Annotated in this window: 56 protein-coding genes; 32 read left to right on the plus strand and 24 right to left on the minus strand. The window is 65.7% G+C overall.

The genetic code is table 11. The features are described 5' to 3' along the window. The first annotated feature begins 430 nt into the window (after nt 1-430). From JQ586_RS34995 to JQ586_RS35005, 3 genes are all read left to right on the plus strand, one after another. Complete coding sequence (locus JQ586_RS34995) at nt 431-1,819, plus strand: class II 3-deoxy-7-phosphoheptulonate synthase (RefSeq protein ID WP_212399194.1); 1,389 nt, start codon at nt 431-433, stop codon at nt 1,817-1,819. A gap of 81 nt (nt 1,820-1,900) precedes the next feature. Then, complete coding sequence (locus JQ586_RS35000; RefSeq protein ID WP_212399195.1) at nt 1,901-2,254, plus strand: diacylglycerol kinase; 354 nt, start codon at nt 1,901-1,903, stop codon at nt 2,252-2,254. Between the two features lie 44 nt (nt 2,255-2,298). After that, nucleotides 2,299-4,050: an NAD+ synthase gene (locus JQ586_RS35005; RefSeq protein ID WP_212399196.1), complete on the plus strand. Its 1,752-nt coding sequence runs from the start codon at nt 2,299-2,301 to the stop codon at nt 4,048-4,050. Nucleotides 4,051-4,058: 8 nt separating this feature from the next. Here JQ586_RS35005 and JQ586_RS35010 read toward each other — a convergent pair whose 3' ends face one another. Further along, nucleotides 4,059-5,216 carry a DUF2865 domain-containing protein gene (locus JQ586_RS35010; RefSeq protein ID WP_212399197.1) on the minus strand — a complete coding sequence of 386 codons (1,158 nt, stop codon included), beginning with the start codon at nt 5,214-5,216 and terminating at the stop codon, nt 4,059-4,061. Nucleotides 5,217-5,366: 150 nt separating this feature from the next. Then, nucleotides 5,367-5,675, minus strand: coding sequence for a hypothetical protein (locus tag JQ586_RS35015; RefSeq protein WP_212399198.1), 309 nt, complete (start codon nt 5,673-5,675; stop codon nt 5,367-5,369). 292 nt (nt 5,676-5,967) lie between these two features. Here JQ586_RS35015 and cysS point away from each other — a divergent pair, with 292 nt between their 5' ends. From cysS to JQ586_RS35035, 4 genes are read left to right on the plus strand one after another with little or no spacing between them, the layout of a single operon-like run. Next, entirely contained in the window at nt 5,968-7,368 is a 1,401-nt protein-coding gene (gene cysS, locus JQ586_RS35020; RefSeq protein ID WP_212399199.1) for a cysteine--tRNA ligase, read from the plus strand. Further along, nucleotides 7,365-7,871, plus strand: coding sequence for a GNAT family N-acetyltransferase (locus tag JQ586_RS35025; RefSeq protein WP_212399200.1), 507 nt, complete (start codon nt 7,365-7,367; stop codon nt 7,869-7,871). Before cysS ends, JQ586_RS35025 begins: the two co-directional genes overlap by 4 nt. Next, nucleotides 7,868-9,466 carry a citramalate synthase gene (cimA, locus tag JQ586_RS35030; RefSeq protein ID WP_212399201.1) on the plus strand — a complete coding sequence of 533 codons (1,599 nt, stop codon included), beginning with the start codon at nt 7,868-7,870 and terminating at the stop codon, nt 9,464-9,466. Before JQ586_RS35025 ends, cimA begins: the two co-directional genes overlap by 4 nt. Before the next feature lie 12 nt (nt 9,467-9,478). Continuing rightward, a complete protein-coding gene (locus tag JQ586_RS35035; protein ID WP_212399202.1) occupies nt 9,479-9,856 on the plus strand; it encodes a VOC family protein in 378 nt (125 codons plus the stop codon). A 3-nt stretch (nt 9,857-9,859) separates the two neighbouring features. Here JQ586_RS35035 and JQ586_RS35040 read toward each other — a convergent pair whose 3' ends face one another. Further along, nucleotides 9,860-10,495, minus strand: coding sequence for a TIGR00730 family Rossman fold protein (locus JQ586_RS35040; protein ID WP_212399203.1), 636 nt, complete (start codon nt 10,493-10,495; stop codon nt 9,860-9,862). A 213-nt stretch (nt 10,496-10,708) separates the two neighbouring features. Here JQ586_RS35040 and JQ586_RS35045 point away from each other — a divergent pair, with 213 nt between their 5' ends. The 4 genes from JQ586_RS35045 (at nt 10,709) to JQ586_RS35060 (ending at nt 15,398) form a co-directional block, all read left to right on the plus strand. After that, entirely contained in the window at nt 10,709-12,694 is a 1,986-nt protein-coding gene (locus JQ586_RS35045) for an ABC transporter ATP-binding protein/permease (protein ID WP_212399204.1), read from the plus strand. A gap of 56 nt (nt 12,695-12,750) precedes the next feature. Then, nucleotides 12,751-13,449, plus strand: coding sequence for a phosphatidylserine decarboxylase (locus JQ586_RS35050; protein ID WP_212399205.1), 699 nt, complete (start codon nt 12,751-12,753; stop codon nt 13,447-13,449). Nucleotides 13,450-13,528: 79 nt separating this feature from the next. After that, nucleotides 13,529-14,407, plus strand: a complete 879-nt coding sequence (locus tag JQ586_RS35055; protein WP_212399206.1) for a phosphatidylcholine/phosphatidylserine synthase — start codon at nt 13,529-13,531, stop codon at nt 14,405-14,407. A gap of 271 nt (nt 14,408-14,678) precedes the next feature. Continuing rightward, nucleotides 14,679-15,398, plus strand: coding sequence for an RraA family protein (locus JQ586_RS35060; RefSeq protein WP_212399207.1), 720 nt, complete (start codon nt 14,679-14,681; stop codon nt 15,396-15,398). Between the two features lie 53 nt (nt 15,399-15,451). Here JQ586_RS35060 and JQ586_RS35065 read toward each other — a convergent pair whose 3' ends face one another. The 3 genes from JQ586_RS35065 to JQ586_RS35075 all read right to left on the minus strand — a co-directional run bounded on the left by JQ586_RS35065 (nt 15,452) and on the right by JQ586_RS35075 (nt 17,187). After that, nucleotides 15,452-15,670 (minus strand): hypothetical protein, encoded by a 219-nt coding sequence (locus JQ586_RS35065; protein ID WP_212399208.1) that lies wholly within the window; start codon nt 15,668-15,670, stop codon nt 15,452-15,454. Continuing rightward, complete coding sequence (locus JQ586_RS35070; RefSeq protein WP_212399209.1) at nt 15,667-16,872, minus strand: radical SAM/SPASM domain-containing protein; 1,206 nt, start codon at nt 16,870-16,872, stop codon at nt 15,667-15,669. The genes JQ586_RS35065 and JQ586_RS35070 overlap by 4 nt, the downstream gene beginning before the upstream one ends. Nucleotides 16,873-16,989: 117 nt before the next feature. Continuing rightward, nucleotides 16,990-17,187 carry a hypothetical protein gene (locus JQ586_RS35075; protein WP_212399210.1) on the minus strand — a complete coding sequence of 66 codons (198 nt, stop codon included), beginning with the start codon at nt 17,185-17,187 and terminating at the stop codon, nt 16,990-16,992. Nucleotides 17,188-17,429: 242 nt separating this feature from the next. Between JQ586_RS35075 and JQ586_RS35080 the strand changes: the two genes are divergently transcribed. Beyond that, complete coding sequence (locus JQ586_RS35080) at nt 17,430-18,251, plus strand: SDR family oxidoreductase (RefSeq protein WP_212399246.1); 822 nt, start codon at nt 17,430-17,432, stop codon at nt 18,249-18,251. Nucleotides 18,252-18,263: 12 nt separating this feature from the next. On the opposite strand, the gene JQ586_RS35085 is transcribed toward JQ586_RS35080, so the two are convergent. After that, nucleotides 18,264-19,247, minus strand: coding sequence for a tripartite tricarboxylate transporter substrate binding protein (locus JQ586_RS35085; protein WP_212399211.1), 984 nt, complete (start codon nt 19,245-19,247; stop codon nt 18,264-18,266). Between the two features lie 240 nt (nt 19,248-19,487). On the opposite strand from JQ586_RS35085, the gene JQ586_RS35090 reads away from it, so the two are divergent. Further along, nucleotides 19,488-21,284, plus strand: coding sequence for a long-chain-acyl-CoA synthetase (locus JQ586_RS35090; RefSeq protein WP_212399212.1), 1,797 nt, complete (start codon nt 19,488-19,490; stop codon nt 21,282-21,284). Here the strand turns inward: JQ586_RS35090 and JQ586_RS35095 are convergent. Beyond that, on the minus strand, nt 21,281-22,156 hold the full coding sequence (locus JQ586_RS35095) for an acyl-CoA acyltransferase (RefSeq protein WP_212399213.1): 876 nt from the start codon (nt 22,154-22,156) through the stop codon (nt 21,281-21,283). The genes JQ586_RS35090 and JQ586_RS35095 overlap by 4 nt on opposite strands. A gap of 99 nt (nt 22,157-22,255) precedes the next feature. On the opposite strand from JQ586_RS35095, the gene JQ586_RS35100 reads away from it, so the two are divergent. From JQ586_RS35100 to JQ586_RS35110, 3 genes are read left to right on the plus strand one after another with little or no spacing between them, the layout of a single operon-like run. Then, a complete protein-coding gene (locus JQ586_RS35100; protein WP_212399214.1) occupies nt 22,256-22,501 on the plus strand; it encodes an acyl carrier protein in 246 nt (81 codons plus the stop codon). Then, entirely contained in the window at nt 22,488-23,870 is a 1,383-nt protein-coding gene (locus JQ586_RS35105; RefSeq protein ID WP_212399215.1) for a class I adenylate-forming enzyme family protein, read from the plus strand. Before JQ586_RS35100 ends, JQ586_RS35105 begins: the two co-directional genes overlap by 14 nt. After that, nucleotides 23,863-24,594: an SDR family NAD(P)-dependent oxidoreductase gene (locus JQ586_RS35110; RefSeq protein ID WP_212399216.1), complete on the plus strand. Its 732-nt coding sequence runs from the start codon at nt 23,863-23,865 to the stop codon at nt 24,592-24,594. The genes JQ586_RS35105 and JQ586_RS35110 overlap by 8 nt, the downstream gene beginning before the upstream one ends. Nucleotides 24,595-24,622: 28 nt before the next feature. Here JQ586_RS35110 and JQ586_RS35115 read toward each other — a convergent pair whose 3' ends face one another. The 4 genes from JQ586_RS35115 to JQ586_RS35130 all read right to left on the minus strand — a co-directional run bounded on the left by JQ586_RS35115 (nt 24,623) and on the right by JQ586_RS35130 (nt 27,835). Continuing rightward, nucleotides 24,623-25,213 (minus strand): DUF2889 domain-containing protein, encoded by a 591-nt coding sequence (locus JQ586_RS35115; protein ID WP_212399217.1) that lies wholly within the window; start codon nt 25,211-25,213, stop codon nt 24,623-24,625. An 82-nt stretch (nt 25,214-25,295) separates the two neighbouring features. Then, nucleotides 25,296-25,526: a hypothetical protein gene (locus JQ586_RS35120; RefSeq protein WP_212399218.1), complete on the minus strand. Its 231-nt coding sequence runs from the start codon at nt 25,524-25,526 to the stop codon at nt 25,296-25,298. Between the two features lie 40 nt (nt 25,527-25,566). After that, nucleotides 25,567-27,123, minus strand: a complete 1,557-nt coding sequence (locus tag JQ586_RS35125) for a long-chain fatty acid--CoA ligase (RefSeq protein WP_212399219.1) — start codon at nt 27,121-27,123, stop codon at nt 25,567-25,569. Beyond that, the gene (locus JQ586_RS35130; protein WP_249148559.1) at nt 27,053-27,835 is read right to left on the minus strand and encodes a TetR/AcrR family transcriptional regulator; all 783 of its coding nucleotides are present in this window, start codon (nt 27,833-27,835) and stop codon (nt 27,053-27,055) included. Before JQ586_RS35130 ends, JQ586_RS35125 begins: the two co-directional genes overlap by 71 nt. A 74-nt stretch (nt 27,836-27,909) precedes the next feature. Here JQ586_RS35130 and JQ586_RS35135 point away from each other — a divergent pair, with 74 nt between their 5' ends. From JQ586_RS35135 to JQ586_RS35155, 5 genes are all read left to right on the plus strand, one after another. Further along, a complete protein-coding gene (locus tag JQ586_RS35135) occupies nt 27,910-29,094 on the plus strand; it encodes a lipid-transfer protein (protein ID WP_212399220.1) in 1,185 nt (394 codons plus the stop codon). 7 nt (nt 29,095-29,101) lie between these two features. Then, nucleotides 29,102-29,557 (plus strand): MaoC family dehydratase N-terminal domain-containing protein, encoded by a 456-nt coding sequence (locus JQ586_RS35140; protein WP_212399221.1) that lies wholly within the window; start codon nt 29,102-29,104, stop codon nt 29,555-29,557. Beyond that, nucleotides 29,554-29,961: a MaoC family dehydratase gene (locus JQ586_RS35145; protein ID WP_212399222.1), complete on the plus strand. Its 408-nt coding sequence runs from the start codon at nt 29,554-29,556 to the stop codon at nt 29,959-29,961. The genes JQ586_RS35140 and JQ586_RS35145 overlap by 4 nt, the downstream gene beginning before the upstream one ends. A 194-nt stretch (nt 29,962-30,155) precedes the next feature. Next, nucleotides 30,156-30,983 carry an SDR family NAD(P)-dependent oxidoreductase gene (locus JQ586_RS35150; RefSeq protein WP_212399223.1) on the plus strand — a complete coding sequence of 276 codons (828 nt, stop codon included), beginning with the start codon at nt 30,156-30,158 and terminating at the stop codon, nt 30,981-30,983. Between the two features lie 12 nt (nt 30,984-30,995). Beyond that, complete coding sequence (locus tag JQ586_RS35155; RefSeq protein ID WP_212399224.1) at nt 30,996-32,141, plus strand: acyl-CoA dehydrogenase family protein; 1,146 nt, start codon at nt 30,996-30,998, stop codon at nt 32,139-32,141. Nucleotides 32,142-32,186: 45 nt separating this feature from the next. Here JQ586_RS35155 and JQ586_RS35160 read toward each other — a convergent pair whose 3' ends face one another. From JQ586_RS35160 to JQ586_RS35170, 3 genes are read right to left on the minus strand one after another with little or no spacing between them, the layout of a single operon-like run. Further along, entirely contained in the window at nt 32,187-32,957 is a 771-nt protein-coding gene (locus JQ586_RS35160) for an amino acid ABC transporter ATP-binding protein (RefSeq protein WP_283815515.1), read from the minus strand. Next, a complete protein-coding gene (locus JQ586_RS35165; RefSeq protein ID WP_212399225.1) occupies nt 32,954-33,616 on the minus strand; it encodes an amino acid ABC transporter permease in 663 nt (220 codons plus the stop codon). Before JQ586_RS35165 ends, JQ586_RS35160 begins: the two co-directional genes overlap by 4 nt. 10 nt (nt 33,617-33,626) lie before the next feature. Next, the gene (locus JQ586_RS35170; RefSeq protein WP_212399226.1) at nt 33,627-34,466 is read right to left on the minus strand and encodes a transporter substrate-binding domain-containing protein; all 840 of its coding nucleotides are present in this window, start codon (nt 34,464-34,466) and stop codon (nt 33,627-33,629) included. A 293-nt stretch (nt 34,467-34,759) separates the two neighbouring features. Between JQ586_RS35170 and JQ586_RS35175 the strand changes: the two genes are divergently transcribed. The 7 genes from JQ586_RS35175 to JQ586_RS35205 are packed head-to-tail and all read left to right on the plus strand — an operon-like array spanning nt 34,760 to nt 41,711. Then, a complete protein-coding gene (locus tag JQ586_RS35175) occupies nt 34,760-35,677 on the plus strand; it encodes an NAD(P)-dependent oxidoreductase (protein ID WP_212399227.1) in 918 nt (305 codons plus the stop codon). Between the two features lie 20 nt (nt 35,678-35,697). Then, nucleotides 35,698-36,051, plus strand: a complete 354-nt coding sequence (locus JQ586_RS35180; protein WP_212399228.1) for a RidA family protein — start codon at nt 35,698-35,700, stop codon at nt 36,049-36,051. 11 nt (nt 36,052-36,062) lie between these two features. Continuing rightward, nucleotides 36,063-37,289 (plus strand): pyridoxal phosphate-dependent aminotransferase, encoded by a 1,227-nt coding sequence (locus tag JQ586_RS35185; protein WP_409411037.1) that lies wholly within the window; start codon nt 36,063-36,065, stop codon nt 37,287-37,289. After that, a complete protein-coding gene (locus tag JQ586_RS35190; protein ID WP_212399230.1) occupies nt 37,286-38,950 on the plus strand; it encodes a thiamine pyrophosphate-binding protein in 1,665 nt (554 codons plus the stop codon). The genes JQ586_RS35185 and JQ586_RS35190 overlap by 4 nt, the downstream gene beginning before the upstream one ends. Continuing rightward, entirely contained in the window at nt 38,950-40,218 is a 1,269-nt protein-coding gene (locus tag JQ586_RS35195) for an FAD-binding oxidoreductase (RefSeq protein WP_212399231.1), read from the plus strand. The genes JQ586_RS35190 and JQ586_RS35195 overlap by 1 nt, the downstream gene beginning before the upstream one ends. Nucleotides 40,219-40,228: 10 nt before the next feature. Further along, on the plus strand, nt 40,229-40,972 hold the full coding sequence (locus JQ586_RS35200; protein WP_212399232.1) for an aspartate/glutamate racemase family protein: 744 nt from the start codon (nt 40,229-40,231) through the stop codon (nt 40,970-40,972). A 58-nt stretch (nt 40,973-41,030) separates the two neighbouring features. Further along, nucleotides 41,031-41,711 (plus strand): GntR family transcriptional regulator, encoded by a 681-nt coding sequence (locus JQ586_RS35205; protein WP_249148560.1) that lies wholly within the window; start codon nt 41,031-41,033, stop codon nt 41,709-41,711. Here JQ586_RS35205 and JQ586_RS35210 read toward each other — a convergent pair. The 4 genes from JQ586_RS35210 to JQ586_RS35225 all read right to left on the minus strand — a co-directional run bounded on the left by JQ586_RS35210 (nt 41,708) and on the right by JQ586_RS35225 (nt 46,430). Beyond that, nucleotides 41,708-41,965, minus strand: a complete 258-nt coding sequence (locus JQ586_RS35210) for a hypothetical protein (protein ID WP_212399234.1) — start codon at nt 41,963-41,965, stop codon at nt 41,708-41,710. The genes JQ586_RS35205 and JQ586_RS35210 overlap by 4 nt on opposite strands. A 203-nt stretch (nt 41,966-42,168) precedes the next feature. Next, complete coding sequence (locus JQ586_RS35215) at nt 42,169-42,357, minus strand: hypothetical protein (protein WP_212399235.1); 189 nt, start codon at nt 42,355-42,357, stop codon at nt 42,169-42,171. Between the two features lie 155 nt (nt 42,358-42,512). Next, on the minus strand, nt 42,513-43,259 hold the full coding sequence (locus tag JQ586_RS35220; protein ID WP_212399236.1) for a Crp/Fnr family transcriptional regulator: 747 nt from the start codon (nt 43,257-43,259) through the stop codon (nt 42,513-42,515). After that, nucleotides 43,260-46,430, minus strand: a complete 3,171-nt coding sequence (locus JQ586_RS35225) for a CheR family methyltransferase (RefSeq protein WP_212399237.1) — start codon at nt 46,428-46,430, stop codon at nt 43,260-43,262. A gap of 189 nt (nt 46,431-46,619) precedes the next feature. Here JQ586_RS35225 and JQ586_RS35230 point away from each other — a divergent pair, with 189 nt between their 5' ends. Then, entirely contained in the window at nt 46,620-46,802 is a 183-nt protein-coding gene (locus JQ586_RS35230; protein ID WP_212399238.1) for a hypothetical protein, read from the plus strand. A gap of 20 nt (nt 46,803-46,822) precedes the next feature. On the opposite strand, the gene JQ586_RS35235 is transcribed toward JQ586_RS35230, so the two are convergent. Together JQ586_RS35235 and JQ586_RS35240 are read right to left on the minus strand one after the other, a co-directional pair. After that, on the minus strand, nt 46,823-47,092 hold the full coding sequence (locus tag JQ586_RS35235) for a hypothetical protein (protein WP_212399239.1): 270 nt from the start codon (nt 47,090-47,092) through the stop codon (nt 46,823-46,825). Beyond that, complete coding sequence (locus JQ586_RS35240) at nt 47,093-48,103, minus strand: chemotaxis protein CheB (RefSeq protein ID WP_212399240.1); 1,011 nt, start codon at nt 48,101-48,103, stop codon at nt 47,093-47,095. It lies immediately after the preceding gene. A gap of 105 nt (nt 48,104-48,208) precedes the next feature. Between JQ586_RS35240 and JQ586_RS35245 the strand changes: the two genes are divergently transcribed. Both JQ586_RS35245 and JQ586_RS35250 read left to right on the plus strand, forming a co-directional pair. Continuing rightward, nucleotides 48,209-48,598, plus strand: a complete 390-nt coding sequence (locus JQ586_RS35245; RefSeq protein WP_212399241.1) for a response regulator — start codon at nt 48,209-48,211, stop codon at nt 48,596-48,598. A gap of 259 nt (nt 48,599-48,857) precedes the next feature. Further along, entirely contained in the window at nt 48,858-49,070 is a 213-nt protein-coding gene (locus JQ586_RS35250) for a hypothetical protein (protein ID WP_212399242.1), read from the plus strand. A gap of 90 nt (nt 49,071-49,160) precedes the next feature. On the opposite strand, the gene JQ586_RS35255 is transcribed toward JQ586_RS35250, so the two are convergent. From JQ586_RS35255 to JQ586_RS35265, 3 genes are all read right to left on the minus strand, one after another. Beyond that, nucleotides 49,161-49,388, minus strand: a complete 228-nt coding sequence (locus JQ586_RS35255) for a hypothetical protein (RefSeq protein ID WP_212399243.1) — start codon at nt 49,386-49,388, stop codon at nt 49,161-49,163. A 140-nt stretch (nt 49,389-49,528) separates the two neighbouring features. Further along, nucleotides 49,529-51,499 (minus strand): PAS domain S-box protein, encoded by a 1,971-nt coding sequence (locus JQ586_RS35260; protein ID WP_409411038.1) that lies wholly within the window; start codon nt 51,497-51,499, stop codon nt 49,529-49,531. A 143-nt stretch (nt 51,500-51,642) separates the two neighbouring features. After that, a complete protein-coding gene (locus JQ586_RS35265) occupies nt 51,643-52,524 on the minus strand; it encodes a haloalkane dehalogenase (protein WP_212399244.1) in 882 nt (293 codons plus the stop codon). A gap of 163 nt (nt 52,525-52,687) precedes the next feature. On the opposite strand from JQ586_RS35265, the gene JQ586_RS35270 reads away from it, so the two are divergent. Further along, on the plus strand, nt 52,688-53,389 hold the full coding sequence (locus JQ586_RS35270; protein ID WP_212399245.1) for an enoyl-CoA hydratase/isomerase family protein: 702 nt from the start codon (nt 52,688-52,690) through the stop codon (nt 53,387-53,389). Nucleotides 53,390-53,637 lie beyond the last annotated feature (248 nt).

Genomic DNA, 53,637 nt, shown 5'->3' on the forward strand with positions numbered 1-53,637 from the left:
TATCTTGCACGGGGCCCATGGGTGCGATCGGCACCCGGCTTTCCCTGCGCCCTCTGCTCACAGAGCGGCGAAACGAAGGGCAAGACTCGGACAGATCATGTCGCGAGGGCGAGAATGTGTGTCCTCAGTCATTGCGCGCCAACAGATCGCGCGTAGGCGCGCGCCGCGATGCAGGAACGGGGGCGCCGCGAGCGAGTAGCCGTCGGCGGCCGGTACGACCGTGGTCGCCAAAAACGCCGTCCGGCGCGGCCCCGGCCACGGCACTCCCCCGGGCATCCATGCTATGCTCGGCGAATGCGAATCCGGCCGTTCCCGCAAGAGCCTGACGAAATGGCTGGAATCCTTCTGGCGGGGGGTGGGGAGGCTGTGTATAACGCGGGCCTTTCCTCGACCGTCGATAAGTTACGGTTTTTGCTCAGGAGTTGACGTCATGTCCGAGCGGTGGACACCCGATAGCTGGCGCGCCAAGCCGATCCTGCAGGTGCCCGACTATCCCGATGCCAAGGCGCTCGCCGATGTCGAGGCCCAGCTTGCGACCTTTCCGCCGCTGGTGTTCGCCGGCGAGGCCCGCAGCCTGAAGCGCTCGCTCGGGCGCGTCGCCGCGGGCGAGGCCTTCCTGCTCCAGGGCGGCGATTGCGCCGAAAGCTTCGCCGAGCACGGCGCCAACAACATCCGCGACTTCTTCCGCGTGCTGCTGCAGATGGCTGTCGTGCTGACCTATGCCGGCGCGCTGCCGGTGGTGAAGGTCGGCCGCATCGCGGGCCAGTTCGCCAAGCCGCGCTCGTCGCCCACCGAGAAGCAGAACGGCGTCGAGCTGCCGAGCTATCGCGGCGACATCGTCAACGACGTCGCCTTCACCGCGGAGGCACGCGCGCCCGATCCGCAGCGGCAATTGATGGCCTACCGGCAATCGGCGGCGACGCTGAACCTGCTGCGCGCCTTCGCCACCGGCGGCTTTGCCAATCTCGGCAGCGTGCATCAGTGGATGCTCGGCTTCCTCAAGGACTCGCCACAGTCCCGCCGCTACAAGGAGCTGGCCGACCGTATCTCCGATGCGCTGAACTTCATGCGCGCCTGCGGCCTCGACCTCGAGAGCCATCCCGAGCTGCGCGCCACCGACTTCTACACCAGCCACGAGGCGCTGCTGCTCGGCTACGAGCAGGCGATGACGCGGGTCGATTCCACGACCGGCGACTGGTACGCGACCTCGGGCCACATGATCTGGATCGGCGATCGCACCCGCCAGCTCGACCACGGCCATGTCGAATATTTCCGCGGCATCAAGAACCCGATCGGCCTGAAATGCGGCCCGTCGCTGAAGCCGGACGAACTGCTCAAGCTGATCGACGTGCTGAGCCCGGACAACGAGCCCGGCCGGCTGACGCTGATCAACCGCTTCGGCGCCGACAAGGTCGGCGACCATCTGCCGGGCATGATCCGCGCCGTCGAGCGGGAAGGGCGCAAGGTGGTGTGGTCGTGCGATCCGATGCACGGCAACACCATCACCTCGACCTCGGGCTACAAGACGCGTCCGTTCGACCGGGTGCTGTCGGAGGTGAAGTCGTTCTTCCAGGTCCATGCCGCCGAGGGCACCCATGCCGGCGGCGTGCATCTGGAGATGACCGGGCAGGACGTCACCGAATGCATCGGCGGGGCGCGCGCCATCACCGACGAGGACCTCAACGACCGCTACCACACGGCCTGCGATCCCCGCCTCAATGCCGAACAGTCGATCGACATGGCCTTCCTGATCGCCGAGCTGCTCAAGCAGGAGCGCGCGGGCAAGGCCAAGCCGATGCCGGTGGCTGCGGGATTGTGATTTGGGGCAAATGACTTGGGCCGATGACTTGGACCGATGACTTGGACCGATGACTTGGACCGATGACTTGGGGGGCGTGACTTGCTGAGGTTCTGGCGAGCCACCATCAACTCGCGCAACGGGCTGGCATTCGCCATCCGCTCGGAGCAGGCTATCCGCGAGGAGGTCGTGGCGCTCGCGCTCTCGCTGCCGCTGGCCTGGCTGGTCGGCGCCAGCATGATGCGCCGGGTCGAGCTGGTCGCGACCGTCGTGCTGGTCCTGGTGATCGAGCTGCTCAACACCGCGATCGAGAAGCTCGCCGATCGCCTGACCACCGATCATGATCCGCAGATCGGGCGGGTCAAGGACATGGGCTCGGCCGCGGTCGGCGTCGCGCTGGTCATGGCCGGGCTGTTCTGGCTGTTCGCCCTCGCTGAGCGCATGGGCGCGTTCTGATCCGGCGGATTGAAGTTTGCTCTTGTGCAGGACAACTTAAGAGTATGAGCGAACAACAGATCAAGATCACCCTGGCGCAACTCAATCCGACGGTCGGTGACGTCACCGGCAACGCAGCGAAGGCGCGCGCGGCGCGCGAGCGGGCGAAGGCCGACGGCGCCGATCTCGTGGTGCTCTCGGAACTGTTCATCGCCGGCTATCCGCCGGAGGATCTGGTGCTCAAGCCGGCGTTCCAGTCGGCCTGCCGGGGCGCGATCGAGGAGCTGGCGCGGGAGACTGCCGACGGCGGTCCGGCGATGTTGATCGGCACACCCTGGGTCGAGGACGGCAAGCTCTATAACGCCTGCGCGCTGCTCGACGAGGGCCGCATCGCGGCGCTGCGCTTCAAGGCAAACCTGCCGAACTACGGCGTGTTCGACGAGAAGCGCCTGTTCGCGCGCGGTCCGGCGTCGGGCCCGGTGTCGGTGCGCGGCGTGCGGGTCGGTGTTCCCATCTGCGAGGACATCTGGCTCGAGGAATCCGAAGAGTACGAGAACATCGTCGAAACCCTGGCCGAGAGCGGCGCGGAGATCCTGATCGTGCCGAACGGCTCGCCCTATGCGCGTGACAAGACCGATCTCAGGCTGTCCATCGTGGTGGCGCGCGTCACCGAGAGCGGGCTGCCGCTGATCTATCTCAACGAGGTCGGCGGCCAGGACGAACTGATCTTCGACGGCGCCTCGTTTGCGCTGAACGCCGATCTGTCCGTGGCGGCGCAGCTTCCGGCGTTCGAGGAGCATGTCACGACGCTGTCGTGGCAAAAGACCGCAGATGGCTGGCGCTGCAACGGGCCGGCCGCGCCGCTGGTCGAGGGCGACAAGGCGGATTATGCGGCCTGCGTGCTGGGCCTGCGCGACTATGTCCGCAAGAACGGTTTTCCGGGCGTGCTGCTCGGCGTCTCCGGCGGCATCGATTCCGCGCTGTGCGCGGCGATCGCGGTCGACGCGCTCGGCGCCGACAAGGTGCGCGGCGTGATGCTGCCGTTCCGCTACACCGCGCAGGTGTCGCTCGACGACGCGGCCAGGCTCGCGAAAGCGATCGGCATCCGCTACGAGGTGCTGCCGATCGCGGATGCCGTGAACGGCTTCGAGGCCATTCTTGCGCCGGTCTTCAAAGGGCTGGAGCGCGACATCACGGAAGAGAATTTGCAGGCGCGCGCCCGCGGCACGCTGCTGATGGCGATATCGAACAAGACCGGCGCGATGGTGGTGACCACGGGCAACAAGTCGGAAATGTCGGTCGGCTACGCCACGCTCTACGGCGACATGAACGGCGGCTTCAACCCGATCAAGGACATCTACAAGACCGAGGTGTTCCGGCTGTCGAGCCTGCGCAATTCCTGGAAGCCGGACGGGGCGCTCGGACCGTCGGGCGAGGTGATCCCGGTCAACATCATCACGCGGCCGCCGACCGCGGAGTTGCGGGAGAACCAGACCGACCAGGATTCGCTGCCGCCCTACGACATGCTGGATGCGATCCTCGAACGCCTGGTCGAGCGCGAGGAACCGCTGGCCGATATCGTTGCCGCGGGCTTCGACCGCGACGTGGTGATGCGCATCGACCGCCTGCTCAACATCGCCGAATACAAGCGCAGGCAGGCCGCGCCCGGGGTCAAGGTCACGCAAAAGAACTTTGGCCGCGATCGCCGCTATCCCATCACCAACCGCTTCCGCGACCCCGGCAAGGCGCTGCCCGCGCCGGACGAGAAGCTGGTGACGCGCACCAGCCGGGCATCGGCGGAGGCGTTCGAAGGCTGACCTTGCGCTTACTGCTGCTTCGGCGGAATGAAGGTCGGCCCGACGGTGCGGATCTGGCCGTCGCTCGACGGCGCGGCTGCGGGGGCCGTGTCGGCTGTTGCGGGTGGCTGCGCGGCGGCGGGCGCGCCCTTCTTGCCGGCGACGGGCTTTGTCCCCTGCTGCTGGGCGCGCTGCTGCATCTTCTTGGCGCTCTCTTCGGTGACGACGATGTCGCCCTGCTGCTCGACGGCGGTCTTGTCGTCGACAGCCTTCAGCGCATCCGCCCAACTCTGTCCCGCCGCCCTGCAGGAGCAGGACGGGTTGAACTCGGTGCGGTATTTGAACGCGTTCGACAGCGAGGTGTAGGGCTGGCCGCTGATCGACACCGCCTGGTTGATGTCCTCGCCGGGATTGCGATAGGCGAACAGGCTGGCTTCCGCGGCGGGGCACTGCGCCTTGCAGATCCGCTCGTCATCGGCAAAGCGCGCCTGCACGGTCGCGAACGAGACCGGGAAATAGGCCCCGTCGCAGGTGCGGACGCAGACGGTGCGATAGGTGCCGGACGGCGCGCCATATTCGGCGCCGGGCGGGGGCAATTGCTCGGCGGTGCCGTTGCCGCCGCCACCAAACAGGTTCTCGAGGAAGTTGCCCGGGCCGCGCGCTGCCGCCGCCGCATATTGCGGGCCGCAATTGTTCTGCGCGAGCGCGGTCAACACCGAGCGGCGCTGGTTCTCGCGGTCGGCGCCGCCCAGACCGCCGGAGCGCAGCCGCTCAAGGTTGGCGGTCATCTGGTCGAGATTGGCGCGCATCTGCTGGATCTGGTTGTTGACCGGTCCGCACTGCGCCGAATTGTTGTTGAACAGCGAGAAGAAGCCGGAGCTGTCGCAGCCCATCCGGCGGGCCTGCGAGGTGACCCGGTCGAGCTCGGACTGCTGCTTGGCGGCGGCGTCCTGGTAGCGGCGGGCCTGCTCGTCGCGGGCGGGATCGCCGGTGCCACCGCCACGGTCGATGGTGGCCAATTGTCCTTCGAGCCGGGAGCACGTCGGATTCGCTGGCGCGGCCTGCGGCGGCGGCCCGGGCGGGCCAGGATTCTGCGCGAAGGCGCTGCTGGCGGGCAGCGCAATGCCGGCAAGCAGGGCGCAGCTCAAGAGCCATCGGAAGGAGCGAAGACGGGACGTATCGGGCATATCCGGCCATTGAAGGGGCGCCGCGCGGCGGTGAACGCCAAAGCGCGCGGCCAAGCCGCCTGCATTAACCGTTTCTCGGGGCAGCGTCACGTCGTTTCCGGGGCGCCGATGTGGCAAAAAGCCCGGTCCGGCCAGCCGCTTGGGCCGGATTTAGCGCTGGCAGGTGATGGCGACGTAGTCGCCGCAGCCGTTTCCTCGGCATTTTTCGTGCGCGGCATGCGGAACGGCGCCCGTGATCTCGTCGGGATCGACGCGGCGGTAATTGGTGGCCTGTGCAAAATCGCGTGACTGGCAATAGGCCCGCGCAGCGGAGGCGCCGCACTTGTCGCCGCGTGCCAGGCACTGGTCGATGCCGTAGCCGTCGGCCTGGTTGGCGATGATGAACACACGGCTGTCGGCGGACGCAGCCGAGCCAGCGAGGAGGGACGTACAGGCAATCAATGCTGAAATGAGCCGCATGGTGCACCGATGAAACCGGGGGAATCCGCGGCCATCGGATACGCCAAGATCCTTAATAATGATTAACTATAAGGGACTTGGCGCGATCTTGCGGCTCGAGAAGCCACAAAAGCGGCCCGCAGCAGCCCCTTGACGCGATCAAGGGCCCATGAGAGAGGTGGAACCATGAACGGCCACCTCGCCATCTGCAGCATTTGCCGCGAGATTATGAGCTAGCGATTCGCTGGCTGAGGCCGTCTTTTCTCAATCACCCTGAGATCATCGGACGCCCGGCCGCAAGGGATGGGTATCCATGGAATTGCGCCTTTACGATACGTTGACCCGGGAGAAGCGGCCCTTCGTGCCGCTCGATGCCGATAACGTCCGCATGTATGCCTGCGGACCGACCGTCTACGACTTCGCCCATATCGGCAACGGCCGGGCGGCCGTTGTGTTCGACGTCCTGTTCCGCGTGCTGCGCCATCGCTATGGCGCTGACCACGTGACCTATGTCCGCAACGTCACCGACGTCGACGACAAGATCAACGTCCGCGCCGCGCGGGACTATCCCGGCGTGCCGCTCAACGAGGCGATCCGCAAGGTCACGGAGCTGACCTACCGGCAGTACCAGGACGACGTCACGGCGCTCGGCTGCTTGCCGCCGACCGTGCAGCCGCGCGCGACCGAGCATATCCCGGAGATGCGCGCGATCATCGAGAGACTGGTCGCCGGCGGCTTTGCCTATGTCGCCGAGGATCACGTGCTGTTCTCGCCGCAGGCGATGAACGCGGCCAATTCGGTGCTGCCGCGTTACGGCTCGCTGTCGAAACGCACGCTGGACGAGATGATCGCCGGCGCCCGCGTCGATGTTGCGCCCTACAAGCGCGACAACACCGACTTCGTGCTGTGGAAGCCGTCGAAGCCGGGCGAGCCGTCATGGCCGTCGCCGGCGGGCATCACGGTCGAGGGCCGTCCCGGCTGGCACATCGAGTGCTCCGCGATGGCCTGGAAGCATCTCGGCGAGAGGTTCGACATCCATGGCGGCGGCATCGACCTGGTGTTTCCCCACCATGAGAACGAACTCGCACAGACCTGCTGCGCGTTCCACTCCGACCGCATGGCGAATGTCTGGATGCACAACGGCTTCCTGCAGATCGAAAGCGAGAAGATGTCGAAGTCGCTCGGCAACTTCTTCACGATCCGGGAGATGCTGGACGACTGGCCGGGCGAGGTGCTGCGGCTGAGCATGCTCAGGACGCACTACCATTCGCCGCTCGACTGGACGCTGAAGAGTGCGGAAGAGGCCGCCAGGACGCTCGACGACTGGTATGCCGTCGCGGCCGACGCCGAATCCGGCCCGCCGTCGCCGGCGCTGGTGGAAGCGCTCTACGACGACCTCAACACCGCGCAGGCGATGGCCGTGCTGCATGGCCTGCGCAACGCCGCGTCCGTCAGCGAACAGGCCCGCAAGGAATTCGCCGGCTCGCTGCGGCTGCTCGGCTTCCTGTCGGAGAGCGCAGCCGCGTGGAAGGACCGCAAGCAGGCGGCAAGCGGCGTCGACGCCGATGCGGTCGAAGCGCTGCTCGCCGAACGCACCGCCGCGCGTGCGCGAAAGGACTTCAAGGAGTCCGATCGGATTCGCGACGTGCTCGCCGCCATGGGCGTCGTGATCAAGGACTCCAAGCAGGGCACCACCTGGGAGGTTGCGCGATGAGCCGTTCCGCGCCCGCATTGCGCCCGTATCTGCCGGAAGATGCCCCGCTGCTGGCTGCGATCTTCGTTGCGTCGATCACCGAGCTCACCAGTGACGACTACAGTGAAGCGCAGCAGGAGGCCTGGGCGATGACGGCCGATGACGAGGATGCCTTCGGCAGGAGGCTTGCCGGTCAGCTGACCCTGATCGCATCCTTGCTGGGCTCGCCGGTCGGGTTCGCCTCGCTGAAGGGAACCGATCACATCGACATGCTCTATGTGCATCCGGGCGCGGCGGGGCAGGGCGTCGGCGCCGCGCTGTGCGATGCGCTGGAGAAGATCGCGGGCGCGCGCGGCGCCAAGGCGCTGACGGTCGATGCCAGCGACACAGCGCTCGATTTCTTCCGCAAGCGCGGCTATGCCGCCGAGCGGCGCAATTCGGTGACCATCAACGATGAATGGCTCGCCAACACCACGATGAAGAAGACACTGGACGGCGCTGCTGCGCCGGGAGGTCACGCATGAGCCGCGAACGCCTCTATCTGTTCGACACCACGCTGCGCGATGGTGCGCAGACCAACGGCGTCGACTTCACGCTGCAGGACAAGCAGGTGATCGCGAAGATGCTGGACGAACTCGGCATCGATTATGTCGAGGGCGGCTATCCCGGCGCCAACCCGACCGACACCGAGTTCTTCAGCACCAGGCCTGCCTTCGACCATGCGCGCTTCACCGCCTTCGGCATGACGCGCCGTCCGGGCCGCTCGGCGTCGAACGACCCCGGGCTCGCCGGCATCCTGGATGCGAAAGCCGACGCGATCTGCTTCGTCGCAAAATCCTCCGCCTACCAGGTCCGCGTCGCGCTCGAGACCAGCAACGAGGAAAACCTCGCCTCGATCCGCGACAGCGTCGTGGCCGCCAGGGCGCTGGGACGCGAGGTGATGGTCGACTGCGAGCATTTCTTCGACGGCTACAAGGAAAACCGCGACTACGCTCTGGCCTGCGCAAGGGCGGCCTATGAGTCGGGTGCGCGTTGGGTGGTGCTGTGCGACACCAATGGCGGCACCATGCCGCATGAGGTCGAGACCATCGTCGGAGACGTCGTCAGGCACGTGCCCGGCGCGAACGTCGGCATCCATGCCCATAACGACACCGAGCAGGCGGTCGCGAATTCATTGGCCGCGGTGCGTGCGGGCGCGCGGCAGATCCAGGGCACACTGAACGGGCTCGGCGAGCGCTGCGGCAACGCCAATCTCTGCTCGCTGATCCCGACCCTGCGGCTGAAGGGCGAATTCGCCGACAGGTTCGAGATCGGCGTCACGGCGGAGAAGATGGCGACCCTGGTGAAGGTCTCGCGCACGCTCGACGACATGCTGAACCGCGCCCCGAACCGTCATGCGGCCTACGTCGGCGAGAGCGCCTTCGTCACCAAGACCGGCATCCATGCCTCCGCGGTGCTGAAGGATCCGCAGACCTACGAGCACGTATCGCCCGGCTCCGTCGGCAATCACCGCAAGGTGCTGGTCTCCGACCAGGCCGGCCGTTCCAATGTCATGGCCGAGCTCGATCGCGCCGGCATCGCATATGACAGGAGCGACCCACGGCTGACGCGCCTCGTCGAGGAATTGAAGGAGCGCGAGGCGACGGGCTTTGCCTATGAGTCCGCCAACGCGTCGTTCGAGCTGCTGGCGCGCCGTACGCTCGGCAAGGTTCCTGAATATTTCAAGGTCGAGCAGTTCGACGTCAATGTCGAGCAGCGCTACAACGCCAACGGCCAGCGCGTCACGGTCGCGCTTGCTGTGGTGAAGGTCGACGTCGCCGGCGAGCGGCTGATCTCTGCCGCCGAAGGCAACGGCCCGGTCAACGCGCTCGACGTCGCGCTGCGCAAGGATCTCGGCAAGTATCAGAAATACATCGACGGGCTGAAGCTGATCGACTACCGCGTGCGTATCCTCAATGGCGGCTCAGAGGCGGTCACGCGCGTGCTGATCGAGAGCGAGGACGAGACCGGCGAGAGCTGGACCACGGTCGGCGTCTCCCCGAACATCATCGACGCCTCGTTCCAGGCGCTGATGGATTCTCTGGTCTACAAGCTGGTGAAGTCGGGCGCGCCGACATGAGAGGAGAGTGCCATGATCGACCACGTCTCCGTCGGCGTCAGCGATCTCGAGCGCTCGGCGCGCTTCTATGAGCCGGCGCTGGCCGCGCTCGGCCTGATCAGGCTCGTCACGCGCCCCGCGACGATCGGATTCGGCAAGGCCTATCCGGAGTTCTGGATCAACCTGCGCGCCGGGATGACGCCGGTGCCGCACGAGAGCGGCACCCACATCTGCCTGCGCGCCAGGACTACCGCCGAGATCGATGCCTTCCATGCGGCTGCGCTTGCGTCAGGCGGCCGCTCCGACGGTGCGCCGGGCCTGCGACCGCACGACCGCGTGCGCTACTATGCCGCCTTCGTGCTCGATCCCGACGGCAACCGCATCGAGGCAGTGACGTTTCCGAGCGAGTAGGGCCTACAGCCGCCGCGCCACGTCGGGCGCGAGCTCCTTCGCGCCCTCCGGCGTCTGCGCCACCGCGGAGCGGAGGCGCGGCAGGATGTCCTCGACGCGGTCGGCCATCAGCACGTTGATCGGGAGCGTCGCGCGGATGAACTCGGTGGTGCGCATGTGGCTCAGCAGCGACAGCAGCGGCTCCCAGAAGTTGTCGATATTGGCGAGCAGGATCGGCTTGGTGTGCCGGCCGAGTTGCTGCCACGTCAATTGCTCGACCAGCTCCTCCAGCGTGCCGATCCCGCCGGGCAGTGCCACGAAGGCGTCGGAACGCTCGAACATCAGCCGCTTGCGCTCGTGCATGTCGGGCGTGACGATCATTTCCTGAACCCTGGTCAGCGCGTTCTCGCGCGCGCGCAGGAATTCCGGGATGATGCCGGTGACCGAGCCGCCGTGATCGAGCGTCGATTTGGCGACCGCGCCCATCAGGCCGACCGAGCCGCCGCCATAGACGAGCCGGACATTGTTCTCGGCAAAGGCCTTCCCGAGCGCGATAGCGGCCTCAACGAAGCGGGGATTGTTACCGGCGCCGGAGCCGCAATAAACGCAGACGGTCTTGATGCGGTCGGTTTTGATGTGGTCGGTCTTGATTTGTTTCATGCGGTCTTTGTGGCACTGCAACGCAAAATGGGTCAAGACTCCGATATGGGGATTGAGGGTCGAAATATCCCGTAAATTCCCGCGAATCGCCAACAATTTTCGCCATAAGCCTGTACGCGGTGTTCAAACGATCTATATGACGGGCACAATGTCGAATCGTGGAAAAGATGTGACGGCGGGCCCCGTTGCCGTCCTGGCAGGGGCAGGCGCCTGATGACGCCCCCGCAGCCGCACGTCCCCGCGGTCGAACCGCCCGTATCGGGCGCGCCGGCCGACGAGAAGGCGACGCTGATCGGCACGCTGGTTCATCTCTGGCCGTACATCTGGCCGGGCGATCGGGCCGATCTGAAGATGCGGGTGGTCTGGTCGGTGGTGCTTCTGCTGTTCGCGAAGCTCACCACGCTGTCGGTGCCCTTCACCTTCAAATGGGCAGTCGACGCGCTGAACGGCGCGGGCTCGGCGCCGGTTGCATCCTCCAACTGGCTGGTGTGGCTGATCGCCTCCCCGGTGCTGATGACGATCAGCTATGGCGCGGTGCGCATCATCATGGCCGTGCTGACGCAATGGCGCGACGGCATCTTCGCTCGCGTCGCGATGCATGCGGTGCGGCGTCTCGCCTACATCACCTTCGTGCACATGCACGAACTGTCGCTGCGCTTCCATCTGGAACGCAAGACCGGCGGCCTGACCCGCGTCCTCGAGCGCGGCCGGAGCGGGATCGAGACCATCGTGCGGATGGTGATCCTGCAACTCATTCCGACCATCGTCGAGGTCGGCCTGCTGGCGGCGGTGCTGCTCTGGCAGTTCGACTGGCGCTACGTGCTGGCGGTGCTCGCGACCGTCGTGGTGTTCATGTACTTCACCTACGTCGCGACCGAATGGCGGATCGAGATCCGCCGCAAGATGAACGATTCGGATACCGAGGCGAACACCAAGGCGATCGATTCGCTGCTCAACTACGAGACGGTGAAGTATTTCGGCGCCGAGGAGCGCGAGGCACATCGCTACGACCGCTCGATGGAGCGTTACGAACAGGCCAGTGTGAGGACCTACACATCGCTGGCGGTGCTCAACACCGGGCAGGCGATCATCTTCACCGCGGGCCTCACCGCGACCATGTTGATGTGCGCATTCGGCATCCGCAACGGCACCCATACCGTCGGCGACTTCGTGCTGATCAATTCCATGATGATCCAGCTTTACGTGCCCCTGAATTTCATGGGCATGGTCTATCGCGAGATCAAGCAGGCGGTGATCGACATCGAGAAGATGTTCGAGGTACTGGCACGCGATCCGGAGGTCAGGGATCTGCCGGGGGCAACGCCGCTCGCCGTGTCCGCAGGCAGTGTCCGTTTCGAGGATGTTCGCTTCGCCTACGAGGCCGACCGGCCGATCCTCAAGGGCCTCAGCTTCGAGGTGCCGGCCGGCAAGACTGTCGCGATCGTCGGTCCCTCCGGTGCCGGCAAGTCGACGATCTCGCGGCTGTTGTTCCGGCTCTATGACGTTTCCGGCGGCCGCATCCTGATCGACGGCCAGGACATCAAGACGGTGACGCAGGCATCATTGCGCGCTGCGATCGGCATGGTGCCGCAGGACACCGTGCTGTTCAACGACACCATTCGCTACAACATCCGCTATGGCCGCTGGAACGCCAGCGATGCCGAGGTGGAAGAGGCGGCGCGGCTGGCGCAGATCGACAATTTCATCAGGATGTCACCGAAGGGTTATGAGACCCCGGTCGGTGAGCGCGGACTGAAGCTGTCCGGCGGCGAGAAGCAGCGCGTTGCGATCGCGCGCACGGTCCTGAAGGCGCCGCCGATCCTGGTGCTGGACGAGGCCACGTCGGCGCTCGACAGCCACACCGAGGCAGAGATCCAGGACGCGCTGGAACGGGTCTCGCGCAACCGCACCTCGCTGGTGATCGCGCATCGGCTGTCGACCATCGTCGGCGCCGACGAGATCATCGTGCTGGATCAGGGGCGGATCGCCGAGCGCGGCACCCACGCGCGTCTCCTGGCCGCGGACGGGCTGTACGCCGGCATGTGGAACAGGCAGCGCGAGGCCGAGGCAGCCCGCGAAAGGCTGGCGCAGATCGACGACGAGGACGAGGCGCCCAACCGCCTGCCGCCGCCGGTCACCGACCCGGCCCAGGATTCCACGGTACCGGACGAGAAGTCCTTGCCGACCGCCGCGGAATAGTCGAATTAGGGCGCCGATCCCCCGCCGCCGGGGCGGGGAACCGCAAGCGAGCATTGATGTCGATCACCAATTCCATCCGCGCGCAGATCCCGCCTGTTCACCCCGAGGGCTATCCCTTCATCGGAGGCTTCGCGCTGGCGAGCCTGATCCTGTTCTGGATCTGGACGCCGCTGGGCTGGATCGGAACGCTGCTCACCATCTGGTGCGCGCTGTTCTTCCGCAATCCTGTCCGCGTGACGCCGGTGCGCGACGGCATCGTGGTGTCGCCGGCCGATGGCCGCGTCTCGATGGTTGTGCAGGCGCTGCCGCCGGCCGAGCTCGGCCTCGGCGACAAGCCGTTGCCGCGGGTCTCGATCTTCATGAGCGTGTTCAATTGTCATGTAAACCGCAGCCCGGTGGCCGGCCGCATCGACCGGATCGCCTATCGCCCCGGCGCCTTCATCAATGCCGAGCTCGACAAGGCGAGCGAGGACAATGAGCGCAATTCGCTGGTGATCTCGACGCCGAACGGCCGGATCGGCGTGATCCAGATCGCGGGCCTGGTGGCACGGCGCATCGTCTGCTTCGTCAAGGAGGGGCAGTCGATCGGCGCCGGCGAACGTTTCGGCCTGATCCGCTTCGGTTCGCGGCTCGACGTCTATCTTCCCGAAGGCACCAAGGCGCTGGTCTCCGAAGGGCAGACGGCGATCGCCGGCGAGACGATCCTGGCCGACTTCCGCGGCGCCGATCCGGGGCGGACGTTCCGCGCCGATTAACTCTGATTGTTCAGGCTATTCTGCCGGTTCCCGCTGCAATGGCGGAGCCGCGCTGCGCTTGCTATATTAGCAAGCCATGATGCCATCAGATCCCAACTCGCTCGAGTATCGCCGCCGGCGGTTCCGCCCGATCCCGGTGCGGATGCTGGTGCCCAACATGATCACGCTGCTGGCGATCTGCGCCGGCCTGACCGCGATCCGGCTGTCCACGGAAGGCCGGATGGAGCTTGCGGTTGCCGCGATCGTGTTCGCCGCGGTGCTCGACGGCATCGACGGGCGCGTCGCGCGCATGATCAAGGGCCAGTCGAAATTCGGCGCCGAGCTCGACAGCCTGGCCGATTTCGTCAATTTCGGCGTCGCGCCCGGCCTGATCCTGTATTTCTGGCAGCTCCACGAGCTGAACAATGGCGGCTGGATCGCCGCGATGGTGTTTGCGATCTCTGGCGGATTGCGGCTCGCGCGTTTCAACGCCTCGATCGACGATCCGAACAAGCCGGCCTTCGCCGCGAACTACTTCACCGGCGTGCCGGCGCCGGCCGGCGCGGTGACCGCGCTGCTGCCGATCTATCTCGCCTTCCTCGGCGTGCCGATGCCGCCGGCGACGCTGACGGCGTTCTATACGCTCTTGATCGCATTCCTGATGGTGTCGCGCCTGCCGGTGTTCTCCGGCAAGACGGTCAAGATGCGCGTGCCGCCGGAGATGGTGCTGCCGGTATTCGTTTCGGTGGTGTTCTTCGTCGCATTGTTGATCGGCTACCCCTGGCATATCCTGTCGGCCGGCTCGATCCTCTATCTGATCAGCCTGCCATGGGGCTGGAAGTCCTATCGCGACCAGGAGCGCGCCCTCGCTGCGCAGACTGCGAATGCCGCGGCGCCGTCAGCGCCGCCTGCCGCCTCACCCTACGAGCCGCAGGTGATGAACTCCGATCAGGACAATCGTCCGTCGCGGTTGAACTAGGGTTGCCGCGGTCTCCGGGGGCTCAGTAGCCCGCGCTCTCTGCACGTCGCTGCGAGCGAAGCGAAGCAATCCATGTCTCCGCATATGCGGACCGCAGGGTTGCTTCGTCGCATCAGCGCAAAATTGCTTTGCAATTTGTCGCGAATGACGGGGAGGGTGGTTTCGCGTCCTCCAAATATCAGCCATTCGCGTTCCCTCATTGGGTTCGCGGCCGATCTCGGCTATAGCCGAAGGACGGCCCGCGAACGCCAAAAATCAGGAGAGAAACGCCGTGACGACATCCGCTCCCGCCCCGCTGCCTTCATCCGTCCTCGAAGCGTTGGCGCGCTACGACACGCCGACGATCTGCAACGCGATGGAGATCGTGGCGCCGGAACGCCGGCTGATCGGCTACACGGTGAAGCCGCTGGTCTGCCCGTTTCCGGCCCTGCCGCCGATCGTCGGCTATGCCCGCACGGTGACGATCCGCTCGGTGCTGAAATCGGGTCTGTCGGCCGAGGAGCAGTCGAAGCGCCGCATCGAATACTACGAATATGTCGGCACCGGCTTCGGGCCGCGCATCTCGGTGATCCAGGACATCGACGGACCCGACGTCGGCTACGGCGCATTCTGGGGCGAGGTGCAGAGCAATGTGCACAAGGCGCTTGGCTGCCTCGGCGTCATCACCGACGGCTCGATCCGCGACACCCCGCAATGGGCGCCGGGCTTCCAGGCGCTGGCCGGCTCGATCGGTCCGTCGCACGCCTGGGTGCACGCGGAGAGCTTTGGTGGCGAGGTCCGCGTCGCCGGCATGACGGTGCGCTCCGACGACCTGATCCACGCCGACAGCCACGGCGCCATCGTGATCCCCTACGAGGTCGCGGCCAAGCTTCCCGAAGCGGCCGAGCTCTGCGGCCGCCGCGAAGCGCCGATCCTGGAGATCGCGCGCTCGAAGGATTTCTCGCTCGAGAAACTGAAGGAGGCGCTGAAGCGCTCGGCCGAAATCCACTAGGCCTATTCACGCGACCGGTATCCAGTTCGCTCGCACCTGCGTCGGGTTCGGTTTCAGGTGCCCTCGTGCGACCGGCGCTGCGCGGCGTCATCGCGCAGGCGGTCGATCCTCTGCATGGTCTCGATGGCGAGATAGCCGCCGTCGCGGTAGCGATCGCCGATCTGCCGTGCATCGCAGCTGCAATGCGGGCAGATGGCCGTGCCGCCGAAGACGTAGCGGAGGCACTGGCGGCACAGCACGAGATCAGGCGCGACCTTGCCCTCGATGGTCATGTGCGCAGGGCTCCCGTCGGTAACGGCTCTTCGACCAGCGCGAAGCGCCCGGTGGCGAAAGGCCGTGCCGGCGCGTCCTCGACCTTGACGATGCGTTCGCGCAGGCCGCGCTCGGCCAGCGTCAGGACGCGATGATGGCAATAGGGGTTGTTGCCGCGGCGGCCGAGCAGGGAATCCGATGTCCACGTGCAGCCGCCGCGGCACGCCTCGGCATAATAGCAGTCGCGGCAGAAGCCCCAGAGATCGCTGGTGCTGCGATCGCGGTTGAACTGCAGCGCCGGATGCGTCGCCCAGAGATCGGCAAGCGAGGCGCTGCGCACGTCGCCGGCGCCGTAGCGGTCGGTGGCAAGCGACGGACAGCCCTTCACCGTGCCGTCGGCCTCGAGCCCGATCACATTCTGCCCTGCCGGGCAGCCGCTGTAGTAGCCGCGGTCCGGACCGCGCCACAGCACGTCGTAGGGGCCGAAATAGCCGACATTGTTGCCGGGCAGCAGCACCAGGTCGCGCTCGCGCCCCTTCAGGTGCAACTCCGCCAGCAGCGGCATCAGGGTCGCGAGGTCGTAGGGCTGCAGGAGGATGTCCTCGTGATCGACCGCGTTGCCCATCGCGACCGTCAGCTGCACCTGCCAGTATTTCGCGCCGGCATCGATGATGACCTCCATCACATCAGGGAGATCGCGCATCACGGCCGATGTGATCTGGGTGTTGACGCTCGCGGTCAGGCCGGCGCGTCGGCACTCGCCGAGCACGCGCAGCGCCTCGCGGTACGAGCCCTTCACGCCGCGCAGGCGGTCGTGCAGCGGCTCGAGCCCGTCGACCGAGACGCCGAGGCCGAGCAGGCCGGCATCGGCGGCGGCGCGGATCATGTCGCCGGAGAACTTGTAGCCGCCGGTCTGCATCGTGCAGTCGATGCCGTGATCGCGGATCGCGCGGATGATGATGAGCCAGTCCCGGCGGATGAAGGCCTCGCCGCCGATGATCGAGATCTCGCGGGTGCCGAGCCCGGCGAGCTGGCGGATGACGTCGATGCATTCGTCCGTGGTCAATTCCTTCGCGCGCTTGTGGCCGGCCCGCGAGCCGCAATGGATGCATTTCAGGTTGCAGGCGAGCGTCAGCTCCCACACCACGTAGACCGGCACGCAGCCGATCTGGTCGCTGAGGGAGAGCCGTCGTCGCGGCACGTCGTCGGGTGCTTGATCCATGGTCCGCGGCCTGTGCAATCACAGCGTTTTCAAGCGAAGCGCAGCCGCCGTCACCGGAGCGACAGGGAGGACGCGCTCCGATGACGTGCCGCCGCAGCCGGCCTTGTACGGCCGGCGCTAGCCGCCCTTGGCCGCGATCGCGGTGTCGAGTTCCTTCAGGGACGCCTTGAGATCATCGGCGTCGGAACCGCTGTAATCCTTGAGCAGATCGTGGCCGACGGTCTTGTAGGCCTTCAGCGTGGAGAGGTCGGCGTATTTGCACTTGTCGCGAATGATGACGCCATAGAGCGGACGAATCGGGCCAGAGGTTGCCATTGCGTGTCTCCAAATGAGTTGGTTCTTCCAATATGAGCAGAGGAGAGCGGATCGCCTCTGCGGCCTTCAGCACGGCCCCCCAACGCGATACTGCGGGTCGATATGAGGGAATGCAACCTAAAAGTTAGTGATGGAACTTTACAGTCTAGGCGGTAGTCGAGCCGGCTGCGCTCTTCTGGCAAAGCCGGAATTCCGGATTATGTTCTAAAACGGTGCAGGGGAGCGACCGAGGGACCATGGCGATGACGATGGATGGCAAGACCGTGTTGATCACCGGCTCGACCGATGGCGTCGGCCGCTATGTCGCGGTGAAGCTGGCGCAGGCCGGCGCGAAGGTCTTGATCCACGGTCGCGACACGGCGCGCGCGCAAACGCTCGTCGCTGACATCAAGCGGGTCAGCGGCCGCGAGCCGGTGTTCTATCAGGCCGACCTTTCCTCGCTTGCCGAGGTCCGCGAGCTGGCGGAGTTCGTGCTCGCCGATCATGACCGCCTCGACGTCTTCGTCAGCAATGCCGGCATCGGCTCGCTGAACGAGGGGCCGGCGCGGCAGACCAGCAAGGACGGCCACGAGCTGCGCTTTGCGGTGAACTATCTCGCCGGCTTCCTGCTCGCGCATATGCTCTTGCCGCGGCTGAAGGCGAGCGCACCGGCGCGTATCGTCAACGTCGCCTCGCTCGGACAGCAGCCGATCGATTTCGACGACGTGATGATCGTCAGGAACTACAGCGGCGGCCGCGCCTATTCGCAGAGCAAGCTGTCGCAGATCATGTTCACGATCGATCTCGCCGAGCAGTTGCAGGGATCCGGCGTCACCGTGAATTCGCTGCACCCGGCGACCTACATGAACACGACGATGGTGCGCGCCAGCGGCACCACGCCGATGTCGACGGTGGAGCAGGGCGGCGATGCCATCCTGCATCTGGTTCATGGCGAGGATGTCGCAGGCCAGAGCGGGCTGTTCTTCAACGGCATGAACCAGGCGCGTGCCAATCCGCAGGCCTATGATGCGGAGGCGCGCCGCCGCCTGAGGGCGCTCAGTCTCAAGCTGACGGGAATCTCCTGAGCTGCGCGGCGGTCAATGCGCCTTCGGGCTGGCGAGAGCGACGATGGTCCGCCACCGCGCCGTCTCGGCGGCAAGCATGGCGCCGAACGTGCCGGCGTCGCCCGAGATCGGGATCGCGCCGAGCTGGCCGATCTGCGCCTTGATCGCGGGGTCGGCGAGGGCGGCGTTGACCTCGCGATTGAGCAGATCGACGATCTCCCTGGGTGTTCCGGCGGGCGCACCGACACCGTAGAACGAACTGGTCTCGTAGCCGGCCAAGACGTCCGATATCGGCGGCACGTCGGGCAGCAGCTCGGAACGATCCCTGGTCGTCACGCCGAGTGCGCGGATCTTGCCGCCGCGCACCAGCTCGAACGACGAGGTGACGTTATCGAACATGGCCTGGATCTGCCCGGACATCAGGTCGGTCAGGCCGGGCACCGAGCCGCGATAGGGAACATGGACGAGATCGACACCGGCCATCGCCTTGAACAGTTCGCCCGACAGATGCAGCGAGGTGCCGACGCCCGATGATCCGACGCTGACCTTGCCGGGATTGTTCTTCGCATAGGCGATGAATTCCGCGACGCTGTGCACCGGCAGATCGTTGCTGACAACCAGCACCAGCGGAATCCTCGCGACGCCGGCGACCGGGGCGATGCTCTTGCTGAAATCGTAGCGGATGGTCGGATCGAAGGAAGCGTTGATCGCGTTCGCCGTGCTGGTCAAGAGCAGCGTGTAGCCGTCCGGCGGCGAGGTGATCACGGCCTCGGTGCCGATGTTGCTGCCGGCGCCGGGCTTGTTCTCGACCACGAAGGGATGCCCGAGCCGCTCGGTCAGCCTCTGGCAGATCAGGCGCGACAGCACGTCGGTGGCCCCGCCAGCCGCATAGGGCACGATCCAGCGCACCGCGCGCGCGGGGTAGACGCCATCTGCGAGCGCCGGGCTGTGTTGCGCCGTGGCGGCAAGGCAGCCGGCACCGAACAACGAAAGGACGAACGCTCTGCGTGCAATCATGGGGCTTCTCCGTTTGTCCTCAGCACATACGGTTCCCCGGTTCACGACGCACGACTTTCACACGCATTTGGTAAAGGCGGCGTGGCGTTAACCAAAGAAACCGGAGCACAAGCGGTGCTGTCGAATTGGAATTAAGCATAGATGGGTAATGCGCGCCCGCGCCGGCGGGTTTAACCTTTGTCTTTGACATTCCCGGGCCTGCGCCCGGCTATAGCCATAAACGCGTGCGGTCGTGATCCGATGACATCCAATCCACCCAACGGCAGTGAAGGCAAGGCAGCGTCGGCCAACAAGCGCTGGCTGAGGGCGATCGAGCTGACGGCGCAAATCGAGGCCGAGCCGCAGCGGCTGTTCGCCGACCTGATCGATGAATGGGCGGAGCGCAGCCCCGCGCAGGCCTGTCTGGTCTCGGACCGCGAAAGCTTCACCTATCGCGAGCTTGCGGAGCGTATCCACCGCTATGCGCGCTGGGCGCTGGCGGAGGACTTGGCGGTCGGCGACTGCGTCGCACTGTTGATGCCGAACCGGCCGGAGTATCTCGCGGCCTGGCTCGGGCTCAGCCGCGTCGGTGTGGTGGTCGCGCTTATCAACACCAACCTCGTCGGACCGTCGCTCGCGCATTGCATCAACGTGTCCCGCGCCAAGCATGTCATCGTCGCGGCCGGGTTGCGCGAGGCGTTCGAAGGAGCCGCGCCGCTTCTTGCCGGGCGGCCGACGCTCCGCCTGCACGGCAGCGGCGACAAGGCCGACCTCACGGAGGCCCTGGCCGGATACGATGTCGGGCCGCTGTCGGCGGCGGAGCGCCGTGCGGTCACGACCGAGCATCGCGCGCTGATGATCTACACCTCCGGCACCACCGGGCTGCCCAAGGCGGCCAATGTCACGCATCGGCGGGTGCTGACCTGGGGACGCTGGTTCGAAGGGCTGATGGACGCGACGGCGGCGGACCGTCTTTACGACTGCCTGCCGCTCTATCATAGCGTCGGCGGCGTGGCGGCGCCGTGCAGCATGCTGAGCGCAGGCGCCTCGGTCGTGATATCGGAAAAATTCTCGGCGAGCCGCTTCTGGCACGATATCGCGCGCTGGGACTGCAGCATCTTCCAGTATATCGGTGAACTCTGCCGCTTCTTGCTCAAGTCGCCCGAGGCCGAGGCAGAGCGCACGCACGGGCTGCGCCTTGCCTGCGGCAATGGCCTCGCCGGCGACATCTGGGAGGCCTTCCAGTCGCGCTTCACCATTCCGCGGATCCTGGAATTCTACGCCGCGACCGAGGGCAATTTCTCGCTCTACAATGTCGAGGGCAAACCGGGCGCCATCGGCCGCATCCCTCCGTTCCTCAAGCATCGCTTTCCGGCGGCGATCATCCGCCTCGATGCCGACGGCACGCCGCTTCGTACGGCCGAAGGATGGTGCGTCCCGTGTGCGCCTGACGAGGCCGGTGAAGCGATCGGGCGGATCGGAACGAAAGAGCAGCGCGGTGGCCAATTCGAGGGTTACACGGATGCTGCCGAGACCGACAAGAAGATCCTGCGCGACGTGTTCACGCAAGGCGACGCCTGGTTCCGCACCGGCGACCTGATGCAGGTCGACCGCGCCGGTTATTTCCGTTTCGTCGATCGCTCCGGCGATACGTTCCGGTGGAAGGGAGAGAACGTCGCGACGTCGGAGGTCAATGCGGTGTTGCTCGCATCTGCCGGCGTCACCGATGCCGTCACTTACGGCGTCACGATCCCCGGCGCCGATGGCCGCGCCGGAATGGCCGCGATCGTGGTCGGCGACGGCTTCGACATTGCGGCGATGTATCGTCATATGGAAGGCCGGCTGCCGTCCTACGCGCAGCCGGTCCTGATCCGCATCCGCACGACGCTTGATGTCACCGAGACGTTCAAGCCGAAGCGCGCCCAGCTCGTGAGCGACGGCTTCGATCCCGCCGCGGTCAGCGACCGCCTGTTCTATCGCGACGCGGCCGCTGCAACCTATCGGCCGCTCGATGCCGCGAAATTCGCCGGCATAGTGGACGGCACCTTACGCCTTTAGGGACCGTAGATCGCCAATTCCGTATCCGCGAGATCCACGAGCCGCGGCCGATGTGGCCCCTTGAAATACTTCCGCCCCCGCGCCTGGCTGAAGTGGCCGGGAATGCCGGCCAGGGGACCGTCGGCATCGAGGATCACGATCGGCTTGCCGCGCAGCAGGAGATACCGCCCCAGCGCGCCGGCGCAGGCGGCGAAGTCCGATATCGACGGGCAATAGGCAAGCTGCACCGCGGGCATCGGGATGAAGCCGCGCCGCTTGCGCAGCTGAAAAAAGATGAACGGCATCGCGCGTCCGTTGGCGCGGCAGACCAGGCTGAGATTGCCGTAGCCGGCATGGCGCCGCAGCATGGCGTCGTCCTCTGCGCGCAAGCCTTCAACCGGTGCGCTATCGGCGGTCACCCGCGCGATCGATATCGTCGCACCACGCCACGACAGAAACGGCAGCGCGAGAAACTGGCCACTGCACCAGCGCACGTAACCCTGCGCCTCGAGGATCGGCCAGGTCGGCCGTGCCGGCGTAATGTTGAAATAAGTGACGTCCTTGCGCTTCTGCACCATCGATGCAAACATCGCGCCGAAGTTGCGAAACGCGGGGTCGACGTACCAACTTGAAACATTGCAGGTGTCGGCGACCACGCCATCGATCATTTTGCGGGCATAGATCAACAGCAGGCAGCCGACGGCCACGCCGTCATGCTCCATCAGATAGCCGAAGCGCGGTGCATTCGGCGGCACCTCGCGCGTCGCCTGGCGGTGCAATCCGCGCATCCAGTAGGTGCGGGGGCGGTACGCGAAACCCCGCGTCAACAGGTCGCCGACAACGTCGAGATCCCGCTCGGTGATCTCGCGAGTACGGGGATGTGAGCCGGCCATCAATTTACCCTGGCGCGCAAAAAGTCCGGTATGACGTGGTAAATAGTCGCGGATAGGCCTATGTTCTTGTCATAGCCAGCACGGAAAGCAAAAGAGCTGATGTCGATAAGGTTAAAGATCATTTCAGAAATGCAGCAGATTGCGCGCGAGCAGAACATCACGCTGCCGCCGCTTGACGACGATTTGCCGCTTCAGAGCACCAGTCTGGATTCCCTGGGCTTTGCGATCCTGGTCGCGCGACTCGAGGATGAACTCGGGCGTGATCCTTTCACGATTGCAGACGAAGCCGCGTTCCCCCTCACAATAGGCGACTTCGTCAGGGCCTACGAGAATGTCCCGGCCTGACGTCAGGCCATTGCGCGGCTATCTTGGGACCGCTGCTGCGGGCCGCACGATGTCGGACGCGCATCGGCAGGTGTCGCTGACCGGGATGGCGGGGCAGACCTGGCTCGGCGGAAGGCTGTTCGAGCTTACCGGCCGTTCGGTGCTGCTCGATCTTGGAACCCAGCTTCAGTCCGCGATCGGGCTCGCCGAGCTCGACGGTGTCGCGCAGCGGATGCTGCTGTTGCCGCCCGATGTCAGCGCCGATCATCTCGCCAGCCTGGTCAAGACGGTTGCGATCGACGCCGTGGTATCGGATGACCCGGCGCGCTGGATGGACAGCGGGATCGAGAACTTTGTCGCGACCACGGAGCCGCAGTCGGCATCCACGCCGACCGTCACAGCGCGCACGACGGAATGGCTGATGCTGACGTCGGGCACCTCGGGCGTGCCCAAGGTCGTCAGCCACACGCTCGCGGGCCTCAGCGGTGCCATCGTTGCTGATACGCTGGCGCCAACGTCGCCGGTTTGGGCGACCTTCTACGACATCCGCCGTTATGGCGGCTTGCAGATCCTGCTCCGTGCCATGATCGGTGGCGGATCGATGGTGCTGTCGGATCCGAAGGAAGCGATGGCCGACTGGGTCGCGCGCCTCCATGCGCATGGTGTGACGCATATTTCGGGCACGCCGACGCATTGGCGGAAGCTCTTGATGAGCGGCGCCGCCGATGGATTCGCGCCGCGCTATGTGCGGCTGTCCGGCGAGATCGCAGACCAGCCGATCCTCGATGCCTTGAAGCAGACCTTTCCCGCGGCATCGGTCGGGCATGCCTATGCCTCGACCGAGGCGGGCGTCGGCTTTGCCGTCAATGACGGCCGCGAAGGTTTCCCCGAGTCGATGCTCAATGGCGGCTGCGAAGGCGTCGACATGAAGATCGAGGACGGCTCGCTGCGCATTCGCTCGGGTCGCGTCGCGACCGGCTATGTCGGCTCCGGCATCCCTGCACTGACCGATGCCGACGGATTTGTCGACACCGGCGATATGGTGGAAGTCCGCGGCGGCCGTTGCTATTTCGTCGGCCGCCGCGGCGGCATCATCAACATCGGCGGCCGCAAGGTTCATCCCGAGGAGATCGAGGCCGTCATCAACAGCCATCCCGGCGTGCGGATGTCACGCGCGCGGGCGCGGAAGAGCCCGATCACCGGTGCGATCGTCGCCGCCGATATCGTGCTGGCCGAAGGTTATTCGTCCGGCGACAGCGATGCGGTGCGCGACGGTGTGCTCGCGATCTGTCGCGCAGCACTGGAGCCGCACAAGGTGCCGGCCGTGGTGCGGTTCGTGCCAACGCTGGCGGTGACGTCGGCCGGCAAGCTGGCGCGAACAGATGCGTAGCATCCTCGTCACCGGGGCAAGCCGAGGTATCGGACTTTCGATCGCGCGGCGCCTCGCTGCTGGCGGCGATCGCGTGATCGCGGTTGCGCGCAAGCGGGGCGCGGAACTTGACGACGCCATCGCGGCGGCAGCAGCAACATCCGGCGAAATCGGCTTCAAGGCGTTCGATCTCAGCGAGGTCGGTGCGATCCCCGCCTTCGTGAAGGAGCTGCGCGGCGAGTTCGGCCCGATCTTCGGGCTCGTCAACAATGCCGGCATCGGCACCGAGGGCCTGCTCGCGACCATGCACAACAGCCAGATCGAGGCGCTGGTCCGCCTCAACGTGCTGTCACCGATCATCCTGACCAAGTATGTCGCGCGGCAGATGATGGCCGACCGTGCGGGCCGCATCATCAACATGTCCTCGATCATTGCAACGACCGGCTACAGGGGCCTGTCGGTCTATGGCGCGACGAAAGCGGCTGCCGCAGGCTTCACGCGCTCACTGGCGCGCGAGGTCGGCCAGCTCGGCATCACCGTGAACGCGATCGCGCCCGGTTTCATCGAGACCGAACTCACCGGAAACCTGAGCGAGGGCGACCGCGAGCGGATCGCCGGCCGCAGTGCCTTGCGCCGGCTCGCGACGCCGGACGATGTCGCCGCAACGGTCGAATTCCTGCTCGGCGAGGGCGGCACCAACATCACCGGCGCGGTGCAGGTGATCGATGCCGGGAATACGGCATAAAGCGTTTTCAATCAGAACCGAACTTGCTCTAGGTTTTCGCCACCGGCTTCGCGGCCGAAAACTGCGGGAACATCTCGGCCACCACGGGCCCATCCAGCCGCCATGAATGGCAACCGCCGACGAAGAACGGCGGCTCCTTCATCTCCTGCTGCTGGTCGAGCGAGCCGCGGCCTTGCGGCGTCTTGCCCGATGTCGCGGTCTGGAACAGCGTCGTCACCGCCGGCCCCAGCAGCTCCTGCAAATGGGTGCAGGTCTCGAGCTTGCCGATCTTGCGCCTGACGATCTCGCGCCAGCCCTTGCCGATGCGCTCGCCGACCAGGCGCTGCAGGATGCCCTCCACGTCGAGGCAGGACGGGTAGGGCGTCGCCGCCATCGTGGTGCCGGCCTCGCGGATCGTAAAGCTGTCGTCGACTGCAAGCCGCAGCCGGATATCGTGCACGGGATCCTCGGGCCGGAGCTCGCCGCGATGGCGTTCGTGCCGCGCATAGGGCTTGGTGTCGACCAGCCGCGCCTCGACCTCCCACAGGCCGTCGTCCCTGAGATAACCCAGGCATTCGACCGAGCGGCGGTGCATCAGGCGGCGAGGTTTTTCGACCGCATTGGCGTCATGTTCGGACATCTGGACTCGCTGGATTGCCTTCGGTAATCCAATCGGCCGACCCCATCGATGTCAACGTCCGCCGGCGCGGCCGCGCCATGCGTCAGCCCGCACGTCTCACCAACGTCAGGTCGGGCGCGTCGTGGTCGAAATGGATCAGCCCGTATTCCGGAAAATCGATCATCACGCCACGCTTCAGGTAGTCCCAGGCGTCACCGGGAAATTCCGCGGCGTATTCATTGGTATCGATCGAGAACACCACCACGCCCTCGGCGTTACCGTCCAGCCGCACGGTGTCGCCGAGCCTGATCTCCTGCCCGTCCGGATACTTCACTGCGGGCTCCGGTGCGTCTCCATGACGCGGGACGCACAGGTCAGCTCACGCGCCGGTCGCGATTCTCCCAGTACGGCCGGCGCAGCTCGCGCTTCAGGATCTTGCCGGCGCCGGACAGCGGCAGCGGTGTCGCGGTAATGTCGACGCTGCGGGGGCACTTGTAGCCGGCGATCAGCGTCTTGCAGTGCTCCATCAGCTCCTCGGGCGTCGCGCCGGCGCCGCTCTTCATCACGACGACGGCGTGAACCTGCTCGCCCCAGCGCTCGCTCGGGATGCCGATCACGGCGCATTGCGCCACCGCCGGATGCTGCGCCAGCGCGTTCTCGACCTCGGCCGAATAGACGTTCTCGCCGCCGGAGATGATCATGTCCTTGACGCGGTCGACGACGTAGACAAAACCGTCCGCGTCCATGTAGCCGCCGTCGCCGGTATGCATCCAGCCGTCGATCACCGCGCGCGCGGTCTCCTCCGGCCGCTCCCAGTAGCCCATCATCACCACGTCGCCGCGCACCGCAATCTCGCCGACCGTGCCCAATGGCACGACCTTGTCGTCGGCGTCGACGATCCTGACCTCGCAGCCGAGCGTGGCGCGGCCGGCGCCGCGATGCCGGCCCTTGGCGCGGCCGTCGCCGATATGCTCCTTCCAGTGCAGGATGGTCGCGATCGGCGACAGCTCGGTCATGCCATAGGCCTGCGTGAACTCGATATGCGGCAGCGCCTTCATCGCGCGCATCAGCACGGCGTCGCTGATGACGGAGGCGCCGTAGGCGATCCGCTTCAGCGACGACAGGTCGTAATTGCCCAGCGTCGGGTGGTCGACGAACATCTGGATCATGGTCGGCACCAGCAGCACGTCGGTGACGCGCTCCTTCTGGATCGCGGCCGCGACACCGTCGGGCGTAAAACCCTGGATCACGACGTTTGAGCCGCCCGAGAGCAGCACCGAATACATCGCCGCGCCATTGGCGAGGTGGAACATCGGCGCGGCATGCAGATAGGTCGTGCTCGACGGCCACAGGCCTTCGCCGAGCGCGTTGAGCGCATTGGCCATCAGATTGCCGTGGCTCAGCATCACGCCCTTGGAGCGGCCGGTGGTGCCGCCGGTGTAGAAGATGCCGGCGAGATCGTCGCGGCTGCGCATCGCGTCCGCGACAGGTTCGTGGCGCGCGATCAGGCTCTCGTAATTCTCCATCCCGGCCGGCGTCTCGCCGTCATCGGCATAGACCAGCCTGAGATCGGGGACGGCTTTCGCCAGCGCCGTACCGACCGGCGCAAACGCCTTGTCGACGAACAGGATCCCGGCGCGGCAATCGCGCAGGGCATCCTCGTTCTCGAGCGGAGACCAGCGGATGTTGAGCGGCACGATGACAGCGCCGGCCCAGCCCACCGCGAGATAGAGCTCGAGATAGCGATCGGAGTTCAGCGAGAGCACCGCGACGCGGTCGCCGTCGGCAGCACCGAGCGCGCGGATGGAAGCGGCGAGCCGGGTGACGCGCGTGCCGACCTCGCCCCAGTTGCGGCGGTGGTCACCGCAGACGATTGCGAGCCCGTTTGGATTGACCTGCAGCGCGCGCCGCAGTCCGTGCGTGATGTTCACCCTGTTCCTCCCTTGATGCATTTCCCTTGCGGGGCGGTTTGTCCGCCTTCTTGCGAGTTGATGTCGTGGCGATGCCCTCGGTCAGGCGGATCGCGAATTCCTCGGCGACGGCGCGCCCGGTCATTGCGCCGCCGGGCTGGAACCAGTGACCGATCCAGTTCAGGGAGCCGGCGATCGCGAAGGCCGACAGCTTGGCGTCGCAGGGCTTGACAGAGCCGTCCGCGACGCCCTGCGCGATATAGTCGCGGAAAGCGCGGTCGATCCTCCGCTTCGCGGTCTGGACGATCTTGCGATTGTCCTCGTTGAGATCGCGGATGTCAAAGCGGACGAGGCTCTTGCCATAGTCGGTGGTCATCAGTTCCGCGTAGCGGACGGTCAGCTTGCGCAACTTGTCCAAACCCGAGCCGACGCCGGCCGAGGTCTCGGCAATGCATTCGTCGACCAGCTCGTTGCCGATCGCCCAGCATTCGAACAGGATTTCATCCTTGCCGCGAAAATAATTGTACAGCGCCGGCTTGGTGATGTTCAGCCGCTTGGCGACATCGTTCAGCGTGGCGCGGTGATACCCTTGCTCCAGGAACAGCGCCACGGCCGTGCGCAGCACCGCCTCGCGCTTCTCGTCGCGCGCGCGGCGCCGGCTTTCGAACGGCAGCCAGGGGGATTCGTTGTCGGAGGGGGAGCGGGCGTCCATGTCGGGCAGCTGTTGTCGCATTGACTCCGTGAAGCGTCCCGTATATTACCCGTGGGTAACAAATAGTCCAGTGGGTAATTTTCGGGAGGACTTCAATGACGTCACGCACCTGCGTTGCCGGGGTCGGCATGATCCCGTTCGTCAAGCCCGGCGCCAACGCGCCGTATCACGTGATGGGCGCCGAGGCGGCGAAGCTCGCGCTCGCCGATGCCGGCCTCGACTATGGCCGCGTGCAACAGGCCTATGTCGGCTACGTCTATGGCGACTCCACCTGCGGGCAGCGCGCGCTCTATCCGGTCGGCATGACCGGTATCCCGATCGTCAACGTCAACAACAACTGCTCGACCGGCTCGACGGCGCTGTTCCTGGCCCGCCAGGCGATCGAGTCGGGCGCGGCCGATTGCGTGATGGCGCTCGGCTTCGAGCAGATGAAGCCCGGTGCGCTGGGGGCCGTCTTCACCGACCGTCCCAGCGCCTTCGACGATTTCGACGCTGCCGCCGACAAGCTCGTCGACGCGCCCGGCGTGCCGCTGGCATTGCGCTATTTCGGCGGCGCGGGTCTCAGCCACATGAAGAAATACGGGACGCCGCTGTCGGCCTTTGCCAAGGTCCGCGCGAAGGCGAGCCGCCACGCCAGGAACAATCCGCTGGCGCTGTTCCGGAAGGAAGTCACGGCCGATGACGTGATGAACGACCAGGTGATCTGGCCCGGCGTGATGACCCGGCTGATGGCGTGCCCGCCGACCTGCGGCGCCGCCGCCGCGATCCTGGTTTCCGAAAAATTCGCCGAGCAGCATGGCCTCAACAGGCAGGTGCGCATCGCCGCGCAGGCGATGACGACCGACACGCCGTCGACCTTCGGCGCCGAGGATATGATGCAGGTGGTCGGCTATGACATGGCGCGTGACGCTGCGAGGAAGGTCTATGAGGCGGCCGGCATCGGCCCTGAGGATCTCGACGTCGTCGAGCTGCACGACTGCTTCGCGCATAACGAGCTGATCACCTATGAGGGGCTCGGCCTGTGCGGGCAGGGCGAAGCCGCGCGCTTCATCGACGACGGCGACAACACCTATGGCGGCAGGATCGTGACCAATCCGTCCGGCGGCCTGCTGTCGAAGGGGCATCCGCTCGGCGCGACCGGGCTCGCGCAATGCTACGAATTGACGCGGCAATTGCGCGGCACCGCGGCGGCGACGCAGGTGGAGGGTGCGCGGATCGGCCTGCAGCACAATCTCGGCCTCGGCGGCGCCTGCGTCGTCACGCTCTACCAGCGCGCCTGAGGCTGCCATGGTCGATCAATCCGCTGTCGGGCGTGCCTTCGCGCCCGTGACCGCGCGCGTCGAGCCGGGACGGCTGCGCTTCTTCCTCGATACGCTCGGCGAGCGCAATCCGCTCTATCGCGAGCCGGAGGCCGCCAGGGCCGCCGGCTATGCGGCGGCGCCGGTTCCGCCGACCTACCTGTTCTGCCTGGAGATGATGGACGCCGCTGACCCGTTCGAATTCCTGACCGCGCTCGGGATCGATCTTGCAAACGTGCTGCATGGCGAGCAGCGCTTCGACTACCACGCGCCCGCGGTCGTCGGTGACACCCTGACGTTCGAGTCGCGGGTCACCGGCGTGACCGACAAGAAGGGCGGGGCGATGACCCTGATCGTGGTCGAGACCATGGTCACCAACCAGGACGGCGTCCATGTCGCCGACACCTCGCGCACGGTGGTGGTGCGCAATGCGAGGCCGTCATGAGCGCGAACTTTCCATCGGTCGGCGACCGCATCGTCCACAAGGCGTTTCCGCCGGTCACCCGCCATCGCCTCGCGCTCTATTGCGGCGCGTCGGGTGATCACAACCCGATCCATGTCGACATCGACTTCGCGAAAGCGGCCGGTTTTCCGGACGTGTTCTCGCACGGCATGCTTGTGATGGGCTATCTCGGGCAGGCGTTGACCGATGCGGTCGAGCCGTCCCGTGTCCGCTCGTTCTCGACCCGCTTCGCCGCGATCACCCAGCTTGGCGCCAGGCTGACCTGCGAGGGCACGGTGACGGAGCTGTTCGAACACGGCGGAGAGAAGCGGGCGAAGCTCGCGCTGACCACGAAGGATCAGAACGGCGAGGTCAAGCTCGCCGGCGAAGCTGTGATCGCGGTGTAGGTCGCAGGCGGTAGGGCCGCGAGGACTGAGCCCTCCCTCGCCCCGCCCTTGCGGGGAGGGTTGGGGTGAGGGGCTGCTTCCGCGAGCTCTGCAGGCAGCGAGACCTGTACCCCTCACCCGGAACGCATCTGACGATACCTCTCCCCGCAAGCGGGGCGAGGTGAAGAGAGAGCATTGGAGTTGAAGGAGAGATCATGTCGAAACTGCAAGGCAAAGTCGCGCTCGTCTCAGGCTCCGGCCGCGGCATCGGGCGCGCGATTGCGCTGAAGCTGGCGAGCGAGGGCGCGAAGGTCGTGGTCAACGATCTCGACGCCGAGCCGGGCGATGCCGTCGCGGCCGAGATCAAGGGCGCCGGCGGCGAGGCGATCGCGGTCAATGGCAGCGTGTCCGAGGCCGGCTTTGCGGACCGCTTTGTCGGTGCTGCGATGGAAAAACTCGGCGGGCTCGACATCATCGTCAACAATGCCGGCTACACCTGGGACGCGACCATCCAGAAGATGAGCGATGAGCAGTTCCAGGCGATGCTCGACGTCCATCTGGTCGCGCCGTTCCGCATCCTGCGCGCGGCATCCGAGCCGATCCGGGTGATGGCGAAGAAGGAGGCCGAGGCCGGGCGCGAGGTGTTCCGCAAGGTCGTCAACATCTCCTCGATCGCGGGCCTCTACGGCAACGCCGGGCAGGCGAGCTACTCCTCGGCCAAGGCCTCGCTGATCGGGCTGACACGCACGATGTGCAAGGAGTGGGGCCGCTACAAGGTCAACGTCAATTGCGTCGCCTTCGGCCTGATCAATACCCGCCTGACCCAGCCGATCGAGGCGCAGCAGAAGACCATCGATGTCGCCGGCCGCGACATCAAGGTCGGCGTGCAGCCGCAGATGCTGGAGGCGATGGGCCGGATGATCCCGCTCGGCCGCGGCGGCACGCCGGAGGAGGCGGCGGATGCGGTCTATCTGTTCTGCAGCCCGGAATCGAACTACATCAGCGGTCAGGTGATCGTCGCCGGCGGCGGTCTGCTGATCTGATAGCGAGGCGAAATGCAATACCGATCGTCCTGGATGACCGAGGAGCTGGACACCTTCCGCGACCAGTTCCGCAAATTCCTCGCCAGGGACCTGGCGCCGCACGCCGAAAAATGGCGCGAGCAGAAGCTGGTCGACCGCTCTGCCTGGCGCGCGCTCGGCGAGATGGGTGCGCTGTTGCCCAGCGTGCCGGAAGCCTATGGCGGGCTCGGCACCACCTTCGCCTATGACGCCGCCGTGCTCGATGACCTCGAGAGCACCGTGCCGGAGCTGACCACCGGCGTCTCCGTGCACAGCGCGATTGTCGCGCACTACATCCTCAACTACGGCTCGGAGGAGCAGAAGAAGCGCTGGCTGCCGAAGATGGCCTCGGGCGAGATGGTCGGCGCCATCGCGATGACCGAGCCCGGCACCGGGTCCGACCTGCAGAGCGTCAAGACCACGGCGAGGAAGCAGGGCAATTCCTACGTCATCAACGGCCAGAAGACCTTCATCACCAACGGCCAGGCCGCCGACCTCGTGATCGTGGTGGCGCGCACCGGCGGCGCGGGTTCAAAAGGCATCTCGCTGATCGTGGTGGAGACCGAGGGCGCGGAAGGTTACCGGCGCGGGCGCAACCTCGACAAGATCGGCCTGCATGCCTCCGATACATCCGAGCTGTTCTTCGACAACGTCACGGTGCCCCCGGAAAACCTGCTCGGCCAGGAGGAGGGCAACGGCTTCGTGCAGCTGATGCAGCAATTGCCGCAGGAGCGGCTGTCGCTCGCGATCGGCGCGGTCGCATCGATGGAGCGCGCGGTGAAGATCACCGCGGATTACACCAGGGAGCGCACCGCGTTCGGCAAGCCGCTGCTCGAATTCCAGAACACCGCCTTCAAGCTCGCCGAGCGCAAGACGGAGGCGATGATCGCCCGCGTGTTCGTCGACTGGTGCGTCGAGCGCCTGGTCGCCGGCGATCTCGACACCGTCACCGCTTCGATGGCGAAATGGTGGTGCTCGCAGAAGCAGGTCGAAACCGCGGACGAGTGCCTGCAACTGCACGGCGGCTACGGCTACATGCAGGAATATCCGATCTCGCGGATGTTCATCGATTCCCGGATCCAGAAGATCTACGGCGGCACCAACGAGATCATGAAGCTGTTGATCGCGCGGTCGTTGTAGGCGGCCGGGCACGCAAGATCTCTCCGGCGGGAAAACGCGGGATGACTACCGCGCCTCGTGGAACCGGCTGAGGAACGCCTTCAGCCGCTCGCTGCTCGGCTTGCGGATGATCTCCTCCGCCGTGCCGGTCTCGGCCATCACGCCGTCATTCATGAAGCCGACCCGGCTGGAGACGTCGGCGGCGAACGACATCTCGTGCGTCACCAGCACCATGGTCATGCCTTCGGCGGCGAGGCTGCGGATCACCGCGAGCACTTCGCCGACCAGTTCAGGGTCGAGTGCCGAGGTCGGCTCGTCGAACAGCATCACGTCGGGCTTCATGGCGAGCGCCCGGGCGATCGCGACGCGCTGCTTCTGGCCGCCGGACAGCCGGCTCGGATAGGCGTCGGCCTTGTCGGCGAGGCCGACCTTGGCGAGCAGGTCGCGGCCGAGCGCCTCGGCGTCGGGTTTTGACATGCCCTTCACCTGCACCGGGCCCTCGGTGAGATTGCCGAGCACCGTCATGTGCGGGAACAGGTTGAAATGCTGGAACACCATGCCGACGTTCTGGCGCAGCGCGGCGAGCTTGGCGTCGTCAGGAGCGCGAAGGCCGGTGCCGAACTTGAAGCGATGCGCACCGATCGCAAGCTCGCCCTGCTGCGGCGTCTCGAGCAGATTGAGGCAGCGCAGGAAGGTCGACTTGCCGGAGCCGCTGGCGCCGATCAGGGTCACCACCTCGCCGCGCTGAACCGACAGCGAGGCACCCTTGAGGACATGGTGATCCCCGAACGATTTGTGGATGTTCTGCGCGGCCAGCATCGTGCCATCAGCGTTCATCGATGCGCTCCCAGCCTGAGCTCGACCTGGTCAGCGACCAAGGTGAGCGGAAACAGCACGACGAAATACATCACCGCGATCGTGGTGTAGACCTCGAGCGGCCGGTAGCTCGCTGCCGTGATCACCGAGCCCTGGTACAGCAGATCGCCGACTGCGACCACCGAGACCAGCGAGGTGTTCTTCAGCTGCATGATGGTCTGGTTGATGAAGGAGGGGATCATCACCTGGATCGCCTGCGGCAGCACGATGCGGCGGAAGATCCTGCCGCGCCGCATGCCGATGGCGCGGCCGGCTTCCCACTGGCCCTTGTCCACGGCCTCGATGCCGCCGCGGAAGATTTCGGCGTAGAACGAGCCGGCATAGAGCGACAGCGCGACGAAGCAGGCCATCGCCGGCGTCATGTCGACGCCGATCAGGACGGGCAGGGCGTAATAGACCCAGACCAGCTGCACCAGAAGCGGAGTGCAGCGGAACACCTCGATGTAGAAGCGCAGCGGCATCGAGATCCAGCGCGGCGAATTGGTGCGCAGGATGCCGACCGTAAGTCCGATCACGAGCCCGGTGATCACGGTGATCACCGTGTAGAGCAGGGTGACGAGCAGCCCCTGCCAGATCAGGGGCCAGTAGGGCTTGAGCGCTGCGAAATCCCAGACGTACATCGGCGCAGCGTCAGAACTGCACTTCGGCCGGGATGTCCTCCGGCGTCAGTCCGACGGACTCGAAGCCCTTCAGCATCCATTCGCGGGTCTGGCCGAGCGAGCGGTTGTAGTCGGCCCAGGCACTGAGGAAGTCCTTGTAGCGGCGGTCGGCCTCGGCGCGGATGCCCATGTTGGTCGGCAGGGTCAGCAGCGGCTTCGGGATCGCGAGCTCGCCGAGATTGGGATTCTTCTTCAGGGTCGAGACCGCGAGCACGGCCAGCGACACGTTGCAGTCGGCGCGGCCGGTAGCGACCGCAAGGATCGCCTCGTCGCGGTTCTTGAAGCCGAGGATGGTGGCCTTCGGGCAATAGCGCCGCGCGATCGTCTCATGGGTGGAGCCAATGTCGACCGCGATCTTGACCTCGGGCTTGTTGATGTCGGCCCAATTCTGCGGCTTGGCAAAGCCCTTCTTGGTGATGACGGTGAAGGAGTGCACCAGGATCGGCGTCGAGAAGTCGATCACCAGCGCGCGCTCCGGTGTCGGGTTCACGGCAAAGGCGAGGTCGACCTTGCCGCCCTGCAAATCGAGGATCTGGTTGCCCCAGGTGGATTCCAGGGTCTCGATCTTGGCGCTGAGCTTGGAGGCGATGTCGTTGGCCATGTCGATGCAGGCGCCCGACCACTGGCCCGAGGCGAGGTCCTTGTGGAAGTAGGGCTCCTGGCCGACGATGACGGCGACCCGCAGCACGCCGCTTTTCTTGATGCGATCGAGCGTGGAATCCGGCGCGGTGTCGGCCTTGGCCGGACCTGATGAGGCGATCGCGGCGGCGCCCGCCAGCGCGACAGTGGTGAGTGCGTCCCTGCGATTCATGGTCGATCCTTCTCTCCCCGAGGTCGGTTGCGCTGGACTATTCCTGTATTCAGGATAAAATGCAAGTTAGTATTTTGTATCGCTGACCATTTGAGCGGCAAGGCAGTCAATCGCCCAATCTGGCAGCAGCGGCCTGCCTGACCCCGGCAAAATCGGGGAATGAGGGGCTTGCCAACCGCATTCAATACTGAATACAAGACTGAACGCAGTCAAGGGGCGGTTCGGACAATCCGTCACGCCCCGGTGGCGCCGCCCCCGGGCGGCGAGCTGTCAAGATCGGAAGGAGAGGTCTGTTGCGCGCTCTGTTCGTCGATGCCAACGACACACTGGCTGATGTCACCGAGAAGCTGTTGCGTTTGCAGAGCCTGCCGGTCGGCATCAACCGCAATGCGGGCGTCAGGCCGGACGATCTGCCCGGCCTGCTCGGCGATACCGAGATCATGATCGTCGACCACACCGCGGTGCCGACTGCGATCGCCGCCAGGTGCAGTGGCCTCAAGCATGTCGTGTTCCTCGGTACCGGCGCGCGCAGCTACATGAATCCGGAGGAACTCGCCGAGCACGGCATCGCCGTGCACACCATCAAGGGCTATGGCGACACGGCGGTCGCCGAATGCGCCTTCGGCCTGATGTGGGCCTCCGCCAAGAGCTTTGCTGTGATGGATCGCGGCATGCGCGACGGCCAGTGGCTGCGCCGCGATGCGATGCAGCTCACCGGCAAGACGCTCGGCCTGGTCGGCTTCGGCGGCATCGCGGCGGAAGCGGCGCGGCTTGCGCTCGGCTGCGGCATGAAGGTGCTGGCCTGGAACAGGACGGCGAAGACGCATCCCGGGGTCGAATTCGTCTCGCTCGAGCGCCTGCTCGCCGAGAGCCACGTCGTCTCGCTGCATCTTCTGCTCAACGACGATACCAAGGGCTTCCTCAGCCGCGCGCGGATCGCTGCGATGCGCCCCGGCGCGATCCTGATCAACACCGCGCGCGGCGCGCTGGTTGACGAGGCCGCGATGGTCGATGCGCTGCGCTCGGGCCATCTCGCCCATGCCGGCCTCGACGTCTTCACCGTCGAGCCGTTGCCGGCCGAACACGTGCTGACCACGCTGCCCAACGTGACGCTGTCGGCGCATTCGGCATTCCGCACGCCCGAAGCCAGCGACAACCTGATCGGCGCCGCGCTCGAGCATTGCCGCCGCATCATCGCGACCGGCCGCTGATCTCCTGAAAGGACCGCAGAATGTCTGACATCACCCGCATCGACCAGAACGCCCGCCGCAGCCGCGCCAGCGTGTTCGGCGATCTCGTTTTCCTTGCCGGTCAGGTCGCGGATACCAGGACTGCAGACATCGCGCAGCAGACCCGCGAAGCTCTCGCCAAGGTCGACGACATGCTGGCGCGATCAGGCACCGACAAGTCGCGGCTGCTCAGCGTGCAGGTCTGGCTCAGGACCATGGACGATTTCGATGCCATGAACGCGGTCTACGACGCCTGGGTGGTGCCCGGCAACGCGCCGACCCGCGCCTGCGGCAAGGTCGAGCTCGCCGATCCAGCCTACCGCATCGAGGTCATCGCGATCGCGGCGCGCCGCTGACGCATCGGAGCGTGCCCGTGACCGTTCAGGAAAAAAGCTTTCGTCCCGCCCGGCGCATCGGCGCGATCGGCGTGTCCGAGATCCTCAAGATCGGCGCGGCCGCGCAGCGGTTGAAGCGGGAAGGGCGCCCGGTGATCGTGCTCGGCGCCGGCGAGCCTGATTTCGATACGCCCGATCACGTCAAGGCCGCCGCGGAGGCCGCGATCCGCGCCGGCCAGACCAAATACACCATCCTCGACGGCACCATGGAGCTGAAAGCCGCGATCGCGGACAAGTTCCGCCGCGAGAATGGCCTCCACTACGAGAGCTGCGAGATCACCGCGGGCGCCGGCGCCAAGCAGGTGATCCACAACGCCTTCATGGCGACGTTGAGCCCCGGTGACGAGGTGATCCTCGCTGCGCCCTATTGGACGAGCTACGCCGACATGGTGAAGATCGCGGACGGCGTTCCGGTCGACGTGCTGTGCCGCGAGGACAACGGCTTCCGACTCGATGCCGAAGATCTCGAGCGCGCGATCACGCCGCGCACACGCTGGCTGCTGCTCAACTCGCCGTCCAATCCGACCGGCGCGGCGTACTCGGCGGCGCAGCTCCGGCCGATCCTCGACGTCCTGATGCGCCATCCGCAGGTCTGGCTGATGGCTGACGACATCTACGAGCACCTGACCTATGACGGCGCGCCCTTCGTCACGGCGGCCGCGCTCGAGCCCGGCCTGAAGCCGCGCACGCTCACCGTCAACGGCGTTTCGAAGGCCTATGCGATGACCGGCTGGCGCGTCGGCTATGGCGGCGGCCCGCGCGAGCTGATCGCGGCGATGGCGGTGGTGCAGAGCCAGAGCACGACCAATCCGTCGTCGGTGAGCCAGGCGGCCGCGATCGCGGCACTGTCGGGACCGCAGGACATCCTGATCGGGCGCCGCGAGGCCTTCCAGCGCCGCCGTGACCTCGTCGTCGACGCCCTCAACGCGATCGACGGCGTGAGCTGCCGCCGCCCGGAGGGCGCGTTCTATACCTTTGCAAGCTGCGCCGGCCTGATCGGGCGCCGCACGCATGACGGCATGCAGATCGACAGCGACAGCGCATTCTGCCGCTATCTGCTGGAGCGGCATGACGTGGCCGTGGTCCCCGGCAGCTGCTTCGGCCTTGCGCCATATTTCCGTCTATCCTACGCAACCTCGGACCAAAATCTGCGCGACGCGCTGGATCGCATCGCCAATGCCTGCAGGGAGCTGTCATGACCAAAACAAACGCCCGCACCGGTGGCCGGATCCTGATCGACCAGCTGGTCGCGCAAGGGGTGGAGCGCGTCACCTGCGTTCCCGGCGAGAGCTATCTGGCGGCGCTCGACGCGCTGCATGACAGCCCGATCGACGTCGTGATCTGCCGCGCCGAGGGTGGTGCAGCGATGATGGCCGAAGCCTACGGCAAGCTCACCGGCCGTCCCGGCATCTGCTTCGTCACCCGCGGCCCCGGCTCGACCAATGCGGCGCATGGCGTGCACATCGCGATGCAGGATTCGACGCCGATGATCCTGTTCGTCGGCCAGGTCGATACCGGCATGCGCGAGCGCGAGGCGTTCCAGGAACTCGACTACAAGGCGGTGTTCGGCACCATGGCGAAATGGGCGGTCGAGATCGATCGTCCCGACCGCATTCCGGAACTGGTCGCGCGCGCCTTCCGCGTCGCGTTGCAGGGCCGCCCGGGTCCGGTCGTGATCTCGCTGCCCGAGAACATGCTGACGGAAACCGCGGCGGTAGCCGACGCGCCGAAAGTCGAGCCTGCGGCGACATGGCCGGCGCCTGCTGATCTCGAACGCCTCGGTGCGATGCTGGCAAGCGCCAAGGCGCCGATCGTCGTGCTCGGCGGCTCCGCCTGGACTGCTGATGCGGCCCAGGGCATCGCACGCTTTGCCGAGCGTTTCGACCTGCCGGTTGCAACCTCGTTCCGCCGCGCCTCGCTGATCGACGCCGATCACTCCCACTATGCCGGCGACCTCGGCATCGGGCCGAGCCCGAAGCTGAAGGATCGCATCACGGGTGCCGATGTCATCCTGCTGATCGGCGGCCGCATGTCCGAGATGCCGTCATCGTCCTACACGCTGCTCGACATTCCCGTCCCGCACCAGAAGCTCATCCATGTGCATCCGGGCTCCGAAGAGCTCGGTCGCGTCTACCAGCCGGCGCTGGCAATCCAGGCGACGCCTGCCGCCTTCGCGGCCGCGGTCGGGACCATGAAGCCTGCGGCGACGCCCGCCTGGAAGGGCGAGGCGGCCAAGGCGCATGCCGATTATCTCGCCTGGACCGAAAAGCCGCGCGAGCTGCCGGGCAATTTCCAGTATGGCCAGGTCGTCACCTGGCTGCGGGACCGGCTGCCGAAGGATGCGATCGTGTGCAACGGCGCCGGCAATTATGCCGGCTGGATTCATCGCCACCACCGCTTCCACGCCTTCGCCGCGCAGCTTGCGCCGACCTCCGGCTCGATGGGTTATGGCGTGCCGGCGGCCGTGATGGCCAAGCGGCATCACCCCGATCGCGTCGTCGTCGCCTTCGCCGGCGACGGCTGCTTCCTGATGAACGGGCAGGAGTTTGCGACCGCCGTGCAGTATGACGCGCCCTTGATCGTCGTCGTGATCGACAATGCGCAATACGGCACCATCCGCATGCATCAGGAGCGCGACTATCCCGGCCGCATCGTCGGCACGCAGCTCAAGAACCCGGACTTCGCGCTCTACGCCAAGGCGTTCGGCGGCCATGGCGAGCGGATCGAGCGCACCGAGGATTTTGCGCCGGCGTTCGAGCGCGCGCTGGCCTCCGGCAAGCCCGCGATCCTGCATTGCCTGGTCGATCAGCGCGCGCTGTCGGTCGGCAAGGATTTCGCCCCCGAGGAGGCCAGGCGCTGATGACGGATGCGGGCCGCCATGTTGCGATCATCGGCGCCGGCGCGGTCGGTGTGATCAGCGCCATCGAGGCGCTGCGCTTCGGTCATCGCGTCACGCTGATCGATCCCGGCGAGCCCGGTGGTGAGCAGGCGGCGAGCTACGGCAATGCCGGCTGGCTGTCGTCGCATTCGGTGATCCCGCCGGCCGAGCCCGGTACCTGGAAGAAGGTTCCGGGGTATCTGATGGATCCGCTCGGGCCGCTGGCGATACGCTGGTCCTATCTGCCGAAGGCGCTGCCCTGGCTGATCAGATATCTGCTGTCGAGCCGCACCGAGGCGCAGGTCGAGACCACGGCGCGGGCGCTGCGCGACCTCCTGAAGGACGCGCCGCAGTTGCACCGGCAGCTCGCCGATGAAGCCGGCGTGCCCGAATTGATCGAGCGGCGCGGGGTGATGCATGTGTTTCCCTCGCGTACGCCCTTTGATGGCGATCTCGGCTGGCGTATCCGCAAGCGCGTCGGCATCGAATGGCTGGAGCTCAACGAGGACGAGATGCGCCAGCGCGAGCCCGACCTCGACCCGCGCTACAAGTTCGGCGTCGTGGTCGAGGAGGCGGGCCGCTGCCGCGACCCCGGCAGCTATGTCGCGGCGCTTGCCGCGCATGCGGTCGCGAGCGGCGCCAGGCGCGTCGCCGCCAGGGCAACCGGCCTCAGGCTGCAGGACGGCAGGCTTGCCGCTGTCGTGACCGAGAGCGGCGAGATCGCCTGCGATGCCGCGGTCGTGGCCGCGGGTGCGCGCTCGAAGCAGCTCAGCGCCTCGATCGGCGATCCGCTGCCGCTCGAGACCGAGCGTGGCTATCACGTCATGATCGAGAATCCGGAGTCGGGGCCGCGCAACTCGATGATGGCCTCGGATGCAAAGATGGTGGTGAACTGGACCGACAAGGGCCTGCGCGCCGCGGGCACCGTGGAGATTGCGGGTCTCGATGCCGCACCGAACTGGAAGCGTGCCGAGATCCTGCGCGACAATCTCTTCAGCATGTTCCCGAAGCTGCCGAAGAACATTCCGGCCTCGCGCATCAAGACATGGTTCGGCCATCGCCCGAGCATGCCCGACGGCCGTCCGTGCATCGGCTATGCCCGTGCCACGCGCGCCGTGGTCTACGCCTTCGGCCACGGCCATATCGGCCTCGTCGGCTCGGCGCGCACCGGACGCCTGGTCGCCCAGCTCCTGAGCGGCAAGACGCCGGAAATTGTGCTCGCACCCTTTGCTCCCTCACGCTTCCTCTGAGATGTCGGCCATGACCTATCCTGCAAACTCCATTTCCCGTATCGCCCGCGGCGGCAAGGCGCTCTATGGCGCGCCGCTCGGCATCCTGATGCTGGAGGCGCGCTTTCCACGCATTCCCGGCGACATGGGCAACGGCACCACCTGGCCGTTCCCGGTGCTCTACCGCGTCGTCAGCGGGGCTTCGCCGGAGAAGGTGGTGCTGAAGGGCGCGGCCGGCCTGCTGCCCGACTTCATCGACGCCGCCAGGGACCTGGTGCGGCTCGGCGCCGAAGCCATCACCACCAATTGCGGCTTCCTCGCGCTGTTCCAGAAGGAGCTAGCGGCCGCCGTCGGCGTGCCGGTTGCGACCTCGTCGCTGATGCAGGTGCCGTGGGTGCAGGCGACGTTGCCGCCGGGCAAGCGCGTCGGCCTCGTCACGGTGTCGGGCTCGACGCTGTCACCCGCGCATCTCGAAGGCGCCGGCGTGCCGCTCGACACGCCGCTGGTCGGCACCGAGAACGGCAAGGAATTCTTCCGCGTCCTGATCAAGGCCGAAAAGGACGACATGGACATCGCGCAGGCCGAGCGCGACGTGGTCGAGGCCGGCAGGGAGCTGGTGGCGCGTCATCCCGAGGTCGGGGCCATCGTGCTCGAATGCACCAACATGCCGCCTTACGCCGCCGCGCTTCAGGCCGAGGTCGGGCTGCCGGTCTACGACATCTATTCGATGATCACCTGGTTCCACGCAGGGCTCAGGCCGCGCGCCTTTGGATGATAATGTCCCGTAGCGACCTCGATTCCCTGCAACCATGAACAGCCAAGCGGGCATCAACTTGGATATCAGCTCAGACAGCATCGTCGACCGCGTCTACGAGCAGCTCAAGGCGATGGCGATCAGCTACGAGTTCAAGCCCGGCGAGCGGCTGAACGAGGGCGAACTGGCGAAACGTCTCGGCGTCAGCCGCACGCCGCTGCGCGAGGCGCTGAACCGGCTGAATACCGAGGGTTTCCTGCGCTTCACGCCGGGCAAGGGCTTCTTCTGCCGCGAGCTCGACGCGCATGAGATCTTCGATCTCTACGAGCTGCGCAAGTCGCTCGAGATCGCCTCCGTCCGGCTCGCGATCAAGCGGGCGAAGGATGAAGACATCGACGCGCTGCTGGCTTTCCTGCAGGCCACCGGCCCGGATCCGGGCGAGCGCTCCTCGGTGGAGCTGGTCGAACTCGACGAGACCTTCCACGAGCGGCTGATGGCGATGTCCGGCAACGCCGAGATGCTGCGCGTGCTGCGCAACGTCAATGCACGCATCCGCTTCGTGCGCTGGATCGACATGGACCGCATCAACCGCTCCAACACCCAGGCCGAGCACCGCGCCGTCGTCGAGGGCCTGAAGGCGCGCGACGAGGAAACGTGCGTGACCGTGCTCGAGAAGCACATCGATCGCCGGCTCGACCGCATCACCTCGGCGATCAAGGAAGGCTACGCGCAGATCTACATGCCGGCGGCGCGCGGCTAGAGCGATTTCGGGCTCCGGACGTCGCCGACCCAGCCAATGATGGCTTTTGGTGCGATCACGCATCTCGGGGAGTGCGGATTGATCGTTCCCGCGCTGATGTCGCTGGTCTGATCGAGCAGGCTGTGCGCAAACACCCTGGCTTCGTACTCGGTCGTGAAGGTGCGCGTCTTTCGGGCGCTGCGCTGGTGCGCGACGTCGGGGGCGCGCAGCGCGAACGAGACGTACCAGATGGCCTTCTGCTTGTCCGCAGTCATCGCGCCACCTCTCGCGGTGGCAAGGCTGTCCTGAAGAGCGGATGAGCGGTTCGTGCCAAAACCGGAAGACCTTGTACTGGGAAAATGCACCTGACCCGGTGCGGTGTGCGCGCGGAAGGTGGCCCCGGGGCGTGGCTGGCGCTTGCCTCAACCGCTGGTCGAGATGGCAATGCGCCTGCGCAGTGCACGGGCCGGCTTGTGTGTCAGCTTGCTCCGCTCTCCTTGCGAGCAGCCGCCACGGCCTGCTCGACCTCTGCGGCCATGGCCGTGAGACGCTCGGCGAGCCTGGTGAACAGCTCGCGCTTCCTGACGTCGGTGGCCAGATCGCGGATCAACGCACATTCCGCAGCGTCGGTGCGAAGCTTTTCGAGCCGCGCCATCATATCCTGCATTTCCTGCCCAACTCCGTAACAACTCGATGTTGCAGGCACGGTAGGCGGCGCCCAACCCCGGCGGCAATAACATGTGATAACGCGTGAAGCCCTGCCGAGGTCGCGGCGGCGCAGGGCGAATTGTCCCCGACAGGCCTTGACGCCGGAGCGCTGCGTCAGCCGCACCGCTTGGTGTGGAGATAGTCCGCGGTAAAGAGCGCGATGTTTTGCAATCCCCTGAGGTCCATGATCGTCAGTGTCCGGTCGCGCAAGGTGATGAGTCGCGAGGCACGCAACTCCTGGAGCGTGCGGTTGACGTGAACCACGGACAGGCCGGTGGCGTCAGCCAGATCGATCTGCGTGACGGGGAAGGCGCAGGAATCGCCATCGATCATTCCAACCGGCCGCAGCCGCTCATGGATCTCGCACAGCAGGTGCGCCACCCGCTCCAGCGCGATGCGCCGGCCGATATTCACGGTCCATTCGCGCTGGATCGCGCTGTTCACCATCGTCTCGCACCAGAACGCCTGGGCCAGCGACTGGTCTGCCGCCAGCAGCCGTTCGAACACCGGGCGCTTGATGTCGGCGTAGATCACCGGCGTCAGCGTTCCGATCGAGTGATCCATCACCGACAGCAGATAGACGCAGGCGTCGCAGGCATCGCCCGGCAGGATGAAGCTGGTGATCTGCCGGCGGCCGTCCTCCAGCGTCTTGAAACGGCAGAGCCAGCCCGACAGGATGATCCTCACGCTGTCGACCGGGTCGCCCTCGTTGGCGAGGTCCTCGCCTTGGCCGGCGCGCTGCAACCCTTCCAGGATCGCCCTCTGCAGCAATGCGATGCCCCGCTCGGACAACTGCCGCAATGCGTCGAGGCGCCGGATCACCGGCTGCGCCAGATTCCCCTCGAGCGCCGGGGAGTGCATCTATCTCCCCATGCTCGGCGTGTGGATGATGCGCTGGCTCATCGGAATTGCGATCGTGGCATGAAGGCCCGACGGATCGAAGCCCAGCGTGGTCTTGCCTTTGAACTCGAATGCCAGCGTCCGCTCCAGCAGCTCCGATCCAAATCCCTTGCGCTTCGGCGAGGTGACCGCCGGCCCGCCGTGCTCGCGCCAATCGAATACGAGCTGTTGCGGCTCGTCCACACCGTTGATGCGCCACGACACCTCGACACGTCCGGTTTTCTGACTCAATGCGCCGTATTTCAGGGCATTGGTCGCCAGTTCGTGGATTGCCAGCGCGAAGGTCTCTGCGGCCTTCGGCTGCAGGCGGATCCGCGGCCCGGAAACATGCAGCTGGTCGCCCTCGCGTGCATTGTAGGCGAGCAGTTCCTCGACCACGAGGTATTCGAGATCGACACCGCCTTCGGGGTCGCGGGTGACCAGCGACTGCGTCCGCGCGAAGGCGCTGAGGCGGCCGTCCAGATGCGACGCATATTCCTCGACGCTCGAGCTCGTCTCGGCCGAGCGGCGGGCAATCGAGCGAACCACGCCGAGCGTGTTGCGGACACGATGTTGCAGCTCCGCCAGCAGCAGGCGCTGGCGCTCTTCGGCCCTGGTGATCGCGGTGACGTCTATGAAGGTGATCACGACGCCGGCGATGAAATTGTCGATGCTTCGATAGGGCAGGATGCGCACGATGTAGCGCGTTCCGCTGTCGGGTGCGGTCAGCTCGCGCTCCGTGCTGGCCAGCGTGCGCAGCACCCTGCGCACATCGTCATAGAGCTCCTCGATCGGGATGCGTGCCTTGATGTGGGCGATCGGACGGTTGACGTCGGTCTCGACCAGATGCAGCAATTGCGTGATCGCGGGCGTGAAATTCATCACCTTCAGGTCGTTGTCCAGGAAGACCGTGGCGATCTGCGTGCTTTCGAGGAAATTCTTCAGATCGCTGGTGGCGCGGGTCAGTTCCTGCACGCGGTGCGCCAGCTCGCCGTTGACGGTGGTCAATTCCTCGTTCACCGACTGCAGCTCCTCGCGGGAGGTTTCCAGCTCCTCGTTGGCGGATTGCAGCTCTTCGTTGAGCGACTGGTATTCCTCGTTGGAGGATTTGAGCTCCTCGTTGGTGCTTTCGAGCTCCTCGATCGTCGCCTGCAGGCGCTCGCGGGTGGCGCGCAGCTCGCTTTCCAGCCGCTCGACATGCTCGGTCCTGATCGACGCGCCCTGATTGCTCTCGGCGTTCTCTAGCGGACGGATCGGGCCGTCCTTGAACAGGACCACGAAGTTGCGGTGGCCTGCGGCGCCATCCTGGATCGGCTCGACCGTGATGTCGACCAGCACCCGGTGCCCATTGATGCCAAGCTGCACCTGCTCGGCATGCGCCGCCTCGTTGACTTCGGCAGCACGCCCGAGAGCAGTGCGCAGCTCGAGCCTGAGGTCGCGGTGCACGAGCTGGAGCAGATCGAGCGTCGCGGTGCCCGCCGTCGGCTCGATATAGCGGCCGGTGCGGCCGGAGAAATGCAGGATCTGGAAATTGTCGTCGGTGATGACATAGGCCGGCGCATAGCGCTCGGCGATGCGCTGCGCGCGGCGCTCGAGACCGACATCCGGACCAAGCGCGCGAACGGGCGGCACGTCGACCGTGGCGCGGCCCGCCGCGGTCGTGATCGGAAACTCCGGCGGCAATCGCGTTCCGGTCTCGAGCTTCCTGAAGATGCGCGCGCGGCGATCGACCGGAGAAAACAGCTTCGGATGCCGCGTGACGTTCTCGGAATTGCCGAGGAACAGGTAACGGTCCGGCAACAAGGCAAAGTGGAACAGGGGGATCACGCGGTTCTGCAGTTCGGCATTGAGGTAGATCAGAAGATTGCGGCACGAGATCAGGTCGAGCTTGGAGAACGGCGCGTCCTTGATGACGTTGTGCTGCGAGAAGATGCACATCTCGCGCAGCTCCTTGACGACGCAATAGGTGTCGCCCTCGCGCACGAACCAGCGGGCCAGCCGCTCGGGCGACATGTCGTGCTCGATGCTGGTGCGATAGCGCCCGACCCGCGCCGCGGCGAGGGCGCGCCCATCGATATCGGTCGCGAAGATCTGGATCTGAGGCGCCGAATCGAGGCTCGCGATGTGTTCGCGCAAGAGGATGCCGATGGAATAGGCTTCCTCGCCGGTGGCGCATCCGAGCACCCAGACGCGCACCTGCTGGCCCGCGCCCTTTCCCTGGAATATCCTGGGAATGACCTGCGTTTCCAGGACGTCGAACTCCTTCTTGTCGCGGAAGAATTCGGTCACGCCGATCAGGAGGTCGTTGAAGAGGTGCTGCACCTCGTCCTTGTCGTTCCTCAGGAAGTCGACATAGGAGGAGATCTCGTCGATCTGTACCACCTGCATGCGGCGCTGGACGCGGCGCAGGAAGGTGTTCTGCTTGTAGCCGTGGAAGTCGTTGCCGGTCTTGTTGCGGAGAATGTCGGCGATGCGCGCAAGCGAGGTTGCCGCCGCAGCCAGCACCTCGTCGAATCCCTGTTTCTCATCGAGCCGGCGCAAGTGGCGGGCATAGACGTCGATGTGCTCCGGGATTTCGTCCGGAGGCAGCACGAAATCGGCGATCGCCACGGCCGAATTGCCTTCATTGTGCGGATCGGGATGCTCGTTCTTGATCCGCTCGGCGATCGCCAGGCCGCCATGATCCTTCAGGGTTGCCACGCCGAGCGTCCCGTCGCCACCTGTGCCGGCCAGCACGACGCCGATCGATTGCTCGGCCCGCTGTTCCGCGAGCGAGACCAGGAAGCTGTCGATGGTGGCGCGCTCGCCCTTGGCCTGCGCGGCCGCGCGGACGTGGAATTTATCGCCATCGATCGTGGTGATCATGTCGGATGGAGAGAGATAGATGACGCCGCCCTCGACTGTCAGGCCATCCTCGATTTCGGCAAGCCTGATGCCGTCGGACCGTTGCAGGACCTTGCGCAGCCGCTCGTCCTCCACCGCATCCCGGTACTGCATTACGAGCACGATGGCCTGATCCGGATTGAGCTTCAGCCTGGAGAAGAAAAGCTCCATGCTGTTCAAAGCACCGGCAGAGGCGCCCACACCGACGATCAGCGGTGTCCTCGACTGGCGTTCTCCATCCGCGGTCTCTGTCTGGCCGACGTCATTCATGATTGCAGCGGCTTCCATTCATCGATGGGCATCGCGCCCGCGTTTGCCGTTGATAGCAGAATTTGGCCCGATCCCAACGGGATAAGTACGGGTCTGCTGCTCCCGAACCGGGGGCACGGTGGCAGTTGATTGTCATTCACCGCGAGACGGACCATACTGGCATGCGTGGCGGCCGAACCGACGATGGACATGTCCGAGGAGCTCGCGACCCTGATCAGGCGAGCCGACCGAGCAACCGCTGATGCACACCGTCTCATCGGCGAAAATGACCTGTGGCGGCAACGCATTCTGCAACAATTCGACCGCATGTTCGAACTCGGATCCGAATTCAGGGCGCCGCGGCGTATCGAGCGTCCCCCTTCGACGCGCTAGAGCAATCGGGACGGACGGCTCTAGTGCGGAGTGACCTGCTCCTCGAGATAGGCAACCCGCTGCTCGATCAGGCTGCGGTGTCGCTCCCATTCCACCAGGGTCCGCTTGAGCAGGTTCACCAGCCGTTCGGCCTGCATGGTGTCGTGGCCGGCCCTCTGGAGCCAGTCGATCAAATCCTGCTGATCGCGGATGCGCCGCCAGCCGTCCTCGATGTCGACTTCGGCCTTCACCAGGAGTTGTTGCTCGAAGTGCAGCTGCCGGGCCCAGTTCGCATGATCAGTATCGACCATTCACTGTTCCTTCCGCGTTGGCGGCTTCGGGGCGAGTGATTGTAGCATGACGCGCCGGATCATATCGGCATATTCGCGATATTCGGCGGCGCGCGCTTCGTACATCTGAGCCACCGCCGGACGGCCGCTGCGGCGGCCGTCTTCCGCCATCCGATGCACCAGTTCGGCGCGCTCCTCGATGATGCGCAGCGCCACCCGAAAGGCCTCGTCGACCCGGCTTTCCTGCTCCTTGGCCAGCGCATCGGCGGTATAGGCGTGGCCGACCTGGCAGCGGAAGCGCAGCGGGCGGCCCATGCTGAGCTCGGAAAGAACGCCGCCGCAGCCCGGGCAGGTGAGGGGCGCGGGATTGGCGATATCGACCAGCGTATCGCTGCCGACGCGCTCTCCTGCCGCAATCTTCACCTCGAGCGCGATCTCCGGCGGGATCGGCAGGGAGGCCGCCGCCCGCTCGCGGGCCAGGTCGGAAAGAACGTCACCGAGGCGCGCCGCCGGGACGCAGAGGTCGACGGTCGTGGATTCCATCGCCCGCAGCGGCATTTCGTCGGAAATGGCGTCATTGGGATCCTGGACCACTGCGATCCCGCCACAGCGCTTGATCGCACTCAAGCCGGCCGCGCCGTCCGACAACAGCCCGCTCAGGACGACGCCAATGACCCGTGGTCCGTAGTGCAGTGCGGCGGATCGGAATAACGGATCGATCGCGGGCCGCACCAGGTTTTCAAGCGGTCCGCGTCCGAGCATGAGGTGGCCGTCATGGATCAGGAGATGATGGTCCGGCGCCGCAAGGTAGATGTGGCCATTCTCGATCACCATGCCGCTTTCCGCCTGCCGGACCGGCAGCTTGGCCGCCGCGGCGGCAACCGTGGAGAGAATGCCGATGCCGTGCGCCGGCAAGTGCAGGACGATGAAAATCGCGGCCGGCAAATTGGCCGGCAACCGGCCGAGGATGTCCCGCAGCGGCGCAGTCGCTCCAGCAGAACCGCCGATGACAATAATGTCGCGATTTTGCATGGAACTCACCTCCGTCCAACTCGTTTGGAACAAGGCGGCCTCAGGTCCTATGTTCCTAATTCTATTGCATCCCGCGCCCGGCGCGGTGGAGGAAATATGTCAGCAATGTCTCCCCTCTTGCGGGATGATGTACCGCTGAGCGGACGCCGCGTCCTCGTCGTCGAAGACGAGTATTTCCTCGCCGACGAAGTGGGCCGCGAGCTGCGCGCGCTTGGCGCCGACATCGCCGGTCCCGCTGCCGATATCGATGACGCCTATCGCCTGCTGAACGACGGCGGCATCCTGGATGGTGCCGTGCTCGACGTGAACCTCCGCGAGGTCATGGTCTTCCCGATCGCACGCGAACTGCGGGCGCGCAATGTGCCCTTCGTGTTCACGTCGGGCTATGATGCAATCGTGGTCGGCAAGGAATTCCAGGCCGTGCCGCTGTGGGAGAAGCCCTTCAATGTCAGGGCGATGGTCCATCGCCTGACCGACATGATCCTGCAGTCCTAAGCCGGCCGGACGTCGGCCATACGTCATCCTGCCTGCCGGCGATCGCGATTATCGCCTCGGCGATTTGCGCATGTTGGTGCGGCCGGACCGGAAGTAGCTCACGATTGCGGTCTCGCGACATCGGGCTGAGGGGCTGCATGATGGCCGGGATCGAACGTGATATCGAGCAATTGGAGCAAGCGGCCGCAGAACGCGCGGTTGGCCGACGAGTTGCGGCTTGCAGCGGCCCGGCTCAGAACATCGCACCAGGACCAGACGCGTGCCCAATGAAATGCTGCGGAATTCCGCAGAGTTGATTGCGAAGTGCCGTGAATCCGCTGAGAACGCCGATCGGCTTGCAAGAGAGTCGGGGGATGATGCCGCGCGCGGAGATTACGAGTTGCTGGCCCGGTCCTGGCGCCGCCTCGCGCTCAGCTACCAGTTCTCTGCGCATCTCGAGCAGTTTCTCAAACGGCGACGGAACGCCGGCTGAGGCTGCGCCGCACCGTGCACTGAAACATCGCGTGCGAGGCGCCGACCGGGAGGCAACATTCAGACAGGTATGGTTCTGCCGGGGACGCGGTCACATGTGGTTCGCCTTCGGACCCACGCATTCTGCTTCGCCGCCGGGCAGGGATCCGGTCGCAAACATTTTGTGGTGTTGATGCCCGAGGAAGGTGTCCGCCGGGCATTCCTTGAGCAAGTCGAGCGAGTGCGCGATTGCAGCGCGAGCATAGTCGAGAACGGCAGTGTCGTGCACGGACGCGCGGCTGGACCGGTGAATACGGTGATCCGGGGTCGATTGCGTCATCGCGCGCTCCTTGGCCAAGGGGGCGACACCGGTCTCGACCGCCGGCGCCCATGCCTGTCGATGCTGCAAGGCAACGCCTGAACCGGCGTTATGTTGCGGCGTCCTTCAGCCAAGCGGGGTGTGGTTCCCGCTTGCCAAGGCTAGCGTTGGTCGAGCACCTCCCGCACCCGCAAGGCCAGCCTGGCCTGCGAGACCGGCTTCTCCAGCAGGGCAATGCCCTGGTCCAGCCGGCCCTGATGCATCACCGCATTCCGCGAGTAGCCGGTCATGTAGAGGATCTTCAATTCGGGGCGGATCTCCGCGGCGCGCTTGCCGAATTCGCGGCCATTCATGCCGGGCATGACGACATCGGTGAGCACGAGGTCGATGTGCGACCGATCCTGCAACAGCATCGTCAGTGCGGTCTGCGCGTTCGCTGCCGTCAGAACGCGGTAGTTCAACTCGCGCAGGAGCTCGCTCACATAGATGCGAAGATCATCATCGTCCTCGACGACGAGGATCACTTCGCCCTTGTTCGATTCACGCTCGGTGGCAGGCTCGCCGGTGTCGTCTGTCGCGGCGGCCGCGCTATGATGGCGCGGGAAGTACATCTTGACGCTGGTGCCCTGGCTTTCGTCGCTGTAGATGCGCGTGTGTCCGCCTGATTGCTTCAGGAACCCGTATACCTGGCTCAGGCCGAGACCGGTCCCCTGTCCGGCCTCCTTGGTGGTGAAGAACGGCTCGAAGGCGTGGTTCAGCGTGTCCGCGCTCATGCCGACGCCGGTGTCGGTGACGCTGATCACCACGTATTGGCCAGGGCTCAACTCCGGATTTTGCAGGCAGTAGGCGTCATCGACCGACACGTTCACGGCCTCCAGCGTCAGCCGTCCGCCGTCCGGCATCGCGTCGCGCGCATTGATGGCGAGGTTGACGACGGCGGACTCCAGGTAAATCGGGTCCACCTCGATCTGCCATACCCCGGCGCCGCCGATGGTCTGGACCTCGATACGCTCGCCGAGGGTACGTTGCAGAAAATCCTGCAAGCCGGTGAGGAAGCGGCTTGGGTCGATTGGCTTCGGATCCAAGGCCTGGCGCCGCGAGAATGCCAGCAGCCGGCTCGTCAGGCCCGCGGCACGCTGGGCCGCGCGCTTGGCATGGGACAGCCCGCGCTGGAAGGTGGCATTGGCGGCGAGCTGCCGGGCGTGGCGCTCCATGGTCTCGAGGTTACCCATCACGATCATGAGCAGGTTGTTGAAATCGTGCGCAATGCCTCCGCTGAGCTGGCCGACGGCTTCAAGCTTCTGCGAGGCGAGCAACTGATCCTGGACCTTGGCGAGCGTCTCCTGGGCCAGCCGACGCTCGCTGATATCGCGGGTGACCTTTGCGAATCCGACCAGCACGCCGGTTTCATCGACAATCCTGTCGATGACGACCGATGCCCAGAACCTCGAACCGTCTTTTCGGACCCGCCACCCCTCGGCTTCGAACCGGCCGCTTTGCGCGGCTTCCCCGAGGGCGCGGCGGGGCACGCCGCTTTCGCGATCTTCCTCGGTATAGAACCGGGAGAAGTGCTGGCCGATGATCTCGTGCGGTGTGTAGCCCTTGATCCGCTGGGCACCGGCGTTCCAGGTGACGACGACGCCCGCGGGGTCGAGCTGGAAAATGGCGTAGTCGACGACGGCCTCGATCAGCCGGCGATAGCGCTGCTCGCTTTCGACGAGCGCCTGGTGGGCCTTCTGGCGCTCGGTGATGTCGCGCGTGACCTTCGCAAATCCGATCAGCGACCCGTCGGTATCCCTGATCGCATCGACCACGATGGTTGCCCAGAAACGACTTCCATCCTTGCGGACGCGCCACCCCTCCGAGGTGAAGCGCCCGTGTTCCGTCGCCATCGCCAGCGCCTTCTGGGGCAAGCCGGCCGCCTGGTCCTCCGCCGTGTAGAAGATCGAGAAGGAGCGCCCGATGTTTTCGTCGGCACGATATCCCTTGAGCCGGGCCGCGCCTGAATTCCAGCTCGCGATCCTACCGTCACGCTCGACCATATAGATCGCGTAATCGACGATGGCGTCGATCAGGAGCTGAAGCCGCAGACCGTCGGTGACGCCTTCGGTGACTTGATTCAATTCGGTAATTGGATGCACCTGCTGTCGACGTCGCAAAGAGCACCCCTTGCCAAGCTTGGTGTGGCGCCAAGCCTTCTAACTCCGCCGGATTTGACCGGTTCCAAACGCGACCGCGGGGCCTTCAAACCGGAGCCCTCGGGGGCGCCCCGTCGTCAGAGCCCGAACCGCCTGATCGCTTCCGTGACGATGATCCCGCCGGCCTCCTGCACGAAATGTCCTCCGTCCGGCAGCTCGAGCGGCGGCGGGCAGCCTCGAATGACCTGCCGCAGCGCGGTCATCGCGGGCGGGCCGAGCACGGGATCCTTCATGCCGACCGCCATGAAGCTCGCACCGGTCCACTCCCGGGACCAGAAATCCCGCGCGCGGCGCGAAAGTGCCGCGCCGCCCGCGTCCGGACTGTCCGGCACCAGGTTCGGAAACCGCCGGACACCGGCCTTGTATTGCGCGTCGGGGTAGGGCGCGGCATAGGCAGCGGCCTCCCGGTCGTCGAGACCGGGGACTGCCCGCTGCATCAGGGCTGCGATGTCCATGTCAGGACTGCGATTGGAGAAAGCGCGCCAGGCCAGAAAGCCTTCGCCGAGCGGCGCGTCACCAGTGCCCAGCATCGTGTTCATCACGAGCAGCCGGTCGAAGCGGTCGGCCATGTCCATGGGGATCGTCAGCCCGATCAATCCTCCCCAATCCTGGCACACCAGCATGATGCGGCGCAGTTCGAGCGCCTCGATCAGGGACATGATCGAGGATCGATGAAAGTCGAAAGTGTAGACATTCTCGTCGATCGGCTTGTCGGATCGGCCAAAGCCGAAGAAGTCCGGAGCGACGACGCGAAATCCCGCACCGAGCAGCGCCGGCGCCATCTTTCGATAGAGATAGGCCCAGGTCGGCTGGCCATGCAGGCAAAGCGCGACCGGCGCAGTGCGTGCGCCTTCGTCGAGATAGTGCATCCGCAACGGGCCGATATCGATGTAGTTCGGCGCAAAGGCGAAGCCGGGCAATCTTGCGAACCGCTCGTCCGGTGTGCGAAGCGTCTGCATGTGTCCTCCGTCTCGAGCGCGGTCGCGCGAGCGCGTCGATCGGGCCTTGTCGGTGATAGCCTATCATACGGCACGGCGCGCCGTTGCAGGGGATTGCCCGGCCTCGTCGGCTTGACAGCGGGCGCGCTTCGTCGCAGTCCTCGATCATCGACGGGGAGATGAAATGACTGTCATCACATCAAGAGTCGACGAAACATTGCTCCTCACCATCGATCGTCCGCCGGTCAATGCGCTCGACCTCGATGCAATCCTTGCACTCGAGCAGGCCTTTGCCGCCGCGGCAGAGGAAGCGCCGCGCAACGGCGTCGTGCTCACCGGCGGCGGGCAGGCGTTCTCGGCAGGCGTCGATACGCGCGCCTTCGCGGGCTACGCCCGCGACCAGCGCCACGCCATGGTGCGCGCAATCTCGCGGATGGTGGCGCGACTGCTCGCGATTCCCGTTCCCGTCGTGGCCGCGATCAATGGCCATGCGCTGGGCGGCGGCTTCGTGCTGATGCTCGGCTGCGACCACCGGATTGCGATCGACGGCGACGCGGCCAAGCTCGGCATGACCGAGGCGCAGGCCGGCATCCCCTTTCCGGCAGGGCCACTCGAGGTGATGCGGCATGAACTGTCGCCCGAACTGCTGCGCCGACTGACGCTTACAAGCGCTGTGCTCAGGACCCGCGAATGCCATGAGTTGCGAATCCTCGATACGCTCTGTGCGGCGGAGGATCTCCAATCGGCCGCGATCGTCGCAGCGCGGAGCCTCGCGGCCCAGCCGGGCTTTCGCGCGGTGAAGCGGCAAATCCGCGGCGGGCTCGCCGAGCGTCTCGCCGATCTTGCCTCGACCGGGCATGAGCCCTCACTCGGCGCGTTCGGCTGACCGGACCCGTGCACGAACTGCTCGTCGGGCAAATCAGGAAAAGCCGTCAAGTCCTCGCCGTAAAAATATTTCGGTTTATCGTAATGACAAATCAGTGTATAGAGTTTCCCGTCTCACCCGCCTGAGGGGCGCTCGCGATCGTCACGAACGTTGTGGTGGGATGCGGTGGACGTTGCGTGCGTGACTGACGAGAGCGCATGAAGCGGACGGCGAAATCGTGCAGGCCTGACGCCCTGGTGGCAGGTGTC

Origin of the sequence: Bradyrhizobium jicamae (genome assembly GCF_018130215.1) — a bacterium.
Taxonomy (GTDB): Bacteria; Pseudomonadota; Alphaproteobacteria; order Rhizobiales; family Xanthobacteraceae; genus Bradyrhizobium; species Bradyrhizobium jicamae_A.

Coding starts and splice junctions, on each gene's coding strand:
- JQ586_RS35255 (WP_212399243.1), bottom strand. CDS start 49,388: ATGACGCAATCGACCCCGGATCACCGTATTCACCGGTCCAGCCGCGCG.
- JQ586_RS35085 (WP_212399211.1), bottom strand. CDS start 19,247: ATGATTGCACGCAGAGCGTTCGTCCTTTCGTTGTTCGGTGCCGGCTGC.
- JQ586_RS35170 (WP_212399226.1), bottom strand. CDS start 34,466: ATGAATCGCAGGGACGCACTCACCACTGTCGCGCTGGCGGGCGCCGCC.
- JQ586_RS35195 (WP_212399231.1), top strand. CDS start 38,950: ATGACGGATGCGGGCCGCCATGTTGCGATCATCGGCGCCGGCGCGGTC.
- JQ586_RS35055 (WP_212399206.1), top strand. CDS start 13,529: ATGCCATCAGATCCCAACTCGCTCGAGTATCGCCGCCGGCGGTTCCGC.
- JQ586_RS35180 (WP_212399228.1), top strand. CDS start 35,698: ATGTCTGACATCACCCGCATCGACCAGAACGCCCGCCGCAGCCGCGCC.
- cimA (WP_212399201.1), top strand. CDS start 7,868: ATGAGCCGCGAACGCCTCTATCTGTTCGACACCACGCTGCGCGATGGT.
- JQ586_RS35265 (WP_212399244.1), bottom strand. CDS start 52,524: ATGCAGACGCTTCGCACACCGGACGAGCGGTTCGCAAGATTGCCCGGC.
- JQ586_RS35015 (WP_212399198.1), bottom strand. CDS start 5,675: ATGCGGCTCATTTCAGCATTGATTGCCTGTACGTCCCTCCTCGCTGGC.
- JQ586_RS35190 (WP_212399230.1), top strand. CDS start 37,286: ATGACCAAAACAAACGCCCGCACCGGTGGCCGGATCCTGATCGACCAG.
- JQ586_RS35240 (WP_212399240.1), bottom strand. CDS start 48,103: ATGCAAAATCGCGACATTATTGTCATCGGCGGTTCTGCTGGAGCGACT.
- JQ586_RS35070 (WP_212399209.1), bottom strand. CDS start 16,872: ATGGATCAAGCACCCGACGACGTGCCGCGACGACGGCTCTCCCTCAGC.
- JQ586_RS35145 (WP_212399222.1), top strand. CDS start 29,554: ATGAGCGCGAACTTTCCATCGGTCGGCGACCGCATCGTCCACAAGGCG.
- JQ586_RS35005 (WP_212399196.1), top strand. CDS start 2,299: ATGAGCGAACAACAGATCAAGATCACCCTGGCGCAACTCAATCCGACG.
- JQ586_RS35045 (WP_212399204.1), top strand. CDS start 10,709: ATGACGCCCCCGCAGCCGCACGTCCCCGCGGTCGAACCGCCCGTATCG.
- JQ586_RS35200 (WP_212399232.1), top strand. CDS start 40,229: ATGACCTATCCTGCAAACTCCATTTCCCGTATCGCCCGCGGCGGCAAG.
- JQ586_RS35270 (WP_212399245.1), top strand. CDS start 52,688: ATGACTGTCATCACATCAAGAGTCGACGAAACATTGCTCCTCACCATC.
- JQ586_RS35010 (WP_212399197.1), bottom strand. CDS start 5,216: ATGCCCGATACGTCCCGTCTTCGCTCCTTCCGATGGCTCTTGAGCTGC.
- JQ586_RS35035 (WP_212399202.1), top strand. CDS start 9,479: ATGATCGACCACGTCTCCGTCGGCGTCAGCGATCTCGAGCGCTCGGCG.
- JQ586_RS35065 (WP_212399208.1), bottom strand. CDS start 15,670: ATGACCATCGAGGGCAAGGTCGCGCCTGATCTCGTGCTGTGCCGCCAG.
- cysS (WP_212399199.1), top strand. CDS start 5,968: ATGGAATTGCGCCTTTACGATACGTTGACCCGGGAGAAGCGGCCCTTC.
- JQ586_RS35095 (WP_212399213.1), bottom strand. CDS start 22,156: ATGGCCGGCTCACATCCCCGTACTCGCGAGATCACCGAGCGGGATCTC.
- JQ586_RS35155 (WP_212399224.1), top strand. CDS start 30,996: ATGCAATACCGATCGTCCTGGATGACCGAGGAGCTGGACACCTTCCGC.
- JQ586_RS35245 (WP_212399241.1), top strand. CDS start 48,209: ATGTCTCCCCTCTTGCGGGATGATGTACCGCTGAGCGGACGCCGCGTC.
- JQ586_RS35165 (WP_212399225.1), bottom strand. CDS start 33,616: ATGTACGTCTGGGATTTCGCAGCGCTCAAGCCCTACTGGCCCCTGATC.
- JQ586_RS35100 (WP_212399214.1), top strand. CDS start 22,256: ATGTCGATAAGGTTAAAGATCATTTCAGAAATGCAGCAGATTGCGCGC.
- JQ586_RS35110 (WP_212399216.1), top strand. CDS start 23,863: ATGCGTAGCATCCTCGTCACCGGGGCAAGCCGAGGTATCGGACTTTCG.
- JQ586_RS35235 (WP_212399239.1), bottom strand. CDS start 47,092: ATGGTCGATACTGATCATGCGAACTGGGCCCGGCAGCTGCACTTCGAG.
- JQ586_RS35090 (WP_212399212.1), top strand. CDS start 19,488: ATGACATCCAATCCACCCAACGGCAGTGAAGGCAAGGCAGCGTCGGCC.
- JQ586_RS35115 (WP_212399217.1), bottom strand. CDS start 25,213: ATGTCCGAACATGACGCCAATGCGGTCGAAAAACCTCGCCGCCTGATG.
- JQ586_RS35050 (WP_212399205.1), top strand. CDS start 12,751: ATGTCGATCACCAATTCCATCCGCGCGCAGATCCCGCCTGTTCACCCC.
- JQ586_RS35040 (WP_212399203.1), bottom strand. CDS start 10,495: ATGAAACAAATCAAGACCGACCACATCAAAACCGACCGCATCAAGACC.
- JQ586_RS35130 (WP_249148559.1), bottom strand. CDS start 27,835: ATGCGACAACAGCTGCCCGACATGGACGCCCGCTCCCCCTCCGACAAC.
- JQ586_RS35025 (WP_212399200.1), top strand. CDS start 7,365: ATGAGCCGTTCCGCGCCCGCATTGCGCCCGTATCTGCCGGAAGATGCC.
- JQ586_RS35210 (WP_212399234.1), bottom strand. CDS start 41,965: ATGACTGCGGACAAGCAGAAGGCCATCTGGTACGTCTCGTTCGCGCTG.
- JQ586_RS35150 (WP_212399223.1), top strand. CDS start 30,156: ATGTCGAAACTGCAAGGCAAAGTCGCGCTCGTCTCAGGCTCCGGCCGC.
- JQ586_RS35230 (WP_212399238.1), top strand. CDS start 46,620: ATGTCCGAGGAGCTCGCGACCCTGATCAGGCGAGCCGACCGAGCAACC.
- JQ586_RS34995 (WP_212399194.1), top strand. CDS start 431: ATGTCCGAGCGGTGGACACCCGATAGCTGGCGCGCCAAGCCGATCCTG.
- JQ586_RS35160 (WP_283815515.1), bottom strand. CDS start 32,957: ATGAACGCTGATGGCACGATGCTGGCCGCGCAGAACATCCACAAATCG.
- JQ586_RS35135 (WP_212399220.1), top strand. CDS start 27,910: ATGACGTCACGCACCTGCGTTGCCGGGGTCGGCATGATCCCGTTCGTC.
- JQ586_RS35080 (WP_212399246.1), top strand. CDS start 17,430: ATGACGATGGATGGCAAGACCGTGTTGATCACCGGCTCGACCGATGGC.
- JQ586_RS35140 (WP_212399221.1), top strand. CDS start 29,102: ATGGTCGATCAATCCGCTGTCGGGCGTGCCTTCGCGCCCGTGACCGCG.
- JQ586_RS35075 (WP_212399210.1), bottom strand. CDS start 17,187: ATGGCAACCTCTGGCCCGATTCGTCCGCTCTATGGCGTCATCATTCGC.
- JQ586_RS35225 (WP_212399237.1), bottom strand. CDS start 46,430: ATGAATGACGTCGGCCAGACAGAGACCGCGGATGGAGAACGCCAGTCG.
- JQ586_RS35215 (WP_212399235.1), bottom strand. CDS start 42,357: ATGCAGGATATGATGGCGCGGCTCGAAAAGCTTCGCACCGACGCTGCG.
- JQ586_RS35220 (WP_212399236.1), bottom strand. CDS start 43,259: ATGCACTCCCCGGCGCTCGAGGGGAATCTGGCGCAGCCGGTGATCCGG.
- JQ586_RS35105 (WP_212399215.1), top strand. CDS start 22,488: ATGTCCCGGCCTGACGTCAGGCCATTGCGCGGCTATCTTGGGACCGCT.